Below are 48,933 nucleotides of genomic sequence, written 5' to 3'. Positions count from 1 at the left end.
AGCAAGTCTGCCCGGTCGGCCGTGCGCCTTTCCCCTCAGTTGGGAGAAGAACCATTTTAAATGGCTCTCGTTCAGGCAGGATGAGCTGCCAGTAGAATTGCCCTCCCCTCACCGGCCCGGACTACCCGCCGCGCCCCGGACACCTGCCATGACCGATCTGCATCCGCTGCCCTCGCCGCCGCCCGCCCGCCCGTCGCGCCCCGGGGCAAAAAAGCTCTACATCCAGACCCACGGCTGCCAGATGAACGAGTACGACTCGGCCCGCATGGCCGATGTGCTGCACGCCGAGGAAGGCATGGAACTGACCACGAACGCCGAAGAAGCCGACGTGATCCTGATCAATACCTGCTCGATCCGCGAAAAAGCGCAGGAAAAGGTATTCAGCCAGCTGGGCCGCTGGAAGGGCCTGAAGCAAGGCGAGCGCCCCGTCATCATTGGCGTGGGCGGCTGCGTGGCCTCGCAGGAAGGCGCGGCCATCCTCGACCGCGCGCCCTACGTGGACCTGGTGTTCGGCCCGCAGACCCTGCACCGGCTGCCGGAACTGCTGCGCGAGCGGCGCGACTCCGGGCGGCCGCAGGTGGACATCAGCTTCCCCGAGATCGAGAAGTTCGACCGCCTGCCCGAGCCGCGCGCGGAAGGGCCGACCGCCTTCGTCTCGATCATGGAAGGCTGCTCGAAATACTGCTCCTACTGCGTGGTGCCCTACACCCGCGGCGAGGAGATCAGCCGCCCGTTCGAGTCGGTGCTGACCGAAGTGGCCGAACTGGCCGCGCAGGGCGTGCGCGAGGTCAACCTGCTGGGCCAGAACGTCAACGCCTACCGCGGGCCGCTTGGCGATGGCGGAGAGGTTGCCGATCTGGGGCTGCTGATCCGCGCGATTGCCGAAATCGACGGCATCGGCCGCATCCGCTTCACCACCTCGCACCCGCTGGAATTTTCCGACTCGCTGATCGAGGCCTACCGCGACGTGCCCAAGCTGGCCAACTACCTGCACCTGCCGGTGCAGGCCGGCAGCGACCGCATCCTGTCGGCGATGAAGCGCGGCTACACCGCGCTGGAGTTCAAGCAGAAGATCCGCAAGCTGCGCGCGGTGCGGCCGGACATCTCGGTCTCGTCCGACTTCATCGTCGGCTTCCCCGGCGAGACCGAGGCGGATTTCGAGAAGACGATGAAGCTGATCGAGGACGTCGGCTTCGACCAGAGCTTCTCGTTCATCTATTCGCGCCGGCCGGGCACGCCCGCGGCCGATCTCGAGGACACCACCAGCAGCGAGGAGAAGCACGCGCGGCTGGACCGCCTGCAGAAGCACATCAGCGCGCACGCGGCGACCATTTCGCAGGCGATGGTGGGCACCGTGCAGACGGTGCTGGTGGAAGGCCCGTCGCGCAAGGATCCGAACGAGCTGACCGGCAAGACCGAGAACATGCGCTCGGTGAATTTCCCCGCGCACCCGCGCCTGATCGGGCACTTCGTGGACGTGGAGATCACCGCCGCGCTGAGCAATTCGCTGCGCGGGCGGGTGGTCACCACCGCCGAAGCCGTCGCCTGACCCGGGGCAAACGCGGGCCGCCAACAGGCCGGGGCGCAAGCGCTCCGGCCCGGCGACCGCCCCGCATCACAGCCAGCGCATCGCCAGCGCCGCGAGCAACAGCAGGACGCCCAGCGCCGCCAGCCAGTCATGCGCCCCACTCGCCCGTGGCCGCGGCGCGAACGCTTGCCGCAATGGCATGCGCAGGCTGATCGGGTTGCGGAATGCCTCCGGCGCCAGCAACAGGAACCCCAGCCCGGTCATGAGCCGGAACGGTTCGTCGAGTCCGCCATACAGCCAGTCGGCGATGTGGAACAGGCCGAACACCACGAAGGTGATTCCCCACGCCTTCGACCGCGGTGCGGCTGCTTCGCCCACGGCGATGCCATCGACACAGCCACCGCTGTCACTCACTTCCGCCCCGCCTCGAACACCGGCTTGCCGTCCACATAGGTGGCCTGGACCGTCAGCGTGCGCAAGGCTGCGTCCGGCACCGCCAGCGGGTCTTCGGCCAGCACCACGAAATCGGCGCGCTTGCCGGGCGCGAGGCTGCCGACTTCGTTCTCCGCGAAGCCGGCGTAGGCCGCCTCAAGGGTGAAGCCGCGCAAGGCTTCGAAGGCGGTCAGCTTCTCGTCCGGATACCAGCCGCCCGCCGGCAGGCCCTTCGCATCGGCGCGGCTCACCGCGGCATACAGGCCCAGGCGCGGATCCACCGATTCCACCGGAAAGTCCGAGCCCAGCGCCAGATGGGTGCCGGCGTCGCGCAGCTGGCGCCACGCATAGGCGCCGACGATGCGCTGCGGCCCCACCCGGTCCTCCGCCCACGGCATGTCGCTGGTGGCGTGGGTGGGCTGCATCGAGGCGATCACGTGCAGCTGCGCCAGCCGCGGCAGGTCCTCGTGCGAGAGGATCTGCGCGTGCTCGATGCGCCAGCGATGGCCGCCGGCCGCGTCCTTGCCCAGCTCGCGGGCATAGGTGTCCAGCACGATCCGGTTGCCGCGGTCGCCGATGGCATGGGAAGCCACCTGCACGCCGCAGCGGCGCGCCTTGGCAGTGGCGGCGGCCAGCTCCTCAGGCGACATCACCAGCAGGCCGCGATTGCCGTGGTCGTCGCTGTAGTCCGAGAGCATCGCCGCGCCGCGGCTGCCCAGCGCGCCGTCGGCGTAGAGCTTGACCGCGCGCATCTGCAGGCGGCCGGACGGATGCCGGTACAGGCCGTTGGCGCACAGCGATTCCAGCGCGGCGCTGTTGCCGTCGGCCATCGCGTAGATGCGCAGCGGCACCTGCCCGCGATCCGCCAGGCGCTGGTAGCGCCGCAACTCCGCCAGCGGAACGCCGGCGTCGTGCACGCCGGTCAGGCCGTGTTGCACCGCCGCCCGCATGCCCAGCGCCAGCGCCTTCTCCGCGGTGGCTTCGCTGGCGGCCGGTTGCGCCGCATCGACCAGCGCCATCGCGTTGTCGATGAACACGCCGGTCGGCTGGCCGGCGTCGTCGCGATGGATGGTGCCGCCGTCCGGTTGCCAGCTGCCGGACAGGTCACGCTTGACCGCGCGCATGGCGGCGCTGTTGGCCCAGCCGGCATGGCCGTCGATGCGCGACAGCCAGACCGGCCGGTCGGGGAACGCCGCATCCAGGTCGGCGGCAGTCGGGAATGTCTTCTCAGGCCAGTCGTTCTGGTCCCAGCCGCGGCCGATCAGCCACTCGCCCGGCTTCAATTCCTTCGCCTTGGCGCGCAGCCGCTCCAGGATCTCGGCCTTGCTGGCGGTATCCACCAGGTCGGCGGTCAGCATCGCCCAGCCCAGGCCGGACATGTGGCCGTGCGCGTCGATCAACCCCGGCACCACGGTGGCATTGCCCAGGTCGAGCCGCTTCGCGCCGGGATGACGGGCCAGCAGCGCCTCCGCCTCGCCGACCGCGAGCACCTTGCCCGACGCGTCGAAGGCCATTGCCTGCGCCTGCGGCCGCGCGGCGTCCATCGTGTGGATGCGGTGGGCAGTCAGCACGGTGACGTCGGCGGCGAAGGCCGGCGCCGCGGACAGCGCCACCAGCAGGGCCCAGGTGAGGTTGCGCATTTTGATCCCCGGAAAAAACGATCCCGCAACAATGCGACAAGCGGCCCGCGGGAGGCAAGCCGCGCTGCCGCAACGTGGCGGACACTCCCCGGCCGCGCTACCCTGCGCGGTCTATGCCACATCGCGATTTCACCCTGGAGCCGGACGACATCGAGCGCCTGGCCAACCTGAGCGGGCCGTTCGACGCCCACCTGCGCCTGGTCGAGCTGCGCCTGGGCGTGGCGATCGCCAACCGCGGCAGCGTGTTCCGCGTCGACGCCGACGATGCCGAGACGGCCGCGCGCGCGGAATCGTTCCTGCGCCGGCTCTACGAGGATGCTGCCAGCGAGCCGCTGGACGAACATGCCGTGCACCTGCGCCTGGGCGCCTTCGCCGGCGACGAACCTGCGCCGGCAGCGGCCGCACCGGCAACCGACGACATCGCAGTGCGGGTCAAGCGCGGCACCCTGCGCGGCCGCGGCGCCAACCAGCGCCGCTACCTGCAGGCCATCGCCAGCCACGACATCAACTTCGGCGTCGGCCCGGCCGGCACCGGCAAGACTTTCCTCGCGGTGGCGATGGCGGTGGACGCGCTGAACCAGTCGCGGGTGCAGCGGCTGATCCTGGTGCGGCCGGCGGTTGAGGCCGGCGAGAAGCTGGGCTTCCTGCCGGGCGACCTGACCCAGAAGGTGGATCCGTACCTGCGCCCGCTGTACGACGCGCTCTACGAAATGCTGGGGGTGGAAAAGGTGGCGCGGCTGCTGGAACGCAACGTCATCGAGATCGCGCCGCTGGCCTACATGCGCGGGCGCACGCTCAACGACGCCTTCGTGATCCTGGACGAAGCGCAGAACACCAGCATCGAGCAGATGAAGATGTTCCTGACCCGGCTGGGCTTCGGCAGCACCGCGGTCATCACCGGCGACCTGACCCAGATCGACCTGCCCAAGCACCAGAAGTCCGGCCTGAAGGACGCGGTGGAGGTGCTGCGCGGGGTGGAGGGGGTGAGCTTCACCTTCTTCGAGGCCCGCGACGTGGTCCGGCACCCGCTGGTGGCGCGCATCGTGAATGCGTACGAAGCACGCGATGCGGCCAATGGACAGGCGTAGGATGCGGGCATGACGAAGGGGCCGATCCATCTTGATGTCGCCGTTGGCTATGCCGCGCCCCGTGCCGGCGTGCCGGCCGCGGTGAGCTTCCGCAAGTGGGTGGCGGCGGCGCTGGAAGGCCGCATCCGCGAAGCCGACCTGGCCATCCGCATCGTCGACGAGAAGGAAGGCCGCGCGCTCAACCACCACTATCGCGGCAAGGACTACGCCACGAACGTGCTCAGCTTCCCGGCGGAACTGCCGGAAGGCCTGCCGAAGGGCGTGAAGCTGCCGCTGCTGGGCGACCTGGTGCTATGCGCGCCGGTGGTCGCCCGCGAGGCGCGGGAACAGGGCAAGCCGCTGAACGCGCACTACGCCCACCTGACCGTGCATGGCTGCCTGCACCTGCTGGGCTGGGACCACGAAGACGCGCAGGAGGCCGAGGCGATGGAGCAGCTGGAGCGCGAGATCCTGGCCGGGCTGGGGCTGCCGGACCCCTACCTCGACGCCTGAGCCACGCCGTTCCTGCCGCCGCCACGCGGATTCGCTAGACTCCACACCGTTGCAACCACGAGGCCCCCACGCCCCATGTCCGAGGACGACAGTCGGCTCCCGGCCGACTCTGAAGAAAGACCCGCCGAGAAACCCCACCGATCCTGGCTGGAGCGCATCAGTGCCGCCCTTTCCGGCGAGCCGACCAGCCGCGAGGACCTGGTCGAACTGCTGCGGGACGTGCAGGCCGACGGCCTGATCGGCCCCGACACCCTGCGGATGATGGAAGGCGCGGTGAACATCGCCGACATGACCGTGGGCGACGTGATGGTGTCGCGCTCGCAGATGGTGGCGCTGCCCGCGGACGGCAAGTTCCTGGACCTGATGAAACAGGTGGTGGAATCCGGCCACTCGCGCTTCCCGGTGCACGGCGAGGACAAGGACGAGATCCTGGGCATCCTGCTGGCCAAGGACCTGCTGCGCGGGGTGGTCGCCGACAACGGCCCGGCCAGCATCCACGCGCTGCTGCGGCCGGCCGTGCTGATCCCGGAGTCGAAGAACCTCAACGTGCTGCTGCGCGAGTTCCGGCAGTCGCGCAACCACATGGCCATCGTGATCGACGAGTACGGCGGCGTGGCGGGGCTGGTCACCATCGAGGACGTGCTGGAGGAGATCGTCGGCGACATCGACGACGAACACGACGATGCCGCCGACGAGGGTGTGCTGATCGCGGCGCAGGCCGACGGCCAGTTCGTGGTGGATGCGCTGACCCCGATCGCCGACTTCAACGAACGCTTCGGCGCCGACTTCGACGACGACGAGTACGACACCATCGGCGGGCTGCTCACCGCCGCCATCGGCCACCTGCCGGAAGCCGGCGAGGAATTGACCCTGGGCCGCTTCAGCTTCCGCGTGGCGCGCGCCGATGCGCGCCGGTTGATCGCGCTGCATGTGGGCGTGCATGCGGAGGCCTGAGGCCGCCGTATCCGCGCTGACGGAACCGGCGGAACGGGGCATGCGCATCGCCGCGCTGTGGGCGCTTTTGCTGCTGCTTTGCGCGGCCGGATTCGCACGGGCGCAACCTGCGGCGCCGCCGCAGCTCCCCGCCCCGCGCATCGGCGTGGTGACGATGGGGCCGGGCGACATCTTCTGGGAACGCTTCGGCCACGATGCGATCGTGGTCGACGATCCGGCCGGCCCCGGCCCGGTCAGCTACAACTTCGGCTTCTTCGACCTGGACGAGGACGGCTTCGCGGCGCGCTTCGCCAAGGGCGAGATGCGCTATCTGCTGGTGGCGCTGCCGCTGGAAGAAGACCTGGCCTACTACCGCGAGGTCGGCCGCGGCGCGACCCTGCAATGGCTGGACCTGGACCCCGTGCAGGCGCGGCGGCTGGCCGCCGACCTGGCCGAGAACGCCAGGCCCGAGAACGCGCGCTACCGCTACGACTACTTCACCGACAACTGCGCTACCCGCGTGCGCGACGCGCTGGACAGGGCGCTGGACGGCCGCCTGCGCAAGCAGCTGGAGGGCCGCTCCAGCGGCGATACCTACCGCAGCGAATCGCTGCGGCTGGCCGCGCCGGCGCCGTGGATGTGGTTGGGCTTCGACATCGGCATCGGGCCCTACGGCGACCGCGCGCTGTCCCGCTGGGAGCAGGGTTTCGTGCCCCGCCGGTTGGCCGACGACCTGCGCAAGGCGACCCGCGCCGACGGCCGTCCGCTGGTGGCATCGGAAATCGAGCTGCTGCCGCAGCGGCAGGCCGCCGAGCCGATGGAACGGGCCTGGCCGTTGTGGCCGTGGCTGCTGGCGGGCATCGCGCTCGCGCTGGTCGCGCTGGCCATGGCGCGGCGCAGCCCGCGCACGCTGGCGGCGTTGGCCGGCGGGTTCTGGCTGCTGTGCGGTTTGCTGGGCGCGGTGCTGGCGCTGGGCTGGGCGTTCACCGAACACCGCGCGCTGTGGGCCAACCGCAACCTGCTGCTGTTCGATCCGCTGTGCCTGCTGCTGCTGCCCGGCGCGTGGGCGCTGCTGCGCGGACGCACGCCGTCGCCGCGCTTCCGCGCGCTGCTGGTGGCGGTGGCGGTGCTGGCGGCGCTGGCCTGCCTGCCGCTGTGGCTGCAGGCCGTGCCGCAACGCAACGGCCACTGGATCGCGCTGCTGCTGCCGCTGCATTTCGCGCTCGCCCGCTGCTGGCCGCGGCCGTCGCGCGCTTGATGCGCCCGCCGCGCGCGGGCAGGATGCGGCGATGAACGCCAGCACCGTCCTGCCCGCCTGCGTGGTCAACTGCGCGGCCTACGACCGCAACGGCCATCGCCGCGACATCACCCTCGACGAGATCAGCGACGTGCTCGCGGATGCGGACGGCGGCTTCGTCTGGGTCGGGCTGTACGAGCCGGAGGAGCGCCTGCTCGATGCGCTGCAGGACGAGTTCGGCCTGCACGACCTCGCCGTGGAGGACGCCCATCATGCGCACCAGCGGCCGAAGGTCGAACCCTACGGCAACAGCCTGTTCATCGCCGCGCACACCGCGCAGCAGCTGGACGGCCACGTGCGCTTCGGCGAAACCCACGTCTTCATCGGCCCGCGCTACCTGATGACGGTCCGCCACGGCGCCTCGCTCAGCTTCGCGTCGGTGCGGCAGCGGCTGGAGCGCGAACCCGACCTGCTCGCGCAGGGGCCCAGCGTCGCCCTGCACGCGGTGCTGGATTTCATCGTCGACAACTACCAGCCGATCGTGTCGGACTACGAGCGCGAGCTCGACGCGCTGGAGCAGGACGTGTTCGCCGAAAGCTACAAGCGCGGCACCATCAAGCGCCTGTACGCGCTGCGCAAGGAGCTGACCCAGATGCGGCTGGCGGTGGCGCCGATGCAGGACATCCTCTCGCAGCTGATCCGCACCCCGGCGTTCGCCATCCCCGACGAGGTGAAGCCGTATTTCCGCGACGTGCTCGACCACGCCGCGCGGGTGGGCGACAGCATCGACACCCTGCGCGAGATGGTGGCCGCGGCGATGAACGTGAACCTCTCGCTGGTCACCGTGGCGCAGGGCGAGATCGTCAAGCGCCTGGCCGGCTGGGCCGCGCTGCTCGCGGCGCCGACCCTGATCACCAGCTGGTACGGCATGAACTTCGAGCACATGCCGGAACTGCACGGGCGCTATTCCTACCTGGCCCTGATCGGCGTGGTGGGCCTGGTCTGCGTGGGCCTGTACCGCTACCTGCGCCGGATCGACTGGCTGTAGCCGGCCGCCCTCAGGCGCCGGCCAGGCCCTGCAGCATCACTCCGGTCAGGTAGGCGCAGTAGGTGCCGAGCACGTAGCCGAGCACCGCCAGCAGCACGCCGACCGGCGCCAGCGCCGGGTGGAACGCACCGGCCACCACCGGCGCGCTGGCAGCGGCACCGATGTTGGCCTGCGAGCCGACCGCCATGAAGAACAGCGGCGCACGGATCAGCCGCGCCACCAGCAGCAGCAGCCCGGCGTGGACCAGGATCCAGATCAGCCCCAGCAGTAGCAGCAGCGGCTTGTCGGCCAGCGCCTTCAGGTCCATCTGCATGCCGATGGTGGCGATCAACACGTACAGGAACACGGTGCCGACCTTCGAGGCGCCGGCGCCCTCCAGCTGGCGCGCGCGGGTCAGGCTGAGCAGCACCCCGGCCGCGGTGGCGATCACCACGATCCAGAAGAAGCGCGAATCCAGGCTGTAGTCCTGCAGCCGCCATTCGGCGGGCAGCGAGCGGATCCACGCGACCAGCGGCTCGGCCAGCTGGTGGGCAAGCCCGGTGGCGCCGATCGCCACCGCGAAGATCAGCATCAGGTCGGTCAGCGAGGCGATCCGCGCGTGCTGCTCCTGGTAGCTGGCCATGCGCTTGCGGAGCGCGTCGATGGCGGAGGTGTCCGCCTTCAGCCAGCGATCCCACCAGTCCGCGCGCGAGGCCATGAACAGGAGCGCCGCCATCCACACGTAGCCCACGATCACGTCGACCGCGGCGAACTGGCCGAACAGGGTGGCATCGACCTCGAACACTTCCTTCATCGCCGCCTGGTTGGCGCCGCCGCCGATCCAGCTGCCGGTCAGCGTGGTCATGCCCCGCCAGGTTTCGCCGGCCACCGTTTCCGGGTGCAGCGCGCCCATCGCGGTGAACGAGACCAGCGCGCCCAGCATCACGCCGGCCGTGCCGGTGAGGAACATGATCAGCGCCTTCGGCCCCAGCCGGACGATGCCGCCGATGTCCATCGACACGCAGAACAGCACCAGCGACGCCGGCAGCAGGTAGTCGCGCGCCATCGGGTACAGGCCCGAGCCGGCGCCGTCGATCAGGCCGGTGCTGTTGGCGACCGCCGGCAGCAGGTAGCAGGGCAGCAGAGCCGGCACCACCGCATAGAATTTCTTCCAGATGCCCTGCTCGCGCGCGGCGCCCCAGAACACGAAGCCGAGGATGGCCGCAAGCAGGCCCAGGACGGCGGCGTCGCTGCCGATCAGCGCAGTGCCGGAAACTTCATTCATGTGCAGGCGGCTCCCATCCCCGGCCAGCGCCAGCACCGGGCTTCATCTTCTTTGCGGCGGGGAAAGCGGCACCCCGGCAATGCCGGGATGCCGTGAACAGGCGTCACTGGCCGATGTACTTCTTCAACCAGGCATTCACCGTCTCGTGCCACTGCACGCTGTTCTGCGGCTTCAGCACCCAGTGGTTCTCGTCCGGGAAGTACAGGAACTGCGATTCCACGCCCTTGCGCTGGTTGGCGGTGAACAGCGCGATGCCCTGCTCGACCGGGATCCGGTAGTCCAGCTGGCCGTGGATCACCAGCATCGGCACCTTGAAGTTGGCCACATGGTTGGCCGGGTTGAACTTCTGGTAGTCGGCGAGGTTCTCGTACGGCGTGCCGCCGTTTTCCCACTCGCTGAACCACAGCTCCTCGGTGGCATAACCCATGGCGTGGTTCTCGAACACGCCGTCGTGGCTGACCAGGCACTTCCACGGTTCATTCCAGTTGCCGGCGATCCAGTTGACCATGAAGCCGCCGTAGCTGGCGCCCAGCGCGCAGGCCTTGTCGCCGTCGAGGAAGCCGTACTTCTGCTGCGCCGCCGCCCAGCCCTTCTGCAGGTCTTCCAGCGGGCGGTCGCCCCAGTGGCCGCTGATCGCGTCGGTGAACTTCTGGCCGTAGCCGGTGCTGCCGTGGAAGTCGATCATCACCACCGCGTAGCCCTGCCCTGCGTAGGTCTGCGGGTTCCAGCGGTAGCTCCAGCCGTTGCCGAAGCTGCCCTGCGGGCCGCCGTGGATCAGGAAGGCCACCGGGTACTTCTTGCCGGCCTCGTAGTTCCAGGGCTTCACGACGTAACCATGCACGGTCTCGCCATTCCAGCCGATGAAGTTGAACTGCTCGAAGGCGCCCCAGGCCACGTCCGGCAGCATCTCGCCGGCCGACGGCGTGATCGCGCGGATCGGCGACTTGCCGTCGGCGCTGGTGGTGGCGATGACATCGCCGGTCTTCAGCGTGTTGCGCGAGAACGCCAGGGTCGGCCCGGCCAGGTCGAAGGCCGACACGCTGCCGTCCTTCACCACGCTTTCGACTTCGCCGTTGGCCAGCGAGACGCGGAACAGCGGGTGCTGGCCCAGCTCCTGCGCGGTGGTGTAGAGCCACTTGCCGTCGGCCGAGAGGGTGATGCCGTCGGCGGAGGCATCCCAGCGCGGCGCGATCTCCTTCGTCTTGCCGGAGGCCAGGTCCATCGCCATCAGCGCGAAGCGGTCGGCCTCGAAGCCGGGGCGCGCCATCGCGCGGTAGTACAGGGTCTTGCCGTCGGCGCTGAACACCGGGCCGGCGTCCCAGGCCTTGTTCGCTTGGGTCAGGTTGCGCGCGCCGCTGCCGTCGGCATTCACCAGCCAGAGGTCGAAATTGGTGCTCCACGGCTCGCTGCGGTCGGCCTGGCGCACGCTCATCGCCACCTTCTTGCCGTCCGGCGACCAGGCGAAGTCCGACAGGTCGCCGAACGGCTTGGACGGGATGTCGCCGTGGATGTCGCCGCTCAGCAGCGTCGCCGAGGTCAGCATGCCGTCGCCCAGCGGCGCCGCGAACACGCGGTTCAGGCGGCCGTCGTTCCACGCGTCCCAGTGGCGGATGAACATGCGGTCGAACAGCAGGCCGGTGGTCTTGCGCGCGGCCTCGTCGTCGAGCTTCTGCTTGGTGCACGCCAGATCGGCCTTGCAGTCCGGAAACACCGCGAACGCCAGCGCCACCCGCTTGCCGTCGGGCGACAGCTTGTAGCCGTCCACGTCGAGGGCGAAGTCGGTCAGCCGCTTCGGGTCGCCGCCGGCGGCCGGCATCGCGTACAGCTGCATCGAACCCGACTTGGCGCTGAGGAAGTACAGCGTGCCGCCATCGGCCGAAAACGCCGGCGAATTCACGCTCCAGCCCTCGGGCGAGACCTGCTTCGGCGGCGCGATGTCGCGCGTGACCAGGTTGCGCATCCACAGCGTGGTGGTGGACTTGTTGGTGGCCTTGTCCACGGTGCGCTTGGAGAACACCAGCACGCGGCCGTCAGGCGACAGCGTCGGCGAGGAGTGGCGATCCATGTAGGCCATGTCCTGCACGGTGAAACCGCGCTGGGCGGCGCTGGCGGCGGCCGGCAGGGACAGGGCGAGGGCAAGCGGGAGGATGGCGTGGCGAAGCGTCATGGCAGTGGTTCCGTGCAGCGGAAAATGGAGGCGCCCGCGCAGGCGCGGGCGCCGGATGGATCAGGCGTTCGGGTTGGCCTTGGCGCCGGTGCGGTAGAGCAGCCAGCCCACCAGCGCCAGCACGACCAGGCCAACGACCTCGCCCTGCTGGAACTGGGCGGGCAAGGCGAGCACCTCGCGGTCCTTGGTGGCATAGATCGCCACGCCCACCGCGATGCCCATCAGCGCCTCGCCGGTAATCAGGCCGGCGGCAAACAGCACGCCGGGACGATGCGCGCGATCGCGCAGGGCCTCGTCGCGGGTGCCGACGATGCCGTGCCGCTTCTCGACCAGATAGGCCAGCAGGCCGCCAAGGAAGATCGGCACCATCAGCTCCAGCGGCAGGTAGATGCCGATGGCCGCGGCCAGCACCGGCACCCGGAAGCTCTTGCCGCTGGCCTTCAGCCACTCGTCGATGGCGATGATCGCCGCGCCGACGACGGCCCCGATGCCGATGATCGTCCACGGCAGCTCGCCGCCGAACATGCCCTTTGCGACCGAAGCCATCAGCGTGGCCTGCGGCGCCGACAACGGGTTCGGATGCTCGGCGGTGGGCGCGCCGATGCCGTAGGCCTGCGACAGGATGTTCAGCACCGGCGCCATGATCAGCGCGCAGGAGAACGCGCCGATGCCCAGCATCAGCTGCTGCTTCCACGGGGTGGCGCCGACGATGTAGCCGGCCTTGAGGTCCTGCAGGTTGTCGCCACCCACTGCGGCCGCGCAGCACACCACCGCGCCGATCATGATCGCGGCCACCGCGCCCAGCGGCGCGCCCGCGCTGCCCACCGCCATCCGCCCGGCCTCGCCCAGCAGCACCAGCAGCACCGCGGAGGCGAACAGGATGGTGGCGATGGTGATGCCCGACACCGGGTTGTTGGAACTGCCCACCAGGCCGGCCAGGTAGGCCGACACCGACACGAACAGGAAGCCGGCGACGATCATGATGACCGCCATCGGGATGCTCACGCTCCACATGCCGACGATGGCCTGGTACAGCAGCAGCAGCGGCACCACGAACGCGACCAGCGCCACCAGCATCCACTTCATCGGCAGGTCGCGCTCGGTCTCCGCCACCTGCTCGCCGCTGCCCTTGCGCGCCGCGGCCACGCCGCTCTTGACGCCCGACAGCAGCGACTTGCGCAGCGAGAACAGGGTCCATACGCCACCGATCAGCATCGCACCGACGCCCAGGTAGCGGATCTTGGCCGACCAGATCGCGCCGGCGATATCCTCCGCGCCCGCGCCGGCGATGCTGGTGGCCAGCGCCGGGTCGGCATCAAGGAAGAACATGTGGTAGAGCGGAATGGCGATGTGCCAGGACAGGATCGAACCGGACAGCACCACGATGCCGATGTTCAGGCCGACGATGTAGCCCACGCCCAGCAGCGCCGGCGACAGGTTGGTGCCCATGTAGCCCAGGTACTTGCCGAAGAAGCCGGCACCCGCGGCAGTGTCCGGGATCAACTTCATGCCGCTGGCCGCTGCCGCCTTCAGGAACGCGCCAATCGCCGCAGAGAAAGCCAGGATCTTCAGCCCGGGGCCGGGGTTCTCGCCGGCCTTCAGCACCTCCGCGGCCGCCTTGCCTTCTGGGAACGGCAGCGGCTCCTCGACGATCATCGAACGCCGCAGCGGCACCGAGAACAACACCCCAAGCAGGCCGCCGAGGCCGGCGATCGCCAGCACCCAGGAATATTTGAAGTCGTCCCAATAGCCCAGGATGATCAGCGCCGGGATCGTGAAGATCACGCCCGCGGCAATCGACGACCCCGCGGACGCACCGGTCTGGACGATGTTGTTTTCCAGGATGGTGCCGCCGCCAAGCAGCCGCAGCACGCCCATCGACACGACGGCGGCGGGAATCGCGGTGGCGACAGTCAACCCGGCGAACAGGCCGAGGTAGGCGTTGGCGGCGGACAGGATCACCGCCAGCACGATCGCCAGGATCACCGCGCGCAGGGTCAGCTGCGGGACGGCCTTGGCAGGGTTCGACATGGGACATCCTCGTCGGGAAGGCAATCGACGAAACCTAGCGGCTGCCGCCCGCCAAGTCCAGTGCGGCAGGTCGCGCCTGCCGCCGCGGTCCGGGCGGCGGACATCCCGGCGCGGGGTGAAGTCGCGCTGAACCGGTGACGCAGGCAGCGTCGGAACGCGCTGCTAAACTCGGCCGCCCCCCTTGCGAACGAGATCCACCGCATGCCGACAGCGCGCCCGCTCGCCACCGCCCTGGTCATCGCCCTCGCCGCCGGACTGGCCTCGCCTGCCGGCATGGCCGCGAAGAAGAAGCCGGCGCAGAAGAAGGCAGCGACGCCCCCGGCCTGCGCCGATTTCTACGCAGAGGCGAACAAGGGCTGGCTGGCCGCCAACCCGATGCCGTCCAGCGGCGCGATTTCCGCGCTGGGCCAGCTCACCGCACGCGCACAGCAACAGCAGCGCGACCTGCTGGATGCGGCCATGAATGCGCCGCAGAACAACGTGCAGAAGCTGCTGGGCGATTTCTGGGCCAGCGGGCTGGACGAGGCGGCGGTGGAGCGCGACGGCGCCGCGCCGGTGGCGCCGCTGCTCAAGCGCATCGATTCGATCCGCAAGTCGAAGGACATCGCGCCGGCCATCGCCGCGCTGCATCACGTCGGCATCCCGGTGGCCTTCCACTTCGGCGCGGACATCGACCTGCGCGACCTCGACCGCCACCTCGGCTACTTCAGCCAGGGCGGCCTGGGCCTGCCCGATCCGGCCTATTACACCCGCGAAGACGCCGACACCAAGGCGCTGGTCGCGCGCTACGCCGACTACATCCGGAAGATCCTCGCCCTGACCGGCGTGGCGCAGCAGGACATCGAAACCCAGACCGCGCTGGTGCTGGATCTGGAAAAACGCATCGCCACCCTGGCGCGCCCGCTGGTGGAGCTGCGCGACCCGCGCAATTCCTTCGCACCGGTGGCCACCGCCGGATTGGGCAAGCAGTACCGCAACCTGCAATTGGATGCGTTCCTGCAGGTGCAGGGCGTCAACGACGACACCGTGTCGCTGGCCAACCCGGCGATGTTCGCCCAGCTCGACGCGCTGGTCGGTTCGCTCAAGCCCGCGCAATGGCAGGCCTACCTGCGCTGGCGGGTGGGCGACGCGATGGCGCCGTACCTGGCGAAATCCTGGCGGCAGGCCGCGTTCGATTTCCGCGGCAAGGTGCTGCTGGGCCAGGCCGAACCCGCGCCGCGCTGGCAGCAGACGCTGGACGCGATCAACCTGGCTGCCGGCCCGATGCTGGGCCGCGAGTACGCCGCCACGCACCTGTCGGACGCCACCCGCAAGCAGGCCGAAGCCATTGCCGACCAGGTCCGCGATGCACTGGTCAAGCAGGTGGGCGGCAGCAGCCTGTTGGGCGAACCCGCGAAGGACGAGGCCCGCAGGAAGCTCGAGCGCCTGCGCATCGAGATCGGCACCCCGCGCTACGATCTCGACTACACCGTGCAGCCGATGGGCCGCGGCAGCTTCGGCGGCAACATGCTGATCGCCTCCACCTGGCGGCATCGCCAGGAGATGAAGCGGATCGGCAAGGGCAACGCCAACCGCCGCTGGGACGTGCTGCCGCAGCAGCCGGCGCTGGCCTACGACCTCGCCCACAACCGCCTGATCGTCACTGCCGCCATGCTGCAGGCGCCGGTGCTCGACATGGCCATGCCGGTGGATGCCCAGTACGGTGCCTTCGGCGCGCTGGTCGGCCACGAACTCAGCCATGCCATCGACGGTCGCGGCCGCCACATCGACGCCAAGGGCGAGGTCCGCGACTGGTGGAGCCCCGGCGAAGCGGCTACCTGGGAGGCGCTGGCGAAAAATGTGACGGCCCTGTATGCCGGCCTGCCCTACCCGGGCCTGAGCGGCACCCGGGTGGACGGGGCGCTCACCCGCGACGAGAACATCGCCGACCTGGTCGGGCTGGAGCTGGCCCATGCCGCGCTGCTCGCGGCACGGCCGGACGGCGGCGCCCAGGCCGACAAGGCCTTCTATACCGGCTGGGCGCACCTGTGGGCGCAGCAGGTCACCCGCGACGAGGCCGAGATCCGCGCCCGCCAGGACGTGCGCGCGCCGGGTCCGTGGCGCGCCAATGCGGTGGTGATGCAGCAGCCCGCCTTCGGTGCCGCCTATGCCTGCAAGGCCGGCATGCCGATGCAGCCGAAGGCGGACGAACGCGTCACCGTCTTCAAGTAATCGCGCTCCCCGCACGTCGTTCGCACATGCCCCGTGCGCGCAGGCGCGCACCGGGCGGGGGCGAACGCTTTCGCCGGGTCACGCAAAGAGCATCGCGCCCCTGCGGTGCGCTCCTCAGCAGGAGCGGAGCGTCGCGGTTGCGCGCCTGACCGGAAGAGCGAAGCCGGTTGTCAGCGCACGATCCGCATCTTCGGCCCGCCGCGGCCGCGGCCGCCGAACGGCGGCTGGCCACGCCAGTGGCGGATCAGCAGCCAGCCGAACAGCATGCCGCCGAGATGGGCGAAATGCGCCACGCCCGGCTGCAGCCCGGTGATGCCCAAGCCCAGCTCGAACAGCCCGTACACGATCACCAGCGTGCGCGCCTTCATCGGGATCGGCGGGAACAGCAGCATCACCCTCTGGTGGGGGAACAGCATCCCGTAGGCCAGCAGCAGGCCGAACACGCCGCCCGACGCCCCGATGGTTGGATACGGGTCGGCGCCCTGCGCCAGCGCATAGGAACCGACCAGCAGCTGGCAGATGCCGGCGCCGACAACGCTCACGAGGTAATAGGTCAGGAAGCGGCGCTCGCCCCAGGTGTATTCCAACGGCGCGCCGAACATGGCCAGCGCCAGCATGTTGAAGGCCAGGTGCAGGAAGCCGCCATGCAGGAAGCTGTAGCTCACCAGCTGCCACGGCATGAATGCGGGCGCCATGCCCGCCGGGTCGAAATCGACATCGCCCCACGGCCACAGCATCAGGGCCACCAGCCGCTGGTTGCCCAGCAGCCACTGCAGCAGGAAGCCGACGCCGTTGGCGATCAGCAGCGCCTTGGTGACTCGGGGGAGGTTGAACGGCATCCGTGCGACATTCCGGTTACATTGCAACGCATCATAGCCGCTCAGCGCGGCGCCCACAGGGCTGCATCCAGCGTCCCTTCATCCTCCGGCAAGCGAACCCGGCCGTTGCGCGGCTCCACGCCATCGGCACGCAAGCGCCGGCATTGTTCATGGAACTCCGGCGATTCCCCGGGGAACGCGATGCGCCCATCCGAGCGCAGGATGCGATGCCAGGGCAATCCGGGGTCTTCGTTGCGGCCGAGGATGCGCGCCACCAGCCGCGCCCGTCCGGGCAGGCCCGCACGCCTCGCGATGGCGCCGTAGCTGGCCACCTGCCCGCGCGGCACCGCGCGGATCGCGGCCAGGATGCGCTGCTCGGGGGTGAAGGGCGACGACTTCATGTTCCGGGTTAGCATAGCCCGACACTCCCAGCCGATCGCCGACCGCCATGCACAACTTCGAGCAGATCCGCAGCCACCTGGTGTCCGCCGGCTACCGGCTCACCCTGCTGGATCCGTTCGTGGCCTGCGTGGAGCTGTCGCTGGCGCAGGGCAAGCGCCACCAGGCGATTTTCCTGGCCGAGCTGCAGGACGATGACGGCCGCAACTACCTGCGGGTGAGCACCGCGATCGCGCCGACCACGGGCATGGATGCGCGCCGCGCGCTCGCCTTCAACTGGCAGAGCCGGGTCGGCTACCTGGCGATCGGCGAGCTCGACGGCGTGCCCTACCTGCAGCTGTGCGAGAACCGCCCGTACGACTGCCTCAACGCGGCGGAGATCGACCGCCTGGTGCTGGAAATCGGCGGCACCGGCGACGAGATGGAGCGCCGCATGTCGGCCGGCGGCGACCTGCTCTAGGCCGCGCCACCGCGCCGGCCGAAGCAAAAACGCCGGCTTGCGCCGGCGTTTTTTCGTTGGCGAGCGCTGCCGCGAACGGACTCAGGCCCAGCCCAGCGCCTCCAGCAGCCGCAGCAGCCCGTAGGCGATGCCGCCCGCCGCGGGGATGGTCAGGATCCACGCCCACACGATCCGCTCGATCACGCCGATCTTCAGCGCCCGCGGGTTCTTGGCGAAGCCCACGCCCATGATCGCGGTGGAGATGCTGTGGGTGGTGGAGACCGGCATGCCGAAGTGCGCCGCCACTGTCAGGATGGTGGCCGAACTGGTTTCCGCGGCGAAGCCGTTGATCGGGTGCAGTTTCACCATCTTGTGGCCCAGCGTCTTGATGATTCGCCAGCCGCCGGAGGCGGTGCCCGCGGCCATCACCAGCGCGCAGGTCAGCACGATCCAGGTGGCGATGTCCTGCTCTCCGGCATTGCCCGGATGCAGGAAACCCAGCCAGCCGGGCAGGTCGTCGAGCGCACCGCTGGCCTCGGCGCCGAACAGGGTCAGGGCGATGATGCCCATGGTCTTCTGGGCGTCGTTGTGGCCATGCGCATAGCCCATGTAGGCCGCCGACAGGATCTGCGCCTTGCCGAAGAACTTGTTGACGAAGTTCGGACGCGCCAGGCGCCCCAGCCAGCCGCCGGCCCGGGACAGGCCCGCGATCAATGCCCACAGCGCCACCATCACCAGCACGCCGAGCAGGAACCCGGCCACCGGCGAACTGATCATCGGCACCACCACCTTCCACAGCAGGCCCTTGTTCTGGGTCCAGTCGCCGACGGTCTTCGACCAGATCAGCGCATCCAGGTCGTTGTGCGCCGCGGCCAGCGCCGCACCGCACAGGCCGCCGATCAGCGCATGCGAGGACGAGGACGGCAGCCCCTTCCACCACGTGATCAGGTTCCAGGCGATGCCGCCCAGCAGCGCGCACAGGATCACCTGCGAGGTGACCTGCACGACATCGGTGTCGATCAGGCCGGAAGCGATGGTCTTGGCCACCGCGGTGCCCATCAGCGCGCCGATCAGGTTCATCGCCGCCGCCAGCATCACCGCCTGGCCCGGCGACAGCACCTTGGTCGCCACCACCGTGGCGATGGAATTGGCGGTGTCGTGGAAGCCGTTGATGAACTCGAACACCAGCGCGGCGAGGATCACCACAAGCACGAGCGTCAGCATGACGTGGCTCCGTCAGCTGTTCTTGAGGACGATCTGGTAGGCCACCACGCCCGCCTCGCGGCAGCGGTCGATGGCCTTTTCCAGGATCTCGAAGAACTCCTTGAGCAGGAACATCTGCAGGCTGTCGAGATTGCCGGAATAGATCTCGCGGTACAGCTCCAGCATCAGCCGGTCCGCCTCGTTCTCGATCGAACGCAGCTTCTCGTTGAGCTTGGTCATGCGGTCCAGGTTCATCCGCTCCAGCTCGTCCACCATCTGCACCACCACTTCGGCGGCCTGCTCCAGCATCGCCGCGCGCGGCGCGAAGTCGATGTGGGCCAGGTGCTGGGTGGCCAGCGCGTAGCGGTCGGCGAACTTCTCGATCTGCTTGGGGATCTTGTGCAGGGCCGAGCCCAGCGCCTCGATGTCCTCGCGCTCGATCGGGGTGATGTAGCTGTCCACCAGCGCCTGGCTGATCTTCTCGGCGGCGGTGCGCTCGCGCAGGCGGGCCAGCTTGAAGGCGTCCAGCGCGGGCTGGCGGTCGCCCTCTCTCATCATCGCGTGCAGCGCCTTGGCGCTGTCATGGGCGGCCGTGGCCGCGTCGTCCAGCAGCGAATAGAACTGCGCGCCGGAGCCGAAAATGGTTTGCAGGGAGAACATGGGTGTGGCCCCGGGTCTGGAGTGGAGGTGAAGATGTAAAAACGGTTGCAACGATAAGGCGCAATTATGACGCCCGCGTGACAGTCCGGCACCCGCCTCAGCCGCGGCTCCGGGCCGAGACCGGGGGAGACGCCGCGGCGGCCTGCTATGATGCGCCCGCGCTCCGGCGCAGCCCATGGACGATCATCCTCCGCCGCCGCCATGCCTGTCCCCGCGCCGCGCACCCTGCCGCGGCCGCTGCGCCGTGCCCCGTCCGGCCCACCCGCTCCATTCCCCCGCCCGCGCCCGGTAACGTCCCGTGCTGGAACTGCTGCTGATCGTCCTCGCCCTGATCCTGCTGAACGGCTTCTTCGCGCTGTCGGAGATGGCGGTGGTCACCTCGCGCAAGGGGCGGCTCAAGCAGCAGGCCGCCACCAGCCGGCGCGCGCACAAGGCGCTGCAGCTGGCCGAGCACCCGGAACAGTTCCTGTCCACTGTGCAGGTGGGCCTGACCCTGATCACCATCCTCACCGGCATGCTGGGCGGCGAGGCGCTGGGCGCGCTGATCGGCGACTGGCTGGGCAGGAATGCTCCCTCGCTGGGCCACTACGCCGGCCCGCTTGGAACGGTGCTGGCGGTGGGCCTGATCACCTACTTCAGCATCGTGCTGGGGGAGTTGCTGCCCAAGCGGCTGGCGCTGCTGGCGCCCGAGCGCCTGGCGGCCGCGGTGGCGCTGCCGATGCACTGGCTGTCGCGGCTGGCCAGCCCGGTGGTGTGGCTGCTCAGCGCCACCGTGCGCGGCCTGCTGCGGCTGCTCCGGATGGACCGCAGCGACGGCTCGCAGGTCACCGAAGAGGAAATCCAGCTGCTGGTCAGCGAAGGCCACGAACAGGGCGTGTTCGACCTGGACGAGCGCAACATGCTCAACCGGGTGATGCGCCTGGGCGACCGCACCGCCGACAGCCTGATGACCCCGCGCACGCGCATCGCTTGGCTGGACGCTTCCGCATCGCTGGCGGAAAACCTGGCGACGATGCAGGAGCACGAGTTCTCGCGCTACCCCGTCTATCGGGGCGACGACAGCGACGTGGCCGGCGTGCTGGAAGTGAAGACCCTGCTCGATGAACTGGGCCGGCCGCAGCCCGAGCTGTTCCGCGACCTGCGCCCGGCGCTGTTCGTTTCGGAATCCACCCACGCGATGAAGCTGCTGGAGATCCTGCGGGAGGAACAGCAGTCGCTGGCGCTGGTGGTCGACGAATACGGCGATATCCAGGGCATGGTCACGGTCAGCGACATCGTCGACGCGGTGATCGGCCGGCTGAAAACCGCCGGCGAAGGCGACAACGACGAAGCGCTGGTGGTCAAGCGCGACGACGGCTCGCTGCTGGTGGATGGCGGCCTGCACGTGGACGAGCTGCGCGAACTGACGGGCGAACGCCTGGCCGACGCCGACGAACTGGAATACCGCACCGCCGCGGGCCTGTTGATTGCCCGCTTCGGCCGCATCCCACACGTGGGCGAGCACATCCGGATCGGCCCGTGGCGGGTGGAGGTGGTGGACCTGGACGGGCCGCGCATCGACAAGCTGCTGCTGCAGCGCGAGCCGCAGCCCGCACGCATCGAAGGCGACGGCTGACGCCGGACGGAGCGGCCGCTCAGCCCAGTTGCGCGACGAAGTCCTGCCCGCCCATCGGGTGGCCCAGCCAGTAGCCCTGCACCAGATCGCAATCGCGCTCGCGCAGCAGCTCGAACTGCCCCGCCCGCTCCACGCCCTCGGCCACCACGGTGACGCCCATCGAGTGGGCCATCGCGACGATCGCGCTGGTGAGCGCCAGATCGTCAGGGTCGCGCAGCAGATCGGTGATGAAGCTGCGGTCGATCTTCAGCCCGTCCACCTGCACGCGCCGCAGATGGCTGAGGCTTGAGTAACCGGTGCCGAAATCGTCGAGCCAGACCTTCACGCCAAGCTGGCGCAACCGCCCCAGCAGCGCGGCTGCATTGGCCTCATCGCTGATCACCGCGGTTTCGGTCAACTCCAGATGCAATCGCTCCGGCGGCAGGCCGCTCTGCTGCAGCGCGCTCGCCACCTGCCTGAGCAGGTCGCCGCTGCGCAGCTGGCGGGCCGAGACGTTGACCGACACGAACGGCGCCTCCCCTGCCCCGGTCGGCACCGGCCAGCTGGCGGCCTCGTGGCAGGCGTTGCGCAGCGCCAGCAAACCGATCGCCTCGATCAGGCCGCTCTGCTCGGCGACATCGATGAACACGGAGGGCGCGATCGCACCATCCTCGGGATGGTTCCAGCGCAACAGCGATTCCGCGCCGACCAGCACGCGGTCGCGGGTGCGGTAGATCGGCTGGTAGACCAGGGTCAGCTCGCCGCGCTCCCAGGCGCCGCGCAGGTCGTGCTCCATGCGCACGCGCCGCTCGATCGCCTGGTCCATGGTGCGGCTGTAGAACCGGTAGCAGTTCTTGCCCGCCATCTTGGCCTGGTACATCGCGATGTCGCCGTTCTTCATCAACAGCGACGCGCTGCCAGCATCGTCCGGGAAGATCGCCACGCCCACCGAGGTGCCGAGCAGCACCTGCCGCCCGTGCAGCAGCATCGGCTCGCTCAGCGACAGCACCAGCGCCTCGGCCAGGCGGATCGCCTTGCCGCGCACGTCGCTGTCGGGCTCCGGGCCACCCGGCTGCAGCAGGATCACGAACTCGTCGCCGCCGAACCGCGCCACCAGCGTGTCCGCGTCCTGCACCGTCTGCACCGCGCGCTCGATCCGCGCGGCGGCCTGCAGCAGCACCTCGTCGCCCGCCTCGTGGCCAAGGGTGTCGTTGACGCGCTTGAAGTCGTCGAGATCGGCGAACAGCAGCGCCAGCTGGCAACCCGTACCCTGCTGCTCGCGCAGGCGCTGCTCCAGCGACTCGCGGAACGCCAGCCGGTTCGACAGTCCGGTCAGGGCATCGCTGTAGGCAACCCGGCGGATGTCGCGGTCGTGCCTGACCACGCTCTCGCGCATCCGCCCGAACGTCCGGATCAGGTCGCCCAGCTCGTCGTTGCGGCGGCTCTCCGGCACCGGCGAATCGAAGTCGCCGGCCTCGAACTGGCGCGCCGCGTCGCCCAGCATCCGGATCGGCTTGACCAGCATGTGCTGCAGCACCGCCGCCCCGACCAGCGCGAGCGTGCCGAACCCGCAGCACAGCAGCAGCAGCCAGTTCAGGCTGCGCTGATTGACGTCGTCGAAGCCGGCACGCAGGCCGTCCAGCGCACGCTCCTCGGCGCGCGCCGCGGTCGCCATCGAATAGCCGATGCGAACGCCGCCAAGGCGCTCGTCGCCGATCGCGATCGGATAGGACACATCCAGCAGCGCGTCGGTCTGGCGGGTGTGCGGCCCCTTGGCGGCGACGATCTCGGCGGCCAGGCCGTCGTTCATGGGCTGGCCGAACGCCGCGATGTCGCCGGAGCCGTCATGCAGGATGCGGCCCTTCGGATCGTAGACCAGCACGTAATCCACGTCCGGCGCGCGCAGCGCGCTGCGGGTGAGGATGCCGATGGCGTCGAGGTCGAAGTAGTACATCGGGTTGGCCAGGGCATCGGCCAATTGCCGCACCTGCGCCTCGCCGCCGGCGCGCATCTGCTCGGACAGCAGCGCGTGCGTGCTCTGGCGGGCGATGCCGACGACCTCGCGCTGGCTGGTCTGCTGGCGGTTCCACAGCATCACCATCATCAGCACGACGATGCCCAGCACCACCAGGATCCCGACCTGGAAGCGCAGCTGCAGGTTCAGGCCGGTGCGCCTCACTCGACCTCCGCCCGCACGCGCTGCACGCCGGTCGCCAGCCGCCCCAGCGCGCGCCGGTCGTCATCGCCGATTGGCACGAACCGGGCGGTGTCCATGAACCGCCGCAGCGCCTCGCTGGCATCCGGATCGGAGGCCGCTTCCATCAGCACCTCGCGCAGGCGCGACTCCACCCGCGGGTCCAGCCCGTGGCGTACCAGCATCAGCGCGCGGGGAACGTCCTGGGTGCGCGCTACCAGGCGGAAATCCTGGGAGAACGCGGGCGGCATCCGCGCGGGGTTGATCCAGTCCAGGTTGCTCAGCACGCCGGCATCCACCATCCGCTTGTGGACCCAGGTGGCGATGTTCAGTTCGGTGCGGGCAAACACGTAACCCACCCGGTCCGGCGCAGGCTTGTCCATCGGCGACAACAGCAGTTCCAGCGACTGGCCGCCCTCCAGCAGCTGCGCCGCGGGCAGGAAATAGGCGCTGGTCGAGAGCGGGCTCTGGAAGGCCACGCTGCGGCCGGCAAGGTCCTGCAGCGACTGCACCGGGCTGTCGCGGCGGACGAAGAACAGGCTGTGGTAGCGGGTCGCGCCCTCGCGCTCGCTGATCAGGAACGAGCGGGCCACCCCGCGCTGCTCCAGCACCGCCGCGTTGCCGGCGGTTTCGTTGATCCAGTCCACCCGGCCACGCCGCAGGTAGCTGGTCATCTGCTGCAGATCCCTGGCCATCAGGATGCGGCCGCTGCGGATGCCAACCGGGGCCATGCGCGGAATGACATAGTCGAGCAGCGGCTTGAGCTGGTCGTAGTGCGCCTTGGGGTCATCGCTGACCCGCCCCAGCACCAGCACGCTGGCATCGTCCGCAACCGAGGGACCCTGCGCCCGCGCGGAGGGCGCACATGCCAGCAACAGGCACAGCAGCGCTGGCATCAGGCGACGCATGGATGCAGGTATTTCCCCTTGTCTTCCCGCTACGAGGCTAACCGATTTTGCCGTCGTGTGAAGCTTCGCCTGCCAAACGCGCCATTCGCTGGGCATCGGCCAGCACCCCGCGCAACAGCCGGATTTCAGCGGCGTCGAGGTTGGCGCGCAGGTACAGCCGGCGCAGCTTGCGCATGGCCGACTCAGGCGCCCGCCCCTTGTGGAAGTCGATCTGGTCGAGTGTTTCCGCCAGCTGGCCGAACAAGCCCTCCAGCTCGGCGTGCGACGCGGCGCCATCACCCGGCGGCGGCGTGCGCGCGGCCTCCGCAGTGGCAACGCCTGCGCCGGCGCCGTCCAGAAGGGCGCAGCGCAGCTCGTAACTCAGCACCTGGACGGCGGCGGCCAGGTTGAGCGAGCTGAACGCCGGGTCGGAAGGAATGTGCACGGCCGCGTGGCAGAGCTGCAGCTCGTCGTTATCCAGGCCGGTGCGTTCGCGACCGAACACCAGCGCCACCGGGCCGCTGGTCGCGGCCTGCAACGCGCGGGCCGCGGCATCGCGCGGGTGCAGCGGCTCCAGCTGGATGCGCCGGTTGCGCGCAGTGGCGCCCAGCACCCAGCGGCAGTCCGCCACCGCCTCGGCCAGGGTGGCGAAGACCGGCGCTGCTTCCACCAGGTCGTCGGCACCGGCGGCCATGGCCTGGGTATCGCGGTCTGGCGCCTTCTCGGGCGCGACCAGCACCAGCCTCGACAGGCCCATGGTTTTCATCGCCCGCGCCGCGGAACCGATGTTGCCGGGGTGCTGGGTGCCGACCAGGACGATGCGCAGCCGCTCAGCCAGCGCGGGATTGGATGGTGCATTCATGTGCGAATGGTAAACTTTGCAACCCGGCCGCTGCGCCGGGATTTGCTCTTTTCCGCCGTCGCCCCCTCCACCTCACTCGATCGAGGCGCTTTCGCCATGCAAAAACCCGTCGTCAACGTCATGGTCAAGGCAGCCCGCGCGGCCGGCGGCGTGCTGCTGCGCAACATGAACCGGCTCGATGCGATCAACGTCATCGAGAAGGATCGCCTCGACTACGCCAGCGAAGTGGACGAGCAGGCCGAACAGGCGGTGGTCAAGGAACTGCGCCGCGCATTCCCGGACGCGGGCTTCCTCGGCGAGGAAGGCGGTGCGCAGGGTCGCAAGGGTGGCGCGCTGTTCGTGATCGACCCGCTGGATGGCACCAGCAACTACCTGCACGGCTTTCCGCACTGGTGCGTGTCCATCGCCATGGTGGAACAGGGCGAGGTGCAGCACGGGGTGATCTTCGACCCGCTGCGCAACGAGCTGTTCACCGCCAGCCGCGGCAGCGGCGCGGTGCTCAACGACCGCCGCATCCGCGTGTCCGAGCGCAAGGACCTCAACGGCGCAATGCTGGCCACCGGCTTCCCGCCGCGCGAACGCGCCACCGCGCCGGCCCAGCTGGAGTGCGTGCGCGAACTGCTGCGCAGCGCCGAGGACATCCGCCGCACCGGCTCGGCCGCGCTGGACCTGGCCTACGTGGCCTGCGGCCGCAGCGACGGCTACTTCGAGGCCGGCTTGAAGCCGTGGGACATCGCCGCGGGCGTGCTGCTGGTGCGCGAGGCCGGCGGCCGGGTCAGCGACTTCAAGGGCGCCCAGACCGGTCCGCTGGATGCGCGCGGCATCCATGGCCGCCAGCTGCTGGCGGGCAACCAGAAACTCAGCCTCGAGCTGCAGAAGGCGATCGTGCAGTCCGGCTACGCCGCCGCGTTCGCCTGACCCCGGCGCCCGGCACCAACGCAAAAGGCCGCGCATCGCTGCGCGGCCTTTTGCGTTGTGCTGCCCCGCCCCGCCGAGGCGGGGACAGCAGGACTTTCACGGACGGCGCGCCAGCTCGGCGTGGTCCTTGGCCTTGGGCATCAGGTCCTGCTTGGTCACCCGCAGCGGCCCCATGGTCAGCAGCGCGCCCGAGATGAAGATCGAGGACAGGGTGCCGATCACGATGCCGATCATCTGCGACTCGGCCATGCCGCGCAGCGAATCGCCGCCATAGAGGTACAGCGCAAGCACAGTCAAGAACGCGACCACCGAGGTGATGACGGTGCGCGACAGCGTCTGGTTGACCGACTTGTTGAGCACCTCCACGGGATCGGCGCGCAGGCTGCGGAAGTTCTCGCGCACGCGGTCGAAGACCACGATGGTGTCGTTGATCGAGAAACCCATCACCGACAGGATGCCCGCCAGCACGTTGAGGTCGAACTCGTGGCCGGACAGGGCAAACCAGCCGAAACAGACCACCACGTCATGCATGGTGCCGATGATCGCGGCGATCGCGAACTTCTTCTCGAAGCGGAGCGAAATATAGGCCAGGAAGCCGATGATCACGAACAGCACCGCGTACACGCCGTTCAACGCCAGGTCCTTGCCGACCTGCGCACTGATCACCGAGCTGCTGCGACGCTGCGCCGGGTTTCCTTCCAGCGACGCGGCCTTCGCGACCGCATCGCCGATGCTGGTGGCCTTGTCCGCGCCCCCCTCCTGGGTGCCGCCGGCCTGCAGCCGCACCAGCAGGTCATTGCCGCTGCCGAAGTTCTGCACCTGCGCGCCTTCGAACCCCGCGGCGTCGAGCTGCTGGCGGACCGCGTCGACGTCGGGCGCCTTGTCGTACCGCAACTCCACGCCCACGCCGCCGGTGAAATCCAGCGCGAAGTTGAAGCCCTTGGTCGCCATCGCACCCAGGGCAACCACCATCAGCAGCACCGCCACCGACAGCGATACCCAGCGCATCCGCATGAAGTCGATGCTGCTGTCGTACGGGAACACATTGAATGGTTTCATCTTGCGTGCTCCTTAGATCGCGACCGACTTGATCTTGCGCTTGCCGCCGTAGATCAGCGTGGCGATGCCGCGCGACACCGAAACCGCGGTGTAGGCGGAGGTGATGATGCCGAGCATGGTGGTCATGCCGAAGCCCTTCAGCGGGCCGCTGCCGAACGCGAACATCGCGAGGCCGGCGAGGAAGGCGGTGACGTTGGCGTCGAGGATGGTGCCGGACGCGCGGTCGTAGCCTTCCGCGATCGCTTTCTGCGGTGGCAGCCCGTTCCGCAACTCCTCGCGTATGCGCTCGTTGATCAGCACGTTCGCGTCCACCGACATGCCCACGGTCAATGCGATGCCGGCGAGTCCGGGCAGGCTCATGGTGGCGCCGATCAGCGACATCAGCGCGAACACCATCAGCAGGTTGATCAGCAGCGCGAGGCAGGTGATCAGGCCGAACACCCGGTAATAGATCAGGAAGAAGATCAGGGCGAAGACGAAGGCGAACCCAACCGCCTTCAGGCCGCGATCGATGTTCTCCTTGCCCAGGCTGGGACCGATGGTGCGCTCGTCGACGAAGTCCATCGGCGCCGCCAGCGCGCCGGCGCGCAGCAGCAGGGCCAGGTCCGAAGCCTCCTTCATGCTCTCCAGGCCGGTGGTCTGGAACTCCTTGCCCAGCGTGCCCTGGATGGTGGCGACCGAGATGACCTGCTCGTTGGTCCTGGTGGTCAGCACTTCCCGACCGTCGACGAGCTTCACTTCGGGGATGCGCTCGATGTAGACCACCGCCATCGGCTTGCCGACGTGGGCGCTGGTGTAGTCGAACATGCGCTGGCCGCCAACCGCGTTCAGGCGCACGCGCACCGCGGGGGTGCCGCTCTGCGAATCGAAGAACGAGGACGCGCTCTGCAGCTGCTCGCCGGTGGCGATCACGCGCTTGTTCAGCAGCACCGGCAGCGGCTTGCCGTCCGGGCCGATTTCCTTGCGGGCATAAACCCGCGCCTCGGGCGGCACGTTGCCGGTGTCGCGCGCCTCGACGGCGTTGCCCTCGACCACGCCGCGGTACTCCAGGGTCGCGGTGGCGCCGAGGATGCGCTTGGCCTGGGCGGTGTCCTGCACGCCCGGCAGCTGCACCGCCACGCGGTCGGCGCCCTGGCGCTGGATGATCGGCTCGGCCACGCCCAGTTCGTTGATGCGGTTGCTCAGCGTGCCGATGTTCTGCTGCACGGCGTCGGTGAGGATCTTGTCCAGCTCGGCTTCCGGGATGCGCACGTTCAGCGTCTCCCCTTCTGCTTCGATCTGGTAGGTCGGCATGTCGCGACCGATCAGGCGGCGCGCCTCGGCCAGGTTCTGGCCCGCGGCCAGCTTGGCGACCACCGTGCCGCCGGCGGTCGGTTCCACCGAGATGTAGCGGATGCGGTTGTCGCGCAGCAGGCTGCGGATGTCCTCGGCGGTGGCCTCGAAGCGCTTGGTCAGCGCCGCCTGCCGGTCCACCTGCATCAGGAAGTAGACGCCGCCGCGCAGATCCAGGCCGAGGAACATCGGCTTGGCCCCGATCCGCTGCATCCATTCCGGCACTGTCGAAGCCTGGTTGAGCGCCACCACGTAGCTGCTGCCAAGTTCGTCACGCACCACCTCGGCGGCCTTGCTCTGCGCCTGGTCGGAAGCGGTGCGGACCAGCAGGTTGCCCTCGCGATCGATCTCGGTGCCGATAGTGGCGACGCCTGCCTTCTTCAGGGCAGCCTCGACGCGCGCCTGCAGCGCGCCGTCTACCTTGGCGCCGCGGTTGGCGGTGATCTGCACGGCGGGGTCCTGCGGGAACGCGTTCGGTGCCGCGTACAGCAGGCTGAGCGCAAGCGCCAGCGCCATGATCAGGTATTTCAGCCGGGAATATTCGAGCATCGCACTACCCCGCACGCACCGGAGCGGCGCGCGCTGCGTTCAACGGAAAAGGATCAGGCGGACTTCAGCGTGCCCTTGGGCAGGACGCTGGCGATGGCACCCTTCTGCACGCGCAGCTGCACGCCGCTGGCGACTTCCACCGTGATGAAGGCGTCGCTCAGGGCGACCACGGTGCCGGCGATGCCGCCGCTGGTGATGACTTCGTCGCCCTTCGCCAGCTTGTCGAGCATGGCCTTGTGTTCCTTCTGGCGCTTCATCTGCGGGCGGATCATGAGGAAGTACATGATCGCGATCAGGATGACCGGGAACAGCAGGGTCGACATCATGCTGGGGGCGGCGGGCGCGCCGGCGGCCTGGGCATGGGCAACGGGGATCAGGAAATCGAGCGGGTTCATCGGGAATCCGTGGTCAGCGAAAACGAAAGGGCTGGCCGAGGCCAGCCGGGGATTATGCCATGTCCGGGCCCGCCCCTCCCCTGCCGGAAGGACCGGCCGGGGAGGCGCTTCGCCGGGTCCCAGGCCGCCCGCGCGAAGCGGAAGCGTGGTGTCAGCCGCGGCGGGCCGCGTAGAAGGACTCGCGGAAGTCGGCGAAAGTTCCCGCCGCGATGGCCTCGCGCATCTGCGCCATCAGCCGCTGGTAGTAGCGCAGGTTGTGCAGGGTGCCCAGCACCGGGCCCAGCATCTCGTTGCAGCGGTCCAGGTGGCGCAGGTAGCTGCGGCTGAAGCCGCCGGCGCAGGCCACGCAGTCGCAGCCCTCCTCGATCGGCCGCAGGTCGTGCTCGTACTGGCTGTTGCGCACGCGCACCACGCCGGTGGACGTGAAGAAATGGCCGTTGCGGGCGTTGCGGGTGGGCATCACGCAATCGAACATGTCGATGCCGCGCGACACCGCCTCCACCAGGTCTTCCGGCCGGCCCACGCCCATCAGGTAGCGCGGGCGGTCCTGCGGCAGCTGCGGGCAGGTGTGGTCGAGCATGGCGTTGCGCTCGTCCTCGCTCTCGCCCACCGCCAGCCCGCCCACGGCATAGCCGTCGAACCCGATCTTCTGCAGGCCCTCCGCCGACAGCGTGCGCAGGTCATGGTGCACCCCGCCCTGGACGATGCCGAACAGCGCCGCGTCGTTGCCTTCGTGCGCCTTCTTGCTGCGCTCCGCCCAGCGCAGCGACAGCTCCATCGACTTCTCGACCACCCGCCGGTGCACCGGCTGGCCGTGCTTGTCGTTCACCGGCGGGCACTCGTCGAAGATCATCACGATGTCGCTGCCCAGCACCTTCTGGACGCGCATGGATTCTTCCGGGCCGAGGAACACCTTGCGGCCGTCGATGGGCGCCGCGAAGGTCACGCCGGCCTCGGTGATCTTGCGGCGGTGCGCCAGGGAGAACACCTGGAAGCCGCCGGAGTCGGTCAGGATCGGCCCGTCCCAGCGGGCGAAGCCGTGCAGGCCGCCGTGCGCCTCGATGACCTCCAGCCCCGGCCGCAGGAACAGGTGGAAGGTGTTGCCGAGGATGATCTGCGCACCCAGGTCGCGCACCTGCTGCGGCAGCACGCCCTTGACCGAGCCGTAGGTGCCCACCGGCATGAACGCGGGCGTCTCGATGACCCCGCGCGGGAAGGTGATGCGGCCGCGGCGGGCGGCGCCGTCGGTTTTCAGGAGATTGAAGTGCATTCGGCTCATCGGGGATCCTTCACGCCGTCATTCCCGCGAAGGCGGGAATCCAGTTCTTCGCTGTGATTGACACGTTCGTATTCCGGAAAGGCGATAGCAGGGGCTCGATTCCCGCCTTCGCGGGAATGACGGGCAACAGCATTCGCGGGAACGACGGACAACAGCACTCAAACGCCAGCATCTTCAGGCCACAGCAGCATCGCATCGCCATAGCTGAAGAACCGGTAGCGCTGGCGCACCGCGTGCTCGTAGGCGGCGAACATCCGCTGCTTCCCGGCGAACGCCGACACCAGCATCAGCAGCGTCGATTCGGGCAGGTGGAAGTTCGTCATCAGCGCGTCGATGGCGCGGATCCGGTAGCCCGGATAGATGAAGATGCTGGTGTCCCCGGAGAACGGGCGCAGCTCGCCGTCCACTAGCGCGCTCTCCAGCGCGCGCACCACGGTGGTGCCCACCGCGATCACCCGCCCGCCGGCTGCGCGGGTGCGCCGCACCTGCTCCACCAGCGTCGCGCCGACGTTGATCCATTCGCTGTGCATGCGGTGGTGGTGCACGTCGTCCACCCGCACCGGCTGGAAGGTGCCGGCGCCGACATGCAGGGTCACGTGGCCGAACTCGACCCCGCGCTCGCGCAGCGCATCCAGCAATGCCTCGTCGAAATGCAGGCCGGCGGTGGGCGCGGCCACGGCGCCGGTCTCCCGCGCGAACACGGTCTGGTAGCGCTCGGCGTCGGCCGCATCCGGGCGGCGCTCGATGTAGGGCGGCAGCGGCAGCTGGCCAGCGTGCTGCAGCCACGCCTCCAGCGGGCCATCGACATGGAAGCGCAGCTGCCAGAAGCCGTCATCCAGGCGCGCCAGCACCTCCGCCTCGCCGCCGGCGTCCAGCGCGATCCGGCTGTCGATTTGCGGCGGCTTGCTCACGCCCAGCTGGGCGCGTGCCTCGTTGCCGGGCAGCAGCCGCTCGATCAGGATCTCGACCCGCCCGCCCGTGGCCTTCGCGCCGAGCAGCCGCGCCGGAATCACCTTGGTGTCGTTGAACACCAGCAGGTCGCCGGCGCGCAGCAGCGTCGGCAGGTCGCGCACGTGCATATCGGCGAACGCCGCGCCGCCCGGCGGCACGTGCAGCAGGCGGCTGGCGGAGCGCTCGGGCAGCGGCGCCTGCGCGATCAGCTCGGGCGGCAGGTCGTAGTGGAAATCGGAGGTCTTCAACGGCATGCGGGGCGGTTCGGGACCGCGCATTGTAGGGGGGCCCCGCGGACGCCGCCCGCCGGGTCAGCGCTCGAACTTGGTCGACAGGACGATCGAGGTATTGGTGCGCTCCACCCCATCGATGACGCCGATGCGGTCGGTCAACACGTCCATTTCGCCCACCGTGGACGTCACCGCCAGCGCGATCAGGTCGTTGTCGCCGCTGATCGAATACAGCACGCGCACCTCGTGCATGGCCTGCAGCGCCTTCACCACCGCGGTCATCTGCTTGGGACGCAGGGTGATCAGGATGTGGGCGCGGATGCGGCTGCGCTCCAGCTCGTCGTCGATGCGCACGGTGTAACCGCGGATCACCCCCTGCTGTTCCAGCCGGGCGATGCGGTTCTGCACGGTGGTGCGCGACAGCCCCAGCCGGCGGGCGATGTCGGCGGTGGCGGCGCGGGCGTCCTCGCGGAGCAGGGACAGCAGCTGTTCGTCGGCGGGAGAAATTCGCATATCGCCGGATGATAACGTCGATCCGCCCAATTTGCTCGGCGGACAAGGCGAATCCACCCTACCGAATGACGCCAATCCCGCCATAATGTGGGTTTCGCCAGCCGCGGACCCGCGGCCCGGCCCTGGACGGGAGACCCTCATGAGCCTGATCGATACCCTCGCCCCGCTGCGCGCCCACGGCAAAGCCCGCACGCCTGGCCTGGACGACGCCGTCATCCTCGACTTCGCCGCGCGCGACCCGCAGCTGGGCGAAGCCGTTGCCGCGGCAGTCGCCGAATATGCGCGGGTCCGCGACGAGTTCCCGGAGCTGCTGGCGCTGGACGAGGACGCGCAGGCCGCGCAGGTGCAGGCCGACTTCGTCAACTTCTACGCCGCCGACGCCGCCAACCCCTACGTGGCGCTGACCGCGCGCGGCCCGTGGATCGTCACCCTGAAGGGCGCGGTGCTGTACGACACCGGCGGCTACGGCATGCTGGGCCTGGGCCACGCGCCGCAGGCGGTGCTGGAGGCGATGGCCAAGCCGCAGGCGATGGCCAACATCATGACGCCCAGCATTTCCCAGCTGCGCTTCACCCGGGCGATGCGCCGGGAGATCGGCCAAACGCGCGCATCCGAAGAAGGCGGCGGCTGCCCCTACGCCGCCTTCATGTGCCTGAACTCCGGTTCGGAGTCGGTGTCGCTGGCTTCGCGCATCGTCGACACCAACGCCAAGACCCAGACCGACCCGGGGGCCCGCCACGCCGGCAAGGCGATCAAGCGCCTGGTGGTCAAGGGCGCCTTCCACGGCCGCACCGAGCGTCCGGCGCTGTACTCCGACTCCAGCCGCAAGACCTATCTGCAGCACCTGGCCAGCTTCCGCGGCGAGGATTCGGTGATCACCGTGGCGCCGTACGACATGGACGCGCTGCGCAAGGTCTTCAGTGATGCCGACGCCAACGGCTGGTTCATCGAGGCGATGTTCCTCGAGCCGGTGATGGGCGAAGGCGATCCGGGCCGCAGCGTGCCGGTGGACTTCTACAACCTGGCCCGCGAGCTGACCCGCGCCCACGGCGGCCTGCTGCTGGTGGATTCGATCCAGGCCGGCCTGCGCGCCACCGGCTATCTGTCGATCGTGGATTACCCCGGCTTCGAGCAGGCCGAGGCACCGGACATGGAAACCTATTCCAAGGCGCTCAACGCCGGCCAGTACCCGCTGTCCGTGCTGGCCGTGACCCAGCACGCCGCCGAGATCTACAAGCGCGGCCTGTACGGCAACACCATGACCGCCAACCCGCGCGCGCTGGACGTGGCCTGCACCGTGCTGGACGCGCTGACCCCGGCGCTGCGCGCCAATATCCAGCAGCGCGGCCGCGACGCCATCGCCCTGCTGGAAGCGCTGAAGGCGGAGCTGAACGGCCCGATCACCAAGGTCCAGGGCACCGGCCTGCTGTTCTCCTGCGAGCTGACCAAGCAGTTCAAGGGCTACGGCGCCGGCTCCACCGAGGAATGGATGCGCGAGCACGGCATCGGCGTGATCCACGGCGGCGAGAACTCGCTGCGCTTCACCCCGCAGTTCGCGGTCACCAGGGAGGAACTGGAACTGGTGGTCGCCGTGGTCAAGCGCGCGCTGCTGGAAGGCCCGCGGGTGACCCGCGCCGCGGCCGCCTGAGCCGCGCAGGCCAGCGGCACGACGCAACGGGGCGGCCTCTCGGCCGCCCCGTCTGTTTTTGCGCCGACCATCCCGTTAGGCTGGCGGCATGAAAACCCACGTCGTCGATCATCCCCTGGTCCGCCACAAGCTCGGCAAGCTGCGCGACATCGCCACCGACCCGGTGCTGTTCCGCCAGCTGGCCGGCGAAGTGGCCAGCCTGCTGGCCTATGAGGCCACCCGCGACCTGCCAACCGAACCGGTGACGGTGCAGACCTGGGCCGGCCCGCTGCACGTGGAGCACGTCCGCAGCGAGAAACTGACCCTGGTGCCGATCCTGCGCGCCGGCCTCGGTTTCCTGCCCGGCGTACAGGAGTTGCTGCCGGCGGCGCCGGTCAGCGTCATCGGATTGCGCCGCAACGAGACGACCCATCAACCGGAAGGCTATTACCAGCGCCTGGCCGATCGCATGGACGCGCGTACCGCGCTGCTGATCGACCCGATGCTGGCCACCGGCGGCAGCGCCGCGGCGGCGATCACCCTGCTCAAGCAGGCGGGCTGCCCGCGGATCAAGTGCATCTTCCTGGTGGCCGCACCAGAAGGGCTGGCGGCGCTGGAAGCCGCGCATCCCGACATCGAGGTGTACGTCGCCGCCATCGACGAGCGGCTGGACGAGAACGCCTACATCCGCCCGGGCCTGGGCGATGCAGGCGACCGGCTGTTCGGCACCCCGGTGGATTGAGCAGGGCTCAGCGCAGCGCCAGCCAGAGCCCGGCCAGCGCCATCAGCAGGAACACCAGCCAGGTCAGCGCGGTGCCCCAGAAGCGGCCGAACGAATAGCCGCCGCCGCGCGACAGCCCCTGCGCGTGCAGCACCCGCCCCAGCAGCAGCGCACCGCCGAAGCCCCAGGTCAGCGCGGCAGGCAGCCCGCACAGTTCCAGCAGCGCCAGCACCAGCAGCGCGAACGGCGCGTGCTCGACGAAATTGCCGTGCACGCGGATCCTGCGCGCCAGCACCTTGTCGCCACCGTCGCCAAGGCCGATCTTGTGGGCGTGGCGGTGGCGGGAAATGGGCACCAGCAGGGCCAGCATCAGCAGCACGTGCAGGGCGGCGAACAGCAGGGTGATCTTCGGCATCGCGATGCTCAGGCGGACAGGCTGCGGGCGTGCAGCTCGGGGTATTCGTGGGCGGTACCGAAGCGCCCCTTTTCGTCGCGTACCACCTGCGCCAGCGCGCAGCCCGGGTCATGGGTGAAGAACAGGCGCACGTTGCGCACGAGCTTGTCCTCCAGGAACGCGCGCTTCTCGTCGATCAGCAGCTCGGCGTTGCGGTCGTAGCCCATGGTGATCGGCACGTGCACCCACGGCCGGCCGGGAATCAGGTCGGCGCAGAACACCACCCCGCCATGCGGCTGGCCCTCCACCGTTTCCGGGCCGACGATCTCCGCCAACATCAGCCCCGGCGTATGGCCGTCGCTGTGGTGGAAGCGCACGGTATTGCCCAGCGCCTGCGAGCAATCGCCCTCGACCAGCTCCAACCGTCCGCTAGCCTCCAGCAGCGCGGGCAGCTCGGGAATGAAGCTGGCGCGGTCGCGCGGATGCGGGTGCAGCGCGCGCTGCCAGTGCCGCGCGCCGACCACGAAGGTGGCGTTGGGGAACAGCAGCTCCGGCGCGCGGCCCTCCGCCCACGGCGCCAGCAGGCCGCCGGCGTGGTCGAAGTGCAGGTGCGAAAGCACCACCACGTCGACGTCCTCGTGGCTGAAGCCGGCCCGGCCCAGCGACTCCAGCAGCATGTGGCGATCTTCGACGACACCGTAGCGTTCACGCAGCGCCGGCGCGAAAAACGCGCCGATGCCGGTTTCGAACAGCACCGTCTTGCCGGCAAGCGGGCTGGCAAGCAGCGCGCGGCAGGCAAGGTCGATGCGATTGTGCGCATCCACCGCCATCCAGCGCTCCCACAGCGCGCGCGGCGCGTTGCCGAACATCGCGCCGCCGTCGAGCTTCTGCGAATTGCCCAGGATCGACCAGAGTTTCATCGCTGCAGTGTACGCCGCCCGCCCTCCGGGGGGCAGCGCCTGAGGGGGCGATCAGGGCTGCGCCAGGATCGCCGCCTTGCCTTCCGGATAGCGCGGGTCGCTGCCGCCGCGCAGGAGGTTGCCCGCGCGCACCCACTCCACCGTCTGCAGGTTGCCCCAGACGTGGCTGGAACCGCGGCCGCCCTCGGCTTCCGCCGGCGGCAGTTCGACGGTGTGGCCCATCGCCCGCAGCGCCGCCGCCACCTCGGCGGAAATCGCGCCGCTCTCGGCATCGATCACGTCCGGCAGCCACTGGTGGTGGTAGCGCGGCAGCGCCGCCACCTGCTGCGCGTCCAGCCCGGCATCAAAGCCGAGGATGCCCAGCAGCACCATGGTGATGATGCGGCTGCCGCCGGGCGTGCCCAGCACCACCACCCGGTCCTTCGATTCCATGAAGGCCGGGGTCATCGAGCTGAGCATGCGCTTGCCGGGCTTGGGGGCGTTGGCTTCATAGCCCATGACCCCGAAGGCGTTGGGCGTCCCCGGCTTGAGGGCGAAGTCGTCCATTTCATTGTTGAGCAGCACGCCGGTGCCGGGCGGCACCAGCCCGGAACCGAACAGCAGGTTCACCGTCTGGGTGGCGGCCACCCGGTTGCCTTCGGCATCGATGATCGAGAAGTGGGTGGTCTCCTCGTCTTCCAGCGGCGTGGGCTGGCCCGACAGCAGGTTGCTGGGGGTGGCCTTGGACGGATTGATGGTGGCGCGCAGCCCGGCGGCATAGTCGGCGCTGGTCAGCAGCCGCTGTGGCACCCGCACGAAATCAGGATCGCCCAGGTAGAAGGTGCGGTCGCGGAAGGCGCGACGCATCGACTCCACCACCAGGTGCACGCGCTCGGCCTCCGGCATCGCCTTGACGTCGTACGGCTCGAGGATCTGCAGCATCTGCGCCAGCGCGATGCCGCCCGAAGACACCGGCGGCGCGGTGGTGATGTCCCAGTCGTGGTAGCGGAAGCGGATCGGCTCGCGCTCCTTCACCGAATACCCGGCCAGTTCATCCAGCCGCCACTGCCCGCCCTGCGCGTTGACGCCGGCCACCAGCTTCTTCGCGGTGGTGCCGCGGTAGAAGCCGTCGAAGCCCTGGGCCGCAAGCCGCTGCAGGGTGGCGGCCAGGTCAGGCTGGCGCAGCAGGTCGCCCTCGGCGATCGGCCTGCCGTTCGGCGAAAACACCGCGCGGGTGCCGGGGTAGCGGTCCATCACCTTGCGCTTGGCCGCGTAGCCGCGCGCCATCCGCCCATACACGGGGAAGCCGTCGCGGGCGATGCGGATGGCCGGCGCCAGCGACTGCGACAGCGGCAGGCGGCCGTATTTTTCCGCCACGTGCACCAGCATCGCCGGCAGGCCGGGGATGCCCGCCGCCCACGGCCCGTTCTGCGCGCGGTCGCGGTCCAGATTGCCGTCCTTGTCGAGGAAGCGGTCAGGCGTGGCCGAGGCGGGCGAGGTCTCCCGCGCGTCCACGAACACGTCGCGCCCGCTCTTCGCATCGTGCAGCAGCCACAGCCCGCCGCCGCCAAGGCCGGAGCTGATCGGCTCGACCACGGACAGCGCCGCCGACACCGCCACCGCCGCGTCGAAGGCGTTGCCCCCCTTGCCGATCACCTCGATGCCGGCATCGGTGGCCAGCGTATGCGCGGACGCGATCGCCGCGCCGGGCGGGTGCGCGGCCGGACCGGCGGGAGCGGCGGTGGACGCCAGCGGCAGCAGCAGGGCGAACAGCAGCGACGCGACACGCTTCATCATTCCGTTACTCCTTGGGCACGCAGCCCGGCCAGCTTGGCCAGCAGCTGCTCCTGCGATTCCGGATGCTCCGGATCGGGGTCGATGCATTCCACCGGGCAGACCGCCACGCACTGCGGCTCGTCGAAATGGCCCACGCACTCGGTGCAGAGCGCGGGGTCGATCACGTAGATCTCCGGCCCCATCGAGATCGCCTTGTTCGGGCAGACCGGCTCGCAGACGTCGCAGTTGACGCAAAGCTCGTTGATCTTGAGCGACATGGGGTTCCATCGTGCCGGGCAAGGCCCGGGGCACCTGGCCGAACCGCGCCCGCCGTGCGGGCGCGGGGCGCCGGGCTTACTTCGCTTCTTCGAAGATGTAGTTGACGCCGGCCGGCTCGACCGCCGCCTTGACGCGCTCGCCCAGGATCGGGGTGCCGATGAAGACCACCTTGACGCCCTTCATGGTGCCCGGCGCGACCTGCTTGAACGCGGTCTCGATCATCTCGACTTCCTTCTCCGGCGCCGGCGAGGCGAACACCAGCATGTTGCCCTCGGTGATGCCGCGGCCCAGGTCCGTTTCCAGCTTCTCCAGCTGGCGCTCGTACTTGCCGCCGAAGTCCTCGGTATCGGCCTTGGGCAGGAAGTACACGAACGGGCTGTTGTTGATGCCGGCCATGTGCGGGGTCAGCTTGTACTGCAGGTAGGGCACCCAGTCCTTCTGCTCGCTGCTGGTCGGCAGCGGAACGGCGGCAACGGCCTCGGTTGTGGGGGCCTCTTCCTTCTTGCAGGCGGTGAACGGCAGCGCAAGGCAGGCTACGACGAGCAGGCGAGACAACATCTTCATGGGCTTTCCCCGGTGCATGGCAGTGGCGATGGATACAACGTCGGAGTGTGGCGTGCGGATCATGTCGACCCGCCCCGCCATTGCGCCTCGAGCGCCGCCGCGACCGCGGCGGGCACGAAGCCGGACACGTCGCCGCCAAGCCGCGAGATCTCCCGCACCAGCGACGACGAAATGAAACCGAATTGCTCGGCCGGGGTCAGGAACAGCGTCTCGACCTCCGGGATCAGGTGGCGGTTCATGCTGGCCATCTGGAACTCGTACTCGAAATCCGACACCGCGCGCAGGCCGCGCAACAGCACGCCGGCGCCGCATTCGCTGACGAAGTGCGCCAGCAGCGAACCGAAGCCGCGCACCTCCACGTTGGGGTGGTGGCCAAGCGCTTCGCGCGCCAGCGACACCCGCAGGTCCAGCGGTAGTGCCGGCCCCTTGGTGGGGCTTGCAGCCACGCCGACGACGAGCCTCTCGAACAGCGGCGCCGCCCGGTTCACCAGGTCCAGGTGGCCGTTGGTGATCGGGTCGAAGGTGCCGGGATAGACCGCGATGCGGGCCGCCGCGCTCATGTCGTCAAGGGTTCGCCGCGTTCAGGATGCCCGGAAGTGTAACCCGCCGGTACAGGGCATAGCGCACGTCGCGGGTCGCGCTTTCGCGATGCAGTGCCCAGTCCGCGGGCAGTTGCGGCGCGTGCCCGGCCGGACTTTCCACGTACATCCACGCGTCCGCCGCCAGCCGGGCCGGCAGCAGCGCCAGCACCGCCGGCCACAGCCCGGCCGCGAACGGCGGATCGACGAAGGCGATGTCCCACGGCTCGGCGGCGTCCTCGCCCAGGAAGGCCAGCGCATCGCCACGCCGCACCGCCACCCTGCCCTGCGCATCCAGCCGCGCCGCGGCATCGGCCAGTGATTGCGCCAGCGCGCCGTCGGCCTCCACCAGCTGCACATGCGCCGCGCCGCGCGACGCCGCTTCCAGCCCCAGCGCACCGCTGCCGGCAAACAGGTCCAGCACCCGCGCGCCCGGCAGCACCGGCTGCAGCCAGTTGAACAGGGTTTCGCGGACGCGGTCGGAGGTCGGCCGCAGGCCGGGCCGGTCGGGCACCGGCAGGCGCGTGCCGCGCCACTGCCCGGCGATGATGCGGACGCTGCCGACGCCGCCCGCAGGCTGCTTGCCAGGGCGCGCGTTCATCGGGGCGAATGGGGGGCGGGTGCTAACATGGCCGCCATTCTCCGACATTCCCACGGCCTCATGGTCAGCTGGTTCCGCCGCAAGAAACCCGACGCGCAAACTCCCACGCCGGAAGCGGCCCAGCCCCCTGTTCCGAATGCCGCCGCGGCCGAAGCGCCGCTGGTTGCCGAGCTGTCGGCGCCTGCGCCGCTGCCGGAACCCGAGGTCGTCGAAGTGGCGGCTGCCGGACCTGCGCATGCCGAACCCGCAGCCGCCGGCAAGCCCGGCTGGCGCGAGCGCCTGCGCGGCAGCGCCTTCGCGCGCAGCTTCAGCGGCCTGTTCTCGCGCAACCCCAAGCTCGACGACGAGCTGCTGGACGAGATCGAAACCGCCCTGCTCACCGCCGACGTCGGCGTGACCGCCAGCACCGCGCTGGTGGAATCTCTGCGCAAGCGCATGAAGGCGCGCGAGTTCGCCGATGCCAACGCGCTGCTGCGGGGGCTGCGCGCCGACCTGGTCGCGCTGCTGCTGCCGGTGGCGCAGCCGCTGCAGATCGACGCGACGAAGAAGCCCTTCGTGCTGCTGACCATCGGCGTCAACGGCGTCGGCAAGACCACCACCATCGGCAAGCTGGCGCGCCGCTACAAGGACGAGGGCCGCAGCCTGATGCTGGCCGCCGGCGACACCTTCCGCGCCGCCGCGGTCGCGCAGCTGCAGGCCTGGGGCGAGCGCAACGGGGTGGCCGTGGTGGCGCAGGGCCAGAACGCGGATGCCGCCTCGGTGGCGTTCGATGCGCTGCAGGCGGCGAAGTCGCGCGGCGTGGACGTGCTGATCGCCGACACCGCCGGCCGCCTGCACACCCAGGGCGGCCTGATGGACGAGCTGGCCAAGGTGGCGCGCGTGCTGCGCAAGCTGGACCCCGAGGCGCCGCACGAAGTGCTGATGGTGATCGACGGCACCACCGGCCAGAACGCAATCAACCAGGTGCGCAAGTTCAACGAGAAGATCCCGGTCACCGGCCTGGTGGTCACCAAGCTGGATGGCACCGCCAAGGGCGGCGTGGTGTTCGCGCTGGCCCGCGAGTTCGGCATCCCGATCCGTTACGCCGGCATCGGCGAGCGCCCGGAAGACCTGCGCGTGTTCGACGCCGAGGCCTTCGTCGATGCGCTGCTCCCGGCCGAACTGGGGCGGGCCTGACCCGGCCGCGTGCGCCGCTGCGCACGCCCGCGCAGCGTCAACGGCCGATGCCACATGATGGGGCGCAATGGACGCCACCGCTGACCCGATGAAGCGCGCTCCGGGCGCGATCCCACGCAGGACCTTGCTGCGGCGGCTGCTGCGCATCGCGGCGGTCCTCATCGCCCTGCTGCTCGGCTTCCTGCTGCTGGCCGGCTGGCTGCTGCAGCCCGGGCGCGCGGGCGCGACGCTGTTGTCGCTGGCCGGCAATGCGCTGGGCCTGCAGCTGCGCGCACAGGGGGTCGACTACCGCCTGCGCGGCACCCCCCAGCTGGTGCTGCGCGAAGTGGAAGCCAGGCGGCCCGGCGACAGCGCCGCACTGCTGAAGGCGCGGCGCGCGTTCGTCTCGCTGCCCTGGCGCACGCTGCGCACCCGCGGCGCCGACCTGACCGTGCAGCGCATCGAGCTGGACGCGCCGGTGCTGGATGTCCCCGCCCTGCAGCGCTGGCTGGCCACGCGCCCGCCCGGCGGCGAAACCCGCATCCCCGCGTTGACCGACGGCCTGCGCGTGCGCGAAGGCCGCATCGACAACGACGACTGGCGCATCGACGGCCTCGACATCGACCTGCCCGCATTGCACCCGCAGCGCCCCCTGCGCGCGCAGGTGCGCGGCCGCTACAGCGATGCGCCGCTGTCGATCCCCGCTGACCTCGCCATCACGGTGACCCATCCGCAGCGCCTGCTGTCCGGCTTGCCCACCGGCGTGGCTGGCGTGGGCACGCTGACCCTGGCCGGTGCCGGCTGGCGGGTGCCTGCGCAGGTGTATCTGGCCGGGCCGCTGCGGCTGGGCAAGGACTCGGCGCTGATCAAGCCGGCCAAAGTCGGCATCGCCGGGCGCTACCGCTCGGGCTCCACCAACGCGCCGTTCCGGCTGGGGCTGCATGGCCCGATGGCTTTCAACAACGCGACGTGGCGCTTCGTGCCGGTGACGGTGGTGCTGGACGGCGATGGACAGGTACCGGACGCGCGGGCGCGCGGCAGCGTGTCGGCGGGCCGGCGCCTGCGCCTGCACCTCGACGGCGCACTGGCAGGATGGCCGCAACAATGGCCCGCGCTGCCGGCGCCGCTCTCGGCATCCACCTCGCCGCTACCGTTCGCGCTGGACTACAACGGTGCGATGGCATTTTCCGACGCCGCTTCGCTGTCGCTGCGGCGCGATGCCACCGCGCTGGATGCGCGCTTCCGCCTGCCCGAGGTGCTGGCATGGCTGGATGCAGGCAACCACGGCTCGCCGCTGCCGCCGCTGGTCGGCACCCTGTCCGCGCCCAAGGTCGAAATCGCGGGCGCGACGCTGGAAGGCGTGGAGTTGGAGCTGGGCGAACAATGAGCGCGCGCGCATCGGCCGCCCGAGATCGATCCGGCCAGCACCCGGCGGCAGACCCTTCGCCCACGCAGCCAGCGCACGGCCGCGTCGATGGCGAAATCGCCGCGCGCCTGCTGGCATGGTTCGACCGCCACGGCCGCATGGACCTGCCTTGGCAGCATCCGCGCACGCCGTACCGGGTCTGGCTCAGCGAGATCATGCTGCAGCAGACGCAGGTGTCGGTGGTGACCGGCTACTTCAACCGCTTTGTAAGCGCCCTGCCCGACCTGCCGGCGCTGGCGCGCGCGCCGCAGGACGAGGTGTTGGCGCTATGGTCGGGGCTGGGCTATTACGCCCGCGCGCGGAACCTGCACGCGGCGGCGAAGCTGTGCATGGAGCGCCACGGCGGCGACCTGCCGCGCGACCTCGACGCGCTCGTCGCCCTGCCCGGCATCGGCCGCAGCACCGCCGGCGCGATCCTGACGCAGGCATGGGGCGATGCCGCGCCGATCCTCGACGGCAACGTCAAGCGCGTGCTGTGCCGGCTGTTCGGCATCGATGGCTGGCCGGGCACGCCAGCGGTCGAAAAGAAGCTGTGGTCGATCGCTGGATCGCTGTTGCCGGGTGCGCGCCTGGCCGACTGGACCCAGGCGCAGATGGATTTCGGCGCCACCCTGTGCACCCGCGCCAACCCCGCCTGCGCGATCTGCCCGCTGCAGGACGCCTGCACTGCCCGCCGCGAGGGACGCATCGCCGAACTGCCCGCCGCCAAGCCGGGCAAGCCGCTGCCGCAGCGCGAGACGCAGATGCTGATCGCACAAGATCCCGAAGGCCGCGTGCTGCTGTGGCGGCGCCCGCCGACCGGCATCTGGGCCTCGCTGTGGTCGCTGCCGCAGCATGAAGGCGTCGATGAGGCGCAGGCGTGGTTCCAGCGCCACCTCGACGGCGACTTCGCCGGCGCGCGCGCCCTGCCCGCGCTCGACCACGGCTTCACCCACTTCCGCCTGCGCATCCACCCGCGGCTGATCGCCGTCAACGGCCCGCGCGCGGCCATCGGCGATAATGCCGACCTGCGCTGGGCAAACCGCGCGGAACTCGCCGCGATCGGCCTGCCCGCGCCGGTGCGGAAACTGCTTCAGGAGCAAACGGAATGACCCGCAAGGTGCACTGCGTGGTGGACGACATCGACACCGACGGACTGGACTTCCCGCCGTGGCCGGGCGAAGCCGGCAAGCGGGTCTTCAACGAGGTCGGCAAGCCGGCCTGGCAGCGCTGGCTGGCGCACCAGACCATGCTGATCAACGAGAACCGGATCTCGCCGATGAACCCCGAACACCGCGCTTTCCTGGAAGCGCAGATGGTGAAGTACCTGTTCGAGGGCGGTGCCGCCAGGCCCCCGGGTTACGTGCCGGAAGCCTGAGCCTCGGCTTTCTCGCGCAGCGCCTTCTCGGCCGCCCGCAGGGCCTTCACGTCGAGCGGGCGGATTTCCTGGATCAGGCAGCTGAGCTGGTTGCTGCCGGGAGCGACCACCTTGTCGAACGTGGAAAGGGTCATCCCGCTGAAGGACGACAGGCCGAGGAACGGCGAGCCGCTGCTCCATTGCAGGCAGGGCCCGGACAGGCGCAGCAGCCAGCTTTCGTTGGGCCGCATCTGCAGCACCACGTGCTGGTCGTCGATGCGATCCCAGCCCATCGGGTCGACATAGCGGATCTGGTTCACTGGGGCGCCGGCATGCTGCTGGTACAGCGCCAGCCGTTCGGTATCGCTGAGCCGGCCGGTGGCGCAACCCGCCAGCCCCAGTGCAAGTGCCGCGGCAACCATCGCTTTCATGGCGTTCTCCTGACCGGTGGATAGCGCCATCCTCCCCCACCGATGCGGAACGCCTGCTTAGCGGCTCCAGCCGGGCCTGCGGCTGCCGCGCGGGAAATGGCTTGCCCAACCGGCCGGCGATCCGTATCATGCGCGGCTCGCAACACAGCATGGCTCGGTAGCTCAGTTGGTAGAGCAGGGGATTGAAAATCCCCGTGTCGGCGGTTCGATTCCGTCCCGAGCCACCATTGCAACGCCCAGTCCTCGTCCGGCTGGGCGTTCTGCTTTGTGGACATCCGCCGGCCGCCGCCCGCGCCGGAGCGAGGGCCGCCATGACCGCCAGCAACCATTCCCTGCACGGCTGGGACAGCGACCAGATCGCCCTCTATCGCCCCCGCCTGGAGGATGCGGACGTGGCCGCAGTGCTGGCGCGCTTCCCTGAACTGCACGGCCCGGCGCAGATCCTCTGGCGCAGCCCGCGCCCGTTCTCAGCGGTGGCACGGGTCCGCACCCCGGCGGGCGAGGTCTTCGTCAAGCGCCAGCACCAGCGCGTGCGCACGCTGGCGGCGCTGGGCGAGGAACACGCCCTGCTCCAGCACCTGCGCAGCCGCGCCATCCCGGTTCCGCGGGTGCTGGCCGACGCGGCCGGCATGACCGCGATCCCCGCCGGCGAGTGGGTGTACGAAGTCCATGCACCGGCCGCCGGCCTGGATCTCTACCGCGACACCCCCTCGTGGACGCCGCTGCGCGAGCTCGGCCATGCCCGCCACGCCGGCCGCATGCTGGCGCGCCTGCACCGCGCGGCGGCGGACTTCGACGCGAGGCAGCGCAGCGCCACCCTGCTGGTCGCCCGCGACGACGCCCTGCGCGCGCCCGACCTGCATGCAGCCATTGAAGCCCAGACCGCCTGGCGCCCCGGCCTTGCGGCCTACCTTGCCGGCCGCGACGGCTGGCGCGAGGAACTCGCCCCGCTGGCGGCGCGCCACCGCAGCCTGCAGCCGCGCCTCGCCGGGCTGCCGCGGCTGTGGACGCACGGCGACTGGCATGCTTCCAACCTCTGCTGGGCCGGCTCGGACGCGGACGCCGAGGTGGCCGCGGTGCTCGATTTCGGCCTGTGCGCCCCGACCTTTGCCCTCTACGACCTGGCCACCGCCATCGAACGCAACGCCGTGGCCTGGCTGCAACTGGAGCGCGGGATGGACGCGGCCCACCCAGACACGGCACGCGCGCTGGTCGGTGGCTATGCCGAAGTGCTGCCGCTGGCGGACGCGGAGCGGGTCCTGCTGGCCGACCTGCTGCCGCTGGTCCAGATCGATTTCGCGCTGTCGGAAATCGACTATTACCAGGGCGAGTTCGGCGCGCGTACGCAGGCGGACCAAGCCTGGGAAGGCTTCCTGCTGGCCCATGCGGCCTGGTTCGAAACGCCGCCAGGACTGGCTTTGCTGGCGGCGATCCGCCCACCGGCCTGAGCAGCGTCTGGCCCCCCGCCGCCTTTCATGGTCCAATTGGCGACTGAAGCGGGGGTGCCCGGCGTTGCCGGGCTGAGAGAGTCCCTTGGAACCTGATCCGGTTTGCACCGGCGTAGGGAGCTTGATTGGAACAGCCATGTCCCGCGCGGACGGCTGTTCGCCGTCGCTTCGCTCTCCCCCCTGAGACGACGACGATGAAATCCCTGCGCACCGCCCCCCTGCTGCTCGCCCTGCTGCCGTTGTTGGCCACCGCCGCGCCGGCCGACGAGGCCGACGGCCAGTCGAAGATCACCCGCCTCGCGCCGGTTCGCGCCACCACCGATGGAGACGACAAGCCGCGCGACGCCGGCATCGATGGTTGGGGCACCGCCACGCCGCGCGACACGCCTGCCGCGGTCCGTGTGGTCGGGCGCCAGCAGCTCGACGACCGCCAGGTGCGCACCCTGAGCGAACTGGCGCGGGAAGACGCCTCGCTGGGCGACAACTACGCGCCGGTCGGTTACTACCAGAACATCGCCATCCGCGGCTTCGCGCTGGACGCCGGCACCGGCTACCGCGCCAACAACCTGGCCATGACCGGCGAGCAGGCGATCGCGCTGGAAGACAAGCAGCAGGTCGAAGTGCTGAAGGGCCTGGCGGGTGTGACCGCGGGCGTGATGGAACCCGGCGGCGTGGTGAACTTCGTCAGCAAGCGCCCCGCCGAGGTGCGCGACCTGGCGCTGGGCACCGACTCGCGCGGCTCACGCTACGTGGCCGTGGACGTGGGCGGCTGGCTCACCCCCGGCTTTGGCCTGCGCGCCAACGTGGCGTGGGAGGACATGCAGTCGCACGTCCGCCACGCCGACGGCCGGCGCAATTTCTACGCGCTGGCCGCGGACTGGAAGATCGCGGCGGGCACCACGCTGGAGCTGGACGGCAATTACCAGACCAGCGCGCAGCGCTCGGTCTCGGGCTACCAGCTGCTGGGCGGCGTGGCGCTGCCGCAGGACCCGGATCCCAGCCTGATGCTGGGCTACCAGCCGTGGCAGCAGCCGGTGTCGATCCGCGCCAGCAACACCAGCGCGCGCCTGCGCCACGCCCTGGGCGAGGACTGGACGCTGCGCGTGGCCGCCGGCCGCAGCCGCAGCGTGATCGACGACAACGTGGCCTTCGCCTACGGCTGCTGGTACGTGGATGCCTGCTGGAGCGGCAGCCCGCCCTGGTACTTCGCGCCGGACGGCAGCTACGACATCTACGACTACCGCAACCCGGACGACACCCGCGTGGGCGACAACGCCCGCGCCAGCCTGGAGGGCCGCTTCCAGACCGGCGGCGTGGCGCATGCGCTCACCTTCGGCGCAAGCGCCTTCCACCGCAGCATCGACCGCCATCGCAACGTCAACGAATACGTGGGCAGCTGGAACATCGCCGATGGCGATCCGCCCGCCTTCGCGCCTTCGCCGGAACAGATCGGCCCCAAGGTGCGCCGCCTCGACAGCTGGCAGCGCAGCGGCTTCGCGATGGACCGCCTTGATCTGGGCGACCGCTGGCAGCTGCTGCTGGGCGCGCAGCTGGTGCGCCTGCACGAACGCGCCCGCAACAAGGCCGGCGCGATCGAGCGCGAGACCCGGCTGTCCGAAACACTGCCGCAGGCCGCGCTGCTGTGGCAGCCGGACGCGGCGACGCGCGTCTACGCCAGTTTCAGCAAGGGACTGTCGCTGGGCAAGGAAGCCCCCTACTGGACCAGCAACGACGGCGCGATGCTGGCGCCGCGGATCACCCGCCAGCTGGAAACCGGCGTGAAGTACCGCTGGAACGACCGGCTGGACGTGGACGCCAGCCTGTTCCGCATCCGCCAGCCCTATCAGTACGCGCAACCGGACGCATCGGCCGCCGGCTTCACCTTCGTCGAGCGCGGCGAGGAGGTGCACGACGGGCTGGAGCTGTCGGCCAACGGCCGCCTGACCGAGGCACTGGGCGTCAATGCCAGCGTGGCGCTGCTGCGCGCGCACGCGCAGGACACCGGCAACGCCGCATTCGACGGCCAGCAGGTGGTCAACGTGCCGCGGATGCGCGCCAGCCTGCACCTCGACTACGCGCTCCCGGCGATGCCGCAGCTCGCGCTGCTGGCCGGCTGGCGTCACGCCGCGGCCAACCCGGCCACCCCGGACGGCGCGGTGGAAGTGCCCGCCTACGACGTGTTCGACGCCGGACTGCGCTACCGCGGGCAGCTGCGCGAGCGCGCGTTCGTGGTGCAGCTGGGCATCGACAACCTGTTCAACCGCCGCTACTGGCGCGACACGGGCAGCTCGCTGGGCGACAACTACCTGTTCCCGGGCGCGCCGCGGCTGGCGCGGCTGACGGTTCGCGTGGGCCTGTGATCACCTTCCACGAAACCGCCGCGGCGGTGCTCAGCGCCAGCGCCGTGTGGCTGACCACGCGGCGCAGCCCCTGGTGCTTCCCGGTCGGGTTGCTGTCGGTTTCGGTCTACATCTGGGTGTACGCCGGCGCGCGGCTGTATTCGGAGGTGCTGCTGCAGTGCTTCTGGGTGGTGATGCTGGTGGCGGGCTGGCTGCGCTGGCTGCGAAACCTCGACGCCACTGGCCACGTTCTGGTGGCGCCCCTTGCCGGGCGCTCGGCCGGCATCCACCTGCTGGCGGGGTTGGCCGGCGGGCTGGCGCTGGGCTACACCATGCACACCTACACCAACGCCTCCCTGCCCTGGCTGGACGCCATGCTCACCGCGTTCAGCCTGGTCGGGCAGTTCTGGCAGAACCGACGCCACGTCGCGGCGTGGTGGATGTGGATCGCGGTGGACGTGGTCTACATCGGCATGTTCGTGAACAAGCAGCTGTTCGTCACCGCCGTGCTCTATATCGGCTTCGTGGGGCTTGCCGCCAAGGGCTTGCGCGATTGGCGGCGGGCGGCGCGACAGCAAACACGCGCGGGAGCCGCCGCGCAGGCGACGTCGGGCTGAGTTCTCAGAAGCCGTCCACGCCCGGCTCCCAGGGATCGGCCTCCAGCAGCATCGCCCGCAGGCCGTCATCGTCCATCGCAGCCAGCATGGCCATGGCTTCGGCCATGGTCGATACCTGCAGCGGACGCCGCCGGATCATGCCCGACTGCATCGGGCTGAAGACCAGCATGACGTTGCCGTAGGACCCGTCCAGCAGCGCCGCCTGCCAGTGCTGCCCGTGGGAATCGTCGAAACTGCGCATGCCTGCTGCCGAAGCGGATGACCGGCGACAGTCTAGCGCCACCACCCGCTCCGCACCGGCGGCGGCACATCGGGGCGGCGGATGCCGCCCAAGAAAAAAGGTTCATCTCCCAACTCCGGGGAATGCGGCGCGGATCTTGAGGAAGAAG

General features: G+C 69.8%; 46 protein-coding genes, 1 tRNA gene and 1 riboswitch. Of the genes, 20 read left to right on the top strand and 27 right to left on the bottom strand.

Annotation, left to right across the window (positions count from 1 at the left end; all coding sequences use genetic code 11):
* Positions 1-148 precede the first annotated feature (148 nt).
* A complete protein-coding gene (gene miaB, locus SPK54_RS10250; protein WP_330947802.1) occupies positions 149-1,549 on the top strand; it encodes a tRNA (N6-isopentenyl adenosine(37)-C2)-methylthiotransferase MiaB in 1,401 nt (466 codons plus the stop codon).
* A gap of 66 nt (positions 1,550-1,615) precedes the next feature.
* On the opposite strand, the gene SPK54_RS10245 is transcribed toward miaB, so the two are convergent.
* Both SPK54_RS10245 and SPK54_RS10240 read right to left on the bottom strand, forming a co-directional pair.
* Positions 1,616-1,942: a hypothetical protein gene (locus SPK54_RS10245; RefSeq protein WP_330947801.1), complete on the bottom strand. Its 327-nt coding sequence runs from the start codon at positions 1,940-1,942 to the stop codon at positions 1,616-1,618.
* Entirely contained in the window at positions 1,939-3,600 is a 1,662-nt protein-coding gene (locus tag SPK54_RS10240; protein ID WP_330947800.1) for an amidohydrolase, read from the bottom strand. Before SPK54_RS10240 ends, SPK54_RS10245 begins: the two co-directional genes overlap by 4 nt.
* A gap of 113 nt (positions 3,601-3,713) precedes the next feature.
* Between SPK54_RS10240 and SPK54_RS10235 the strand changes: the two genes are divergently transcribed.
* From SPK54_RS10235 to corA, 5 genes are all read left to right on the top strand, one after another.
* Complete coding sequence (locus SPK54_RS10235) at positions 3,714-4,688, top strand: PhoH family protein (RefSeq protein WP_330947799.1); 975 nt, start codon at positions 3,714-3,716, stop codon at positions 4,686-4,688.
* Positions 4,689-4,697: 9 nt separating this feature from the next.
* Positions 4,698-5,180: an rRNA maturation RNase YbeY gene (gene ybeY, locus SPK54_RS10230; RefSeq protein WP_330947798.1), complete on the top strand. Its 483-nt coding sequence runs from the start codon at positions 4,698-4,700 to the stop codon at positions 5,178-5,180.
* Positions 5,181-5,255: 75 nt separating this feature from the next.
* Positions 5,256-6,134 carry a transporter associated domain-containing protein gene (locus tag SPK54_RS10225; protein ID WP_330947797.1) on the top strand — a complete coding sequence of 293 codons (879 nt, stop codon included), beginning with the start codon at positions 5,256-5,258 and terminating at the stop codon, positions 6,132-6,134.
* A 40-nt stretch (positions 6,135-6,174) separates the two neighbouring features.
* A complete protein-coding gene (locus tag SPK54_RS10220) occupies positions 6,175-7,371 on the top strand; it encodes a DUF4105 domain-containing protein (protein ID WP_330947796.1) in 1,197 nt (398 codons plus the stop codon).
* Positions 7,372-7,402: 31 nt separating this feature from the next.
* Entirely contained in the window at positions 7,403-8,398 is a 996-nt protein-coding gene (gene corA, locus SPK54_RS10215) for a magnesium/cobalt transporter CorA (protein ID WP_330947795.1), read from the top strand.
* A gap of 10 nt (positions 8,399-8,408) precedes the next feature.
* Here the strand turns inward: corA and SPK54_RS10210 are convergent, their stop codons facing one another.
* From SPK54_RS10210 to SPK54_RS10200, 3 genes are all read right to left on the bottom strand, one after another.
* On the bottom strand, positions 8,409-9,662 hold the full coding sequence (locus SPK54_RS10210; RefSeq protein WP_330947794.1) for a DUF819 family protein: 1,254 nt from the start codon (positions 9,660-9,662) through the stop codon (positions 8,409-8,411).
* A 103-nt stretch (positions 9,663-9,765) separates the two neighbouring features.
* The gene (locus SPK54_RS10205; RefSeq protein WP_330947793.1) at positions 9,766-11,829 is read right to left on the bottom strand and encodes a S9 family peptidase; all 2,064 of its coding nucleotides are present in this window, start codon (positions 11,827-11,829) and stop codon (positions 9,766-9,768) included.
* Between the two features lie 60 nt (positions 11,830-11,889).
* Positions 11,890-13,860 carry an oligopeptide transporter, OPT family gene (locus SPK54_RS10200; RefSeq protein WP_330947792.1) on the bottom strand — a complete coding sequence of 657 codons (1,971 nt, stop codon included), beginning with the start codon at positions 13,858-13,860 and terminating at the stop codon, positions 11,890-11,892.
* Positions 13,861-14,061: 201 nt separating this feature from the next.
* Here SPK54_RS10200 and SPK54_RS10195 point away from each other — a divergent pair, with 201 nt between their 5' ends.
* A complete protein-coding gene (locus tag SPK54_RS10195) occupies positions 14,062-16,071 on the top strand; it encodes a M13 family metallopeptidase (protein ID WP_330947791.1) in 2,010 nt (669 codons plus the stop codon).
* A 170-nt stretch (positions 16,072-16,241) separates the two neighbouring features.
* On the opposite strand, the gene SPK54_RS10190 is transcribed toward SPK54_RS10195, so the two are convergent.
* Together SPK54_RS10190 and SPK54_RS10185 are read right to left on the bottom strand one after the other, a co-directional pair.
* The gene (locus tag SPK54_RS10190) at positions 16,242-16,910 is read right to left on the bottom strand and encodes a rhomboid family intramembrane serine protease (RefSeq protein ID WP_330947790.1); all 669 of its coding nucleotides are present in this window, start codon (positions 16,908-16,910) and stop codon (positions 16,242-16,244) included.
* A gap of 41 nt (positions 16,911-16,951) precedes the next feature.
* Complete coding sequence (locus tag SPK54_RS10185; protein WP_330947789.1) at positions 16,952-17,290, bottom strand: MGMT family protein; 339 nt, start codon at positions 17,288-17,290, stop codon at positions 16,952-16,954.
* A 47-nt stretch (positions 17,291-17,337) separates the two neighbouring features.
* Between SPK54_RS10185 and SPK54_RS10180 the strand changes: the two genes are divergently transcribed.
* Complete coding sequence (locus tag SPK54_RS10180; RefSeq protein ID WP_190281511.1) at positions 17,338-17,748, top strand: hypothetical protein; 411 nt, start codon at positions 17,338-17,340, stop codon at positions 17,746-17,748.
* An 81-nt stretch (positions 17,749-17,829) separates the two neighbouring features.
* On the opposite strand, the gene SPK54_RS10175 is transcribed toward SPK54_RS10180, so the two are convergent.
* Together SPK54_RS10175 and SPK54_RS10170 are read right to left on the bottom strand one after the other, a co-directional pair.
* Positions 17,830-18,951: an inorganic phosphate transporter gene (locus SPK54_RS10175; RefSeq protein WP_330947788.1), complete on the bottom strand. Its 1,122-nt coding sequence runs from the start codon at positions 18,949-18,951 to the stop codon at positions 17,830-17,832.
* 12 nt (positions 18,952-18,963) lie between these two features.
* Entirely contained in the window at positions 18,964-19,590 is a 627-nt protein-coding gene (locus SPK54_RS10170) for a DUF47 family protein (RefSeq protein ID WP_330947787.1), read from the bottom strand.
* A gap of 301 nt (positions 19,591-19,891) precedes the next feature.
* Here SPK54_RS10170 and SPK54_RS10165 point away from each other — a divergent pair, with 301 nt between their 5' ends.
* A complete protein-coding gene (locus SPK54_RS10165) occupies positions 19,892-21,205 on the top strand; it encodes a hemolysin family protein (RefSeq protein ID WP_330947804.1) in 1,314 nt (437 codons plus the stop codon).
* Positions 21,206-21,224: 19 nt separating this feature from the next.
* Here SPK54_RS10165 and SPK54_RS10160 read toward each other — a convergent pair whose 3' ends face one another.
* Genes SPK54_RS10160 through SPK54_RS10150 form a run of 3 tightly spaced genes read right to left on the bottom strand, consistent with a single transcriptional unit; the run spans position 21,225 to position 25,127 of the window.
* On the bottom strand, positions 21,225-23,363 hold the full coding sequence (locus SPK54_RS10160; RefSeq protein ID WP_330947786.1) for an EAL domain-containing protein: 2,139 nt from the start codon (positions 23,361-23,363) through the stop codon (positions 21,225-21,227).
* Complete coding sequence (locus SPK54_RS10155) at positions 23,360-24,286, bottom strand: phosphate/phosphite/phosphonate ABC transporter substrate-binding protein (RefSeq protein ID WP_330947785.1); 927 nt, start codon at positions 24,284-24,286, stop codon at positions 23,360-23,362. Before SPK54_RS10155 ends, SPK54_RS10160 begins: the two co-directional genes overlap by 4 nt.
* Positions 24,287-24,323: 37 nt before the next feature.
* Positions 24,324-25,127 (bottom strand): RNA methyltransferase, encoded by an 804-nt coding sequence (locus SPK54_RS10150; protein WP_330947784.1) that lies wholly within the window; start codon positions 25,125-25,127, stop codon positions 24,324-24,326.
* A 96-nt stretch (positions 25,128-25,223) separates the two neighbouring features.
* Between SPK54_RS10150 and SPK54_RS10145 the strand changes: the two genes are divergently transcribed.
* Positions 25,224-26,045, top strand: coding sequence for an inositol monophosphatase family protein (locus SPK54_RS10145; RefSeq protein ID WP_330947783.1), 822 nt, complete (start codon positions 25,224-25,226; stop codon positions 26,043-26,045).
* Between the two features lie 96 nt (positions 26,046-26,141).
* Here SPK54_RS10145 and secF read toward each other — a convergent pair whose 3' ends face one another.
* From secF to SPK54_RS10115, 6 genes are all read right to left on the bottom strand, one after another.
* On the bottom strand, positions 26,142-27,104 hold the full coding sequence (gene secF, locus SPK54_RS10140) for a protein translocase subunit SecF (RefSeq protein WP_330947782.1): 963 nt from the start codon (positions 27,102-27,104) through the stop codon (positions 26,142-26,144).
* A 12-nt stretch (positions 27,105-27,116) separates the two neighbouring features.
* On the bottom strand, positions 27,117-28,985 hold the full coding sequence (secD, locus tag SPK54_RS10135; protein ID WP_330947781.1) for a protein translocase subunit SecD: 1,869 nt from the start codon (positions 28,983-28,985) through the stop codon (positions 27,117-27,119).
* 53 nt (positions 28,986-29,038) lie between these two features.
* Complete coding sequence (gene yajC / locus SPK54_RS10130) at positions 29,039-29,380, bottom strand: preprotein translocase subunit YajC (RefSeq protein WP_330947780.1); 342 nt, start codon at positions 29,378-29,380, stop codon at positions 29,039-29,041.
* 151 nt (positions 29,381-29,531) lie between these two features.
* Positions 29,532-30,659 carry a tRNA guanosine(34) transglycosylase Tgt gene (tgt, locus tag SPK54_RS10125; RefSeq protein WP_330947779.1) on the bottom strand — a complete coding sequence of 376 codons (1,128 nt, stop codon included), beginning with the start codon at positions 30,657-30,659 and terminating at the stop codon, positions 29,532-29,534.
* Between the two features lie 158 nt (positions 30,660-30,817).
* On the bottom strand, positions 30,818-31,864 hold the full coding sequence (queA, locus tag SPK54_RS10120) for a tRNA preQ1(34) S-adenosylmethionine ribosyltransferase-isomerase QueA (RefSeq protein WP_330947778.1): 1,047 nt from the start codon (positions 31,862-31,864) through the stop codon (positions 30,818-30,820).
* Positions 31,865-31,921: 57 nt separating this feature from the next.
* Positions 31,922-32,353: an Lrp/AsnC family transcriptional regulator gene (locus SPK54_RS10115; RefSeq protein WP_330947777.1), complete on the bottom strand. Its 432-nt coding sequence runs from the start codon at positions 32,351-32,353 to the stop codon at positions 31,922-31,924.
* Positions 32,354-32,492: 139 nt separating this feature from the next.
* On the opposite strand from SPK54_RS10115, the gene SPK54_RS10110 reads away from it, so the two are divergent.
* A complete protein-coding gene (locus tag SPK54_RS10110; protein WP_330947776.1) occupies positions 32,493-34,001 on the top strand; it encodes an aminotransferase class III-fold pyridoxal phosphate-dependent enzyme in 1,509 nt (502 codons plus the stop codon).
* A gap of 88 nt (positions 34,002-34,089) precedes the next feature.
* On the top strand, positions 34,090-34,722 hold the full coding sequence (gene upp, locus SPK54_RS10105; protein WP_330947775.1) for a uracil phosphoribosyltransferase: 633 nt from the start codon (positions 34,090-34,092) through the stop codon (positions 34,720-34,722).
* A gap of 7 nt (positions 34,723-34,729) precedes the next feature.
* Here the strand turns inward: upp and SPK54_RS10100 are convergent, their stop codons facing one another.
* The 7 genes from SPK54_RS10100 to rsmD form a co-directional block, all read right to left on the bottom strand.
* Positions 34,730-35,116 (bottom strand): MAPEG family protein, encoded by a 387-nt coding sequence (locus SPK54_RS10100; protein ID WP_330947774.1) that lies wholly within the window; start codon positions 35,114-35,116, stop codon positions 34,730-34,732.
* 8 nt (positions 35,117-35,124) lie between these two features.
* Positions 35,125-36,015 (bottom strand): MBL fold metallo-hydrolase, encoded by an 891-nt coding sequence (locus SPK54_RS10095; protein WP_330947773.1) that lies wholly within the window; start codon positions 36,013-36,015, stop codon positions 35,125-35,127.
* 51 nt (positions 36,016-36,066) lie between these two features.
* Positions 36,067-37,791, bottom strand: coding sequence for a gamma-glutamyltransferase (ggt, locus tag SPK54_RS10090; protein ID WP_330947772.1), 1,725 nt, complete (start codon positions 37,789-37,791; stop codon positions 36,067-36,069).
* Entirely contained in the window at positions 37,788-38,048 is a 261-nt protein-coding gene (locus SPK54_RS10085) for a YfhL family 4Fe-4S dicluster ferredoxin (RefSeq protein WP_330947771.1), read from the bottom strand. Before SPK54_RS10085 ends, ggt begins: the two co-directional genes overlap by 4 nt.
* Positions 38,049-38,124: 76 nt before the next feature.
* On the bottom strand, positions 38,125-38,613 hold the full coding sequence (locus SPK54_RS10080; RefSeq protein WP_330947770.1) for a hypothetical protein: 489 nt from the start codon (positions 38,611-38,613) through the stop codon (positions 38,125-38,127).
* Between the two features lie 59 nt (positions 38,614-38,672).
* Positions 38,673-39,173 carry a pantetheine-phosphate adenylyltransferase gene (gene coaD / locus SPK54_RS10075; protein ID WP_330947769.1) on the bottom strand — a complete coding sequence of 167 codons (501 nt, stop codon included), beginning with the start codon at positions 39,171-39,173 and terminating at the stop codon, positions 38,673-38,675.
* 4 nt (positions 39,174-39,177) lie between these two features.
* On the bottom strand, positions 39,178-39,792 hold the full coding sequence (gene rsmD, locus SPK54_RS10070; protein WP_330947768.1) for a 16S rRNA (guanine(966)-N(2))-methyltransferase RsmD: 615 nt from the start codon (positions 39,790-39,792) through the stop codon (positions 39,178-39,180).
* Positions 39,793-39,852: 60 nt separating this feature from the next.
* On the opposite strand from rsmD, the gene ftsY reads away from it, so the two are divergent.
* The 4 genes from ftsY (at position 39,853) to SPK54_RS10050 (ending at position 43,730) form a co-directional block, all read left to right on the top strand.
* The gene (ftsY, locus tag SPK54_RS10065) at positions 39,853-40,968 is read left to right on the top strand and encodes a signal recognition particle-docking protein FtsY (protein WP_330947803.1); all 1,116 of its coding nucleotides are present in this window, start codon (positions 39,853-39,855) and stop codon (positions 40,966-40,968) included.
* Between the two features lie 67 nt (positions 40,969-41,035).
* Complete coding sequence (locus SPK54_RS10060) at positions 41,036-42,334, top strand: hypothetical protein (RefSeq protein ID WP_330947767.1); 1,299 nt, start codon at positions 41,036-41,038, stop codon at positions 42,332-42,334.
* On the top strand, positions 42,331-43,464 hold the full coding sequence (gene mutY / locus SPK54_RS10055; RefSeq protein WP_330947766.1) for an A/G-specific adenine glycosylase: 1,134 nt from the start codon (positions 42,331-42,333) through the stop codon (positions 43,462-43,464). The genes SPK54_RS10060 and mutY overlap by 4 nt, the downstream gene beginning before the upstream one ends.
* Positions 43,461-43,730, top strand: a complete 270-nt coding sequence (locus tag SPK54_RS10050; RefSeq protein ID WP_330947765.1) for an oxidative damage protection protein — start codon at positions 43,461-43,463, stop codon at positions 43,728-43,730. Before mutY ends, SPK54_RS10050 begins: the two co-directional genes overlap by 4 nt.
* Here SPK54_RS10050 and SPK54_RS10045 read toward each other — a convergent pair.
* Positions 43,712-44,140, bottom strand: coding sequence for a DUF6491 family protein (locus tag SPK54_RS10045; RefSeq protein WP_330947764.1), 429 nt, complete (start codon positions 44,138-44,140; stop codon positions 43,712-43,714). The two genes, SPK54_RS10050 and SPK54_RS10045, sit on opposite strands and share 19 nt — an antisense overlap.
* Before the next feature lie 151 nt (positions 44,141-44,291).
* On the opposite strand from SPK54_RS10045, the gene SPK54_RS10040 reads away from it, so the two are divergent.
* The 4 genes from SPK54_RS10040 to pnuC all read left to right on the top strand — a co-directional run bounded on the left by SPK54_RS10040 (position 44,292) and on the right by pnuC (position 48,544).
* A tRNA-Phe gene (locus tag SPK54_RS10040) sits at positions 44,292-44,367 on the top strand.
* Positions 44,368-44,451: 84 nt separating this feature from the next.
* On the top strand, positions 44,452-45,588 hold the full coding sequence (locus tag SPK54_RS10035; RefSeq protein WP_330947763.1) for a phosphotransferase: 1,137 nt from the start codon (positions 44,452-44,454) through the stop codon (positions 45,586-45,588).
* A gap of 40 nt (positions 45,589-45,628) precedes the next feature.
* A riboswitch (TPP riboswitch) is annotated at positions 45,629-45,724 on the top strand.
* A 58-nt stretch (positions 45,725-45,782) separates the two neighbouring features.
* Positions 45,783-47,948 carry a TonB-dependent siderophore receptor gene (locus tag SPK54_RS10030; protein ID WP_330947762.1) on the top strand — a complete coding sequence of 722 codons (2,166 nt, stop codon included), beginning with the start codon at positions 45,783-45,785 and terminating at the stop codon, positions 47,946-47,948.
* Complete coding sequence (pnuC, locus tag SPK54_RS10025; protein WP_330947761.1) at positions 47,945-48,544, top strand: nicotinamide riboside transporter PnuC; 600 nt, start codon at positions 47,945-47,947, stop codon at positions 48,542-48,544. Before SPK54_RS10030 ends, pnuC begins: the two co-directional genes overlap by 4 nt.
* Before the next feature lie 4 nt (positions 48,545-48,548).
* On the opposite strand, the gene SPK54_RS10020 is transcribed toward pnuC, so the two are convergent.
* Complete coding sequence (locus tag SPK54_RS10020; protein ID WP_330947760.1) at positions 48,549-48,785, bottom strand: hypothetical protein; 237 nt, start codon at positions 48,783-48,785, stop codon at positions 48,549-48,551.
* Between the last annotated feature and the right edge of the window lie 148 nt (positions 48,786-48,933).

It is taken from the genome of Thermomonas sp. LB-4 (assembly GCF_036409385.1).
GTDB lineage: Bacteria > Pseudomonadota > Gammaproteobacteria > Xanthomonadales > Xanthomonadaceae > Thermomonas.
Note: the sequence above shows the minus strand (reverse complement) of the source record. Positions and strands in the feature narration are given on the sequence as shown.

Excerpts from the sequence above, each read along its gene's own strand:
- miaB (WP_330947802.1), top strand. The coding sequence starts at position 149 with ATGACCGATCTGCATCCGCTGCCCTCGCCGCCGCCCGCCCGCCCGTCG.
- SPK54_RS10240 (WP_330947800.1), bottom strand. The coding sequence starts at position 3,600 with ATGCGCAACCTCACCTGGGCCCTGCTGGTGGCGCTGTCCGCGGCGCCG.
- SPK54_RS10235 (WP_330947799.1), top strand. The coding sequence starts at position 3,714 with ATGCCACATCGCGATTTCACCCTGGAGCCGGACGACATCGAGCGCCTG.
- ybeY (WP_330947798.1), top strand. The coding sequence starts at position 4,698 with ATGACGAAGGGGCCGATCCATCTTGATGTCGCCGTTGGCTATGCCGCG.
- SPK54_RS10225 (WP_330947797.1), top strand. The coding sequence starts at position 5,256 with ATGTCCGAGGACGACAGTCGGCTCCCGGCCGACTCTGAAGAAAGACCC.
- SPK54_RS10220 (WP_330947796.1), top strand. The coding sequence starts at position 6,175 with ATGCGCATCGCCGCGCTGTGGGCGCTTTTGCTGCTGCTTTGCGCGGCC.
- corA (WP_330947795.1), top strand. The coding sequence starts at position 7,403 with ATGAACGCCAGCACCGTCCTGCCCGCCTGCGTGGTCAACTGCGCGGCC.
- SPK54_RS10210 (WP_330947794.1), bottom strand. The coding sequence starts at position 9,662 with ATGAATGAAGTTTCCGGCACTGCGCTGATCGGCAGCGACGCCGCCGTC.
- SPK54_RS10205 (WP_330947793.1), bottom strand. The coding sequence starts at position 11,829 with ATGACGCTTCGCCACGCCATCCTCCCGCTTGCCCTCGCCCTGTCCCTG.
- SPK54_RS10200 (WP_330947792.1), bottom strand. The coding sequence starts at position 13,860 with ATGTCGAACCCTGCCAAGGCCGTCCCGCAGCTGACCCTGCGCGCGGTG.
- SPK54_RS10195 (WP_330947791.1), top strand. The coding sequence starts at position 14,062 with ATGCCGACAGCGCGCCCGCTCGCCACCGCCCTGGTCATCGCCCTCGCC.
- SPK54_RS10190 (WP_330947790.1), bottom strand. The coding sequence starts at position 16,910 with ATGCCGTTCAACCTCCCCCGAGTCACCAAGGCGCTGCTGATCGCCAAC.
- SPK54_RS10185 (WP_330947789.1), bottom strand. The coding sequence starts at position 17,290 with ATGAAGTCGTCGCCCTTCACCCCCGAGCAGCGCATCCTGGCCGCGATC.
- SPK54_RS10180 (WP_190281511.1), top strand. The coding sequence starts at position 17,338 with ATGCACAACTTCGAGCAGATCCGCAGCCACCTGGTGTCCGCCGGCTAC.
- SPK54_RS10175 (WP_330947788.1), bottom strand. The coding sequence starts at position 18,951 with ATGCTGACGCTCGTGCTTGTGGTGATCCTCGCCGCGCTGGTGTTCGAG.
- SPK54_RS10170 (WP_330947787.1), bottom strand. The coding sequence starts at position 19,590 with ATGTTCTCCCTGCAAACCATTTTCGGCTCCGGCGCGCAGTTCTATTCG.
- SPK54_RS10155 (WP_330947785.1), bottom strand. The coding sequence starts at position 24,286 with ATGCGTCGCCTGATGCCAGCGCTGCTGTGCCTGTTGCTGGCATGTGCG.
- SPK54_RS10150 (WP_330947784.1), bottom strand. The coding sequence starts at position 25,127 with ATGAATGCACCATCCAATCCCGCGCTGGCTGAGCGGCTGCGCATCGTC.
- SPK54_RS10145 (WP_330947783.1), top strand. The coding sequence starts at position 25,224 with ATGCAAAAACCCGTCGTCAACGTCATGGTCAAGGCAGCCCGCGCGGCC.
- secF (WP_330947782.1), bottom strand. The coding sequence starts at position 27,104 with ATGAAACCATTCAATGTGTTCCCGTACGACAGCAGCATCGACTTCATG.
- secD (WP_330947781.1), bottom strand. The coding sequence starts at position 28,985 with ATGCTCGAATATTCCCGGCTGAAATACCTGATCATGGCGCTGGCGCTT.
- yajC (WP_330947780.1), bottom strand. The coding sequence starts at position 29,380 with ATGAACCCGCTCGATTTCCTGATCCCCGTTGCCCATGCCCAGGCCGCC.
- tgt (WP_330947779.1), bottom strand. The coding sequence starts at position 30,659 with ATGAGCCGAATGCACTTCAATCTCCTGAAAACCGACGGCGCCGCCCGC.
- queA (WP_330947778.1), bottom strand. The coding sequence starts at position 31,864 with ATGCCGTTGAAGACCTCCGATTTCCACTACGACCTGCCGCCCGAGCTG.
- SPK54_RS10115 (WP_330947777.1), bottom strand. The coding sequence starts at position 32,353 with ATGCGAATTTCTCCCGCCGACGAACAGCTGCTGTCCCTGCTCCGCGAG.
- SPK54_RS10110 (WP_330947776.1), top strand. The coding sequence starts at position 32,493 with ATGAGCCTGATCGATACCCTCGCCCCGCTGCGCGCCCACGGCAAAGCC.
- upp (WP_330947775.1), top strand. The coding sequence starts at position 34,090 with ATGAAAACCCACGTCGTCGATCATCCCCTGGTCCGCCACAAGCTCGGC.
- SPK54_RS10100 (WP_330947774.1), bottom strand. The coding sequence starts at position 35,116 with ATGCCGAAGATCACCCTGCTGTTCGCCGCCCTGCACGTGCTGCTGATG.
- SPK54_RS10095 (WP_330947773.1), bottom strand. The coding sequence starts at position 36,015 with ATGAAACTCTGGTCGATCCTGGGCAATTCGCAGAAGCTCGACGGCGGC.
- ggt (WP_330947772.1), bottom strand. The coding sequence starts at position 37,791 with ATGATGAAGCGTGTCGCGTCGCTGCTGTTCGCCCTGCTGCTGCCGCTG.
- SPK54_RS10085 (WP_330947771.1), bottom strand. The coding sequence starts at position 38,048 with ATGTCGCTCAAGATCAACGAGCTTTGCGTCAACTGCGACGTCTGCGAG.
- SPK54_RS10080 (WP_330947770.1), bottom strand. The coding sequence starts at position 38,613 with ATGAAGATGTTGTCTCGCCTGCTCGTCGTAGCCTGCCTTGCGCTGCCG.
- coaD (WP_330947769.1), bottom strand. The coding sequence starts at position 39,173 with ATGAGCGCGGCGGCCCGCATCGCGGTCTATCCCGGCACCTTCGACCCG.
- rsmD (WP_330947768.1), bottom strand. The coding sequence starts at position 39,792 with ATGAACGCGCGCCCTGGCAAGCAGCCTGCGGGCGGCGTCGGCAGCGTC.
- ftsY (WP_330947803.1), top strand. The coding sequence starts at position 39,853 with ATGGTCAGCTGGTTCCGCCGCAAGAAACCCGACGCGCAAACTCCCACG.
- SPK54_RS10060 (WP_330947767.1), top strand. The coding sequence starts at position 41,036 with ATGGACGCCACCGCTGACCCGATGAAGCGCGCTCCGGGCGCGATCCCA.
- mutY (WP_330947766.1), top strand. The coding sequence starts at position 42,331 with ATGAGCGCGCGCGCATCGGCCGCCCGAGATCGATCCGGCCAGCACCCG.
- SPK54_RS10050 (WP_330947765.1), top strand. The coding sequence starts at position 43,461 with ATGACCCGCAAGGTGCACTGCGTGGTGGACGACATCGACACCGACGGA.
- SPK54_RS10045 (WP_330947764.1), bottom strand. The coding sequence starts at position 44,140 with ATGAAAGCGATGGTTGCCGCGGCACTTGCACTGGGGCTGGCGGGTTGC.
- SPK54_RS10035 (WP_330947763.1), top strand. The coding sequence starts at position 44,452 with ATGACCGCCAGCAACCATTCCCTGCACGGCTGGGACAGCGACCAGATC.
- SPK54_RS10030 (WP_330947762.1), top strand. The coding sequence starts at position 45,783 with ATGAAATCCCTGCGCACCGCCCCCCTGCTGCTCGCCCTGCTGCCGTTG.
- SPK54_RS10020 (WP_330947760.1), bottom strand. The coding sequence starts at position 48,785 with ATGCGCAGTTTCGACGATTCCCACGGGCAGCACTGGCAGGCGGCGCTG.